Source organism: Nonomuraea sp. MG754425, from assembly GCF_021699195.1.
Lineage (GTDB): Bacteria > Actinomycetota > Actinomycetes > Streptosporangiales > Streptosporangiaceae > Nonomuraea.
In genome coordinates, this window is sequence record NZ_SSXE01000038.1 from 1 (window position 1) to 56,344 (window position 56,344).

Annotated in this window: 48 protein-coding genes; 27 read left to right on the forward strand and 21 right to left on the reverse strand. The window is 72.5% G+C overall.

Annotated elements, in window-relative coordinates:
• Window positions 1–777: hypothetical protein (locus tag FAF44_RS15815; RefSeq protein ID WP_237103914.1), on the forward strand; the 777-nt coding region annotated here is incomplete at its 5' end.
• A gap of 98 nt (window positions 778–875) precedes the next feature.
• On the forward strand, window positions 876–3,053 hold the full coding sequence (locus tag FAF44_RS15820) for an acyl-CoA dehydrogenase (RefSeq protein WP_237103915.1): 2,178 nt from the start codon (window positions 876–878) through the stop codon (window positions 3,051–3,053).
• A gap of 9 nt (window positions 3,054–3,062) precedes the next feature.
• Here FAF44_RS15820 and FAF44_RS15825 read toward each other — a convergent pair whose 3' ends face one another.
• Window positions 3,063–4,886 carry a DUF2628 domain-containing protein gene (locus tag FAF44_RS15825; protein WP_237103916.1) on the reverse strand — a complete coding sequence of 608 codons (1,824 nt, stop codon included), beginning with the start codon at window positions 4,884–4,886 and terminating at the stop codon, window positions 3,063–3,065.
• A gap of 85 nt (window positions 4,887–4,971) precedes the next feature.
• Here FAF44_RS15825 and FAF44_RS15830 point away from each other — a divergent pair, with 85 nt between their 5' ends.
• The 5 genes from FAF44_RS15830 to FAF44_RS15845 all read left to right on the forward strand — a co-directional run bounded on the left by FAF44_RS15830 (window position 4,972) and on the right by FAF44_RS15845 (window position 12,777).
• Window positions 4,972–6,516, forward strand: coding sequence for a hypothetical protein (locus FAF44_RS15830; protein WP_237103917.1), 1,545 nt, complete (start codon window positions 4,972–4,974; stop codon window positions 6,514–6,516).
• Window positions 6,517–6,626: 110 nt separating this feature from the next.
• Entirely contained in the window at window positions 6,627–6,761 is a 135-nt protein-coding gene (locus FAF44_RS54670) for a hypothetical protein (RefSeq protein ID WP_272894589.1), read from the forward strand.
• A gap of 12 nt (window positions 6,762–6,773) precedes the next feature.
• The gene (locus FAF44_RS15835) at window positions 6,774–7,580 is read left to right on the forward strand and encodes a glycosyltransferase (RefSeq protein ID WP_272894577.1); all 807 of its coding nucleotides are present in this window, start codon (window positions 6,774–6,776) and stop codon (window positions 7,578–7,580) included.
• The gene (locus FAF44_RS15840; RefSeq protein WP_237103919.1) at window positions 7,577–8,671 is read left to right on the forward strand and encodes a glycosyltransferase family 4 protein; all 1,095 of its coding nucleotides are present in this window, start codon (window positions 7,577–7,579) and stop codon (window positions 8,669–8,671) included. The genes FAF44_RS15835 and FAF44_RS15840 overlap by 4 nt, the downstream gene beginning before the upstream one ends.
• Entirely contained in the window at window positions 8,668–12,777 is a 4,110-nt protein-coding gene (locus FAF44_RS15845; RefSeq protein WP_237103920.1) for an alpha-(1->3)-arabinofuranosyltransferase family protein, read from the forward strand. Before FAF44_RS15840 ends, FAF44_RS15845 begins: the two co-directional genes overlap by 4 nt.
• Here FAF44_RS15845 and FAF44_RS15850 read toward each other — a convergent pair.
• Complete coding sequence (locus tag FAF44_RS15850; RefSeq protein ID WP_237103921.1) at window positions 12,704–13,849, reverse strand: acyltransferase; 1,146 nt, start codon at window positions 13,847–13,849, stop codon at window positions 12,704–12,706. The genes FAF44_RS15845 and FAF44_RS15850 overlap by 74 nt on opposite strands.
• A gap of 193 nt (window positions 13,850–14,042) precedes the next feature.
• On the opposite strand from FAF44_RS15850, the gene FAF44_RS15855 reads away from it, so the two are divergent.
• Window positions 14,043–14,963, forward strand: coding sequence for a DUF3068 domain-containing protein (locus FAF44_RS15855; RefSeq protein ID WP_237103922.1), 921 nt, complete (start codon window positions 14,043–14,045; stop codon window positions 14,961–14,963).
• A 163-nt stretch (window positions 14,964–15,126) separates the two neighbouring features.
• Window positions 15,127–16,233 carry a nitronate monooxygenase family protein gene (locus FAF44_RS15860; RefSeq protein ID WP_237103923.1) on the forward strand — a complete coding sequence of 369 codons (1,107 nt, stop codon included), beginning with the start codon at window positions 15,127–15,129 and terminating at the stop codon, window positions 16,231–16,233.
• Window positions 16,234–16,320: 87 nt separating this feature from the next.
• On the opposite strand, the gene FAF44_RS15865 is transcribed toward FAF44_RS15860, so the two are convergent.
• Window positions 16,321–17,130 carry a crotonase/enoyl-CoA hydratase family protein gene (locus FAF44_RS15865; RefSeq protein ID WP_237103924.1) on the reverse strand — a complete coding sequence of 270 codons (810 nt, stop codon included), beginning with the start codon at window positions 17,128–17,130 and terminating at the stop codon, window positions 16,321–16,323.
• Between the two features lie 115 nt (window positions 17,131–17,245).
• On the opposite strand from FAF44_RS15865, the gene FAF44_RS15870 reads away from it, so the two are divergent.
• Genes FAF44_RS15870 through FAF44_RS15890 form a run of 5 tightly spaced genes read left to right on the forward strand, consistent with a single transcriptional unit; the run spans window position 17,246 to window position 23,462 of the window.
• Window positions 17,246–18,820, forward strand: a complete 1,575-nt coding sequence (locus tag FAF44_RS15870; protein ID WP_237103925.1) for an acyl-CoA synthetase — start codon at window positions 17,246–17,248, stop codon at window positions 18,818–18,820.
• Window positions 18,810–19,709 (forward strand): Zn-ribbon domain-containing OB-fold protein, encoded by a 900-nt coding sequence (locus FAF44_RS15875; protein ID WP_237103926.1) that lies wholly within the window; start codon window positions 18,810–18,812, stop codon window positions 19,707–19,709. The genes FAF44_RS15870 and FAF44_RS15875 overlap by 11 nt, the downstream gene beginning before the upstream one ends.
• Window positions 19,706–20,725, forward strand: a complete 1,020-nt coding sequence (locus tag FAF44_RS15880) for a thiolase domain-containing protein (RefSeq protein WP_237103927.1) — start codon at window positions 19,706–19,708, stop codon at window positions 20,723–20,725. Before FAF44_RS15875 ends, FAF44_RS15880 begins: the two co-directional genes overlap by 4 nt.
• A gap of 2 nt (window positions 20,726–20,727) precedes the next feature.
• Window positions 20,728–21,876: a thiolase domain-containing protein gene (locus FAF44_RS15885; protein WP_237103958.1), complete on the forward strand. Its 1,149-nt coding sequence runs from the start codon at window positions 20,728–20,730 to the stop codon at window positions 21,874–21,876.
• Window positions 21,876–23,462, forward strand: coding sequence for an acyl-CoA synthetase (locus FAF44_RS15890; RefSeq protein ID WP_237103928.1), 1,587 nt, complete (start codon window positions 21,876–21,878; stop codon window positions 23,460–23,462). Before FAF44_RS15885 ends, FAF44_RS15890 begins: the two co-directional genes overlap by 1 nt.
• Before the next feature lie 4 nt (window positions 23,463–23,466).
• On the opposite strand, the gene FAF44_RS15895 is transcribed toward FAF44_RS15890, so the two are convergent.
• The 3 genes from FAF44_RS15895 to FAF44_RS15905 all read right to left on the reverse strand — a co-directional run bounded on the left by FAF44_RS15895 (window position 23,467) and on the right by FAF44_RS15905 (window position 31,204).
• Window positions 23,467–29,739 (reverse strand): tetratricopeptide repeat protein, encoded by a 6,273-nt coding sequence (locus FAF44_RS15895; protein WP_237103929.1) that lies wholly within the window; start codon window positions 29,737–29,739, stop codon window positions 23,467–23,469.
• Between the two features lie 98 nt (window positions 29,740–29,837).
• Complete coding sequence (locus FAF44_RS15900) at window positions 29,838–30,464, reverse strand: LysE family translocator (protein ID WP_237103930.1); 627 nt, start codon at window positions 30,462–30,464, stop codon at window positions 29,838–29,840.
• 92 nt (window positions 30,465–30,556) lie between these two features.
• Window positions 30,557–31,204, reverse strand: a complete 648-nt coding sequence (locus FAF44_RS15905; RefSeq protein ID WP_237103931.1) for an alpha/beta fold hydrolase — start codon at window positions 31,202–31,204, stop codon at window positions 30,557–30,559.
• 108 nt (window positions 31,205–31,312) lie between these two features.
• Here FAF44_RS15905 and FAF44_RS15910 point away from each other — a divergent pair, with 108 nt between their 5' ends.
• The 5 genes from FAF44_RS15910 to FAF44_RS15930 all read left to right on the forward strand — a co-directional run bounded on the left by FAF44_RS15910 (window position 31,313) and on the right by FAF44_RS15930 (window position 34,902).
• Window positions 31,313–31,831, forward strand: coding sequence for a pyridoxamine 5'-phosphate oxidase family protein (locus tag FAF44_RS15910; protein ID WP_237103932.1), 519 nt, complete (start codon window positions 31,313–31,315; stop codon window positions 31,829–31,831).
• A gap of 62 nt (window positions 31,832–31,893) precedes the next feature.
• Window positions 31,894–32,484: a helix-turn-helix domain-containing protein gene (locus FAF44_RS15915; RefSeq protein WP_237103933.1), complete on the forward strand. Its 591-nt coding sequence runs from the start codon at window positions 31,894–31,896 to the stop codon at window positions 32,482–32,484.
• A 19-nt stretch (window positions 32,485–32,503) separates the two neighbouring features.
• Entirely contained in the window at window positions 32,504–32,674 is a 171-nt protein-coding gene (locus FAF44_RS15920) for a hypothetical protein (RefSeq protein ID WP_237103934.1), read from the forward strand.
• A 135-nt stretch (window positions 32,675–32,809) separates the two neighbouring features.
• Window positions 32,810–34,081, forward strand: a complete 1,272-nt coding sequence (locus tag FAF44_RS15925) for an ATP/GTP-binding protein (RefSeq protein WP_237103935.1) — start codon at window positions 32,810–32,812, stop codon at window positions 34,079–34,081.
• A gap of 110 nt (window positions 34,082–34,191) precedes the next feature.
• Window positions 34,192–34,902, forward strand: a complete 711-nt coding sequence (locus tag FAF44_RS15930; RefSeq protein ID WP_237103936.1) for an RloB family protein — start codon at window positions 34,192–34,194, stop codon at window positions 34,900–34,902.
• Window positions 34,903–34,963: 61 nt separating this feature from the next.
• On the opposite strand, the gene FAF44_RS15935 is transcribed toward FAF44_RS15930, so the two are convergent.
• Entirely contained in the window at window positions 34,964–36,316 is a 1,353-nt protein-coding gene (locus FAF44_RS15935) for a dipeptidase (protein WP_237103937.1), read from the reverse strand.
• A 253-nt stretch (window positions 36,317–36,569) separates the two neighbouring features.
• Here FAF44_RS15935 and FAF44_RS15940 point away from each other — a divergent pair, with 253 nt between their 5' ends.
• Window positions 36,570–37,952, forward strand: a complete 1,383-nt coding sequence (locus FAF44_RS15940; RefSeq protein WP_237103938.1) for an aspartate aminotransferase family protein — start codon at window positions 36,570–36,572, stop codon at window positions 37,950–37,952.
• Between the two features lie 52 nt (window positions 37,953–38,004).
• Window positions 38,005–39,114 (forward strand): alanine dehydrogenase, encoded by a 1,110-nt coding sequence (gene ald / locus FAF44_RS15945; RefSeq protein WP_237103939.1) that lies wholly within the window; start codon window positions 38,005–38,007, stop codon window positions 39,112–39,114.
• A 38-nt stretch (window positions 39,115–39,152) separates the two neighbouring features.
• Here the strand turns inward: ald and FAF44_RS15950 are convergent, their stop codons facing one another.
• From FAF44_RS15950 to FAF44_RS15980, 7 genes are all read right to left on the reverse strand, one after another.
• Window positions 39,153–40,538 (reverse strand): tetratricopeptide repeat protein, encoded by a 1,386-nt coding sequence (locus tag FAF44_RS15950; RefSeq protein WP_237103940.1) that lies wholly within the window; start codon window positions 40,536–40,538, stop codon window positions 39,153–39,155.
• A gap of 53 nt (window positions 40,539–40,591) precedes the next feature.
• Window positions 40,592–41,443, reverse strand: a complete 852-nt coding sequence (locus FAF44_RS15955) for a sulfite exporter TauE/SafE family protein (RefSeq protein ID WP_237103941.1) — start codon at window positions 41,441–41,443, stop codon at window positions 40,592–40,594.
• Window positions 41,444–41,475: 32 nt separating this feature from the next.
• Entirely contained in the window at window positions 41,476–41,676 is a 201-nt protein-coding gene (locus tag FAF44_RS15960; RefSeq protein WP_237103942.1) for a hypothetical protein, read from the reverse strand.
• A 92-nt stretch (window positions 41,677–41,768) separates the two neighbouring features.
• Entirely contained in the window at window positions 41,769–42,062 is a 294-nt protein-coding gene (locus FAF44_RS15965; RefSeq protein WP_237103943.1) for an SHOCT domain-containing protein, read from the reverse strand.
• A 95-nt stretch (window positions 42,063–42,157) separates the two neighbouring features.
• Window positions 42,158–42,943, reverse strand: coding sequence for a class I SAM-dependent methyltransferase (locus tag FAF44_RS15970; protein WP_237103944.1), 786 nt, complete (start codon window positions 42,941–42,943; stop codon window positions 42,158–42,160).
• A 46-nt stretch (window positions 42,944–42,989) separates the two neighbouring features.
• Window positions 42,990–43,460 carry a Clp protease N-terminal domain-containing protein gene (locus FAF44_RS15975; protein WP_237103945.1) on the reverse strand — a complete coding sequence of 157 codons (471 nt, stop codon included), beginning with the start codon at window positions 43,458–43,460 and terminating at the stop codon, window positions 42,990–42,992.
• Window positions 43,457–43,612 carry a helix-turn-helix domain-containing protein gene (locus FAF44_RS15980; protein WP_237103959.1) on the reverse strand — a complete coding sequence of 52 codons (156 nt, stop codon included), beginning with the start codon at window positions 43,610–43,612 and terminating at the stop codon, window positions 43,457–43,459. Before FAF44_RS15980 ends, FAF44_RS15975 begins: the two co-directional genes overlap by 4 nt.
• Window positions 43,613–43,711: 99 nt before the next feature.
• Between FAF44_RS15980 and FAF44_RS15985 the strand changes: the two genes are divergently transcribed.
• The gene (locus FAF44_RS15985; RefSeq protein ID WP_237103946.1) at window positions 43,712–45,178 is read left to right on the forward strand and encodes an FAD-dependent monooxygenase; all 1,467 of its coding nucleotides are present in this window, start codon (window positions 43,712–43,714) and stop codon (window positions 45,176–45,178) included.
• On the opposite strand, the gene FAF44_RS15990 is transcribed toward FAF44_RS15985, so the two are convergent.
• Both FAF44_RS15990 and FAF44_RS15995 read right to left on the reverse strand, forming a co-directional pair.
• Complete coding sequence (locus FAF44_RS15990; RefSeq protein WP_237103947.1) at window positions 45,159–45,806, reverse strand: response regulator transcription factor; 648 nt, start codon at window positions 45,804–45,806, stop codon at window positions 45,159–45,161. The genes FAF44_RS15985 and FAF44_RS15990 overlap by 20 nt on opposite strands.
• Window positions 45,803–46,909 carry a sensor histidine kinase gene (locus FAF44_RS15995; RefSeq protein WP_237103948.1) on the reverse strand — a complete coding sequence of 369 codons (1,107 nt, stop codon included), beginning with the start codon at window positions 46,907–46,909 and terminating at the stop codon, window positions 45,803–45,805. The genes FAF44_RS15990 and FAF44_RS15995 overlap by 4 nt, the downstream gene beginning before the upstream one ends.
• Before the next feature lie 94 nt (window positions 46,910–47,003).
• Here FAF44_RS15995 and FAF44_RS16000 point away from each other — a divergent pair, with 94 nt between their 5' ends.
• On the forward strand, window positions 47,004–48,764 hold the full coding sequence (locus tag FAF44_RS16000) for a gamma-glutamyltransferase family protein (protein WP_237103949.1): 1,761 nt from the start codon (window positions 47,004–47,006) through the stop codon (window positions 48,762–48,764).
• Here the strand turns inward: FAF44_RS16000 and FAF44_RS16005 are convergent.
• Both FAF44_RS16005 and FAF44_RS16010 read right to left on the reverse strand, forming a co-directional pair.
• The gene (locus FAF44_RS16005) at window positions 48,754–50,208 is read right to left on the reverse strand and encodes an NAD(P)/FAD-dependent oxidoreductase (RefSeq protein ID WP_237103950.1); all 1,455 of its coding nucleotides are present in this window, start codon (window positions 50,206–50,208) and stop codon (window positions 48,754–48,756) included. The two genes, FAF44_RS16000 and FAF44_RS16005, sit on opposite strands and share 11 nt — an antisense overlap.
• Window positions 50,209–50,335: 127 nt before the next feature.
• Complete coding sequence (locus FAF44_RS16010; protein ID WP_237103951.1) at window positions 50,336–50,509, reverse strand: hypothetical protein; 174 nt, start codon at window positions 50,507–50,509, stop codon at window positions 50,336–50,338.
• A 105-nt stretch (window positions 50,510–50,614) separates the two neighbouring features.
• Between FAF44_RS16010 and FAF44_RS16015 the strand changes: the two genes are divergently transcribed.
• Window positions 50,615–51,400, forward strand: coding sequence for an SURF1 family protein (locus FAF44_RS16015; protein WP_237103952.1), 786 nt, complete (start codon window positions 50,615–50,617; stop codon window positions 51,398–51,400).
• A 2-nt stretch (window positions 51,401–51,402) separates the two neighbouring features.
• On the forward strand, window positions 51,403–51,714 hold the full coding sequence (locus tag FAF44_RS16020; protein ID WP_237103953.1) for a DUF3817 domain-containing protein: 312 nt from the start codon (window positions 51,403–51,405) through the stop codon (window positions 51,712–51,714).
• 21 nt (window positions 51,715–51,735) lie between these two features.
• Here the strand turns inward: FAF44_RS16020 and FAF44_RS16025 are convergent, their stop codons facing one another.
• The 3 genes from FAF44_RS16025 to FAF44_RS16035 all read right to left on the reverse strand — a co-directional run bounded on the left by FAF44_RS16025 (window position 51,736) and on the right by FAF44_RS16035 (window position 53,995).
• Entirely contained in the window at window positions 51,736–51,927 is a 192-nt protein-coding gene (locus FAF44_RS16025; RefSeq protein WP_237103954.1) for a hypothetical protein, read from the reverse strand.
• Window positions 51,928–52,050: 123 nt separating this feature from the next.
• Entirely contained in the window at window positions 52,051–53,118 is a 1,068-nt protein-coding gene (locus FAF44_RS16030; protein WP_237103955.1) for a protein kinase, read from the reverse strand.
• Between the two features lie 22 nt (window positions 53,119–53,140).
• Window positions 53,141–53,995, reverse strand: coding sequence for an arylamine N-acetyltransferase (locus FAF44_RS16035; RefSeq protein ID WP_237103956.1), 855 nt, complete (start codon window positions 53,993–53,995; stop codon window positions 53,141–53,143).
• 72 nt (window positions 53,996–54,067) lie between these two features.
• Between FAF44_RS16035 and FAF44_RS16040 the strand changes: the two genes are divergently transcribed.
• Both FAF44_RS16040 and FAF44_RS54675 read left to right on the forward strand, forming a co-directional pair.
• Window positions 54,068–54,751, forward strand: coding sequence for a response regulator transcription factor (locus tag FAF44_RS16040; protein ID WP_237103957.1), 684 nt, complete (start codon window positions 54,068–54,070; stop codon window positions 54,749–54,751).
• Window positions 54,748–56,344: cell wall metabolism sensor histidine kinase WalK (locus FAF44_RS54675; RefSeq protein WP_272894581.1), on the forward strand; the 1,597-nt coding region annotated here is incomplete at its 3' end. The genes FAF44_RS16040 and FAF44_RS54675, both read left to right, overlap by 4 nt.

Sequence of the window (56,344 nt, forward strand, 5' to 3'; positions counted from 1 at the left end):
CCCCCGCCACCCCCGGCCCGCCGCTTCGGCGACATCCCGATCAAGGCCGTCTACCTGGTCGGCGCGATCCTCGGCACGGTCCTGGCCGTGTTGCTGGTGTTCGTCGCGTTCCGCGGCGACGTGCCCGCCAACCAGCAGTCGGCCGAGCAGGTGGTCCCGGTCGCGCCGGTGCCCTCCGTGTCGGCGACCCCGACCCCGTCGGCCAGTCCGACCCCGACCGAGACGCCGATCGTGCTGCCGCCGGTGCCCGACAGCAAGAAGTACGCCACGCTGTCCGGCAAGGCGTCCGCCGTGTCCGGGGTGATCACGGACAAGAACTCCGGCATCAGCTACCCGAGGCTGGCCTCGCCGTGGCAGGCGAAGTCGTTCCCGCCGTTCTCGATCGCGCAGCGGATCGGCAAGGTCGCCGTCCCGCACACGGTGATCGCCTCGGCGATGTACCCGGGCGAGTCGCCCGAGACCAAGCCCAGTACGGACGCCGACTACCGGGAGATCGCCACCCAGGCGGCCCGCTGGACGATCCGCACCCAGTACCCGGCGGGCGCCAAGCTGGACGAGTGGACCGCCTCGAAGAAGATCCCGCTCGGCAAGGGCTGGACGCTGGGCTACAAGGTGAGCTACACCTTCGACGGCAAGGAGCAGGAGGCCCAGGCCATGGTGACGGTCGTCGAGGTGGGCAAGACGAAGCCGGCGATGCTCATGGCCTCGATCCCCGAGACGGAGAAGACCCGCTGGCGCGACCTGAACACCCTCGTCGAGCAGATTCGTCCGCTTTAGGCAGGGGTTCGTCCCTTCGGCGGCGGGGAGCGGTATCCCAGAAGCATCCTCTAGAATATGATTCTGGGCAGTACTCGGACCTGGCTGGAGGATGAGCAATGGCTATCGGGTTGAGCGAGGAGCACGAGGCGCTCCGTGAGTCGGTGAGTGGCTGGGCCGAGCGGAACATCCCCTCGGAGCTGCTTCGTGCCGGGACGGACGGCCGTCCCGCGTTCTGGCCGGGTCTGGCCGAGCAGGGACTGCTCGGCCTGCACGTGCCCGAGGAGCACGGCGGCTCCGGCTACGGGCTGCTGGAGGCGGCCGTGGCGATCGAGGCGCTGGCCGAGCGCATGGCGCCGGGGCCCTTCGTGCCGACCGTGCTGGCCAGCGCCGTGATCAACGCCTCCAAGCGCCCGCAGCACCTGGAGTCGTTCGTCGACGGCACGCTGACCGCCGCCGTCGCGCTGACCGGCTCGCTGACCGGCGTCCGCCGCGCGGACGGCTCCCTGGTCGTCTCCGGCACCGCCGAGCCCGTGCTGGGCGGCTCGCTGGCCGACGCGCTGGTGCTGCCGGTCGCCACCGACGACGGCGAGCAGTGGGTGCTCGTCGACGCCTCCTCCGCGACCGTCACCGAACTCGGCTCCCTCGACCTGACCAGGCCGGTCGCGAAGGTCGAGCTGTCGGACGTGGTCGTCCCGGCCGAGAGCGTCCTGGACGGCGTGGACACCCCCGACGTGCGCGACCTGGCCGCGATCCTGCTCGGCGCCGAGGCGGCGGGCCTGGCCTCGTGGTGTGTGACGGCCGCCGCCGAGTACGCCAAGGTACGCGTCCAGTTCGGCCGCCCGATCGGCCAGTTCCAGGGCATCAAGCACAAGCTGTCGCGCATGCTGGTCGCGCTGGAGCAGGCGCGTGCCACGGTCTGGGACGCCACCCGGGCCGAGGGGCAGGAGCTCAGGTTCGCCGCCGCGGTGGCCGGGGTGATGGCCCCCGACGCCGCCGTGCAGTGCGCCAAGGACGCCATCCAGACCTTCGGCGGCATCGGCTACACCTTCGAGCACGACGCCCACCTCTACTACCGCCGCGCGCTCACCCTGCGCGCCCTGCTCGGCTCGTCGGCCGGCTGGGCCGAGACCGTGACCGAGCTCAGCCTCCAGGGCGTCGCCCGCGAGATGGAGATCGACCTGCCGGAGGGCGCGGAGGAACTGCGCGAGTCGATCCGCGCCGAGATCGCGGAGATCGCCCAGCTCGAAGGCAAGGAGCAGAAGCGCGCCCTGGCCGGACGCGGGTTCGTCATGTCGCACCTGAGCAGGCCGTGGGGCCGCGACGCCAAGCCGCTGGAGCAGGTGCTGATCGCCCAGGAGCTCAAGGCCGCGAAGGTCCGCCTGCCCGCCATGATCATCGGCGCCTGGGTGGTGCCGTCGGTCGCCGCGTACGGGACGCCCGAGCAGCAGGAGCGCTTCCTGCCCAGGACGCTCAGCGGCGAGCTGATCTGGTGCCAGCTCTTCTCCGAGCCCGGCGCCGGCTCCGACCTGGCCTCGCTGCAGATGAAGGCGGACAAGGTCGAGGGCGGCTGGAAGCTCAACGGCCAGAAGATCTGGACGTCCGTCGCCCACGTGGCCGAGTGGGGCATCTGCATCGCCCGCAACTCCAGCGAGGGCTCCAAGCACGAGGGCATCACGTACTTCCTGGTCGACATGAAGGCCCCCGGCGTCACGGTCCGGCCGCTGACCGAGATGACCGGCGAGAACCTGTTCAACGAGGTCTTCCTCGACGACGTCTTCGTGCCGGACGACCTGGTCGTGGGCGAGGTCGGCGACGGCTGGAAGGTGGCCCGCAACACGCTGTCGAACGAGCGGGTCTCGCTGTCGTCCGGCTCGGGCGGCACCGGGGCGTCGGTGCCCGACCTGCTGGGCCTGATCGGCCGGCTGGGGCGGGAGCTGACGCCGGCCGAGGCCCAGCAGGTGGCCGGGGTGGTGTGCGAGGGCCACTCGATCAACGCGCTGTCGCTGCGGGTGACGCTCAAGCAGCTCGCCGGGGCCGAGCCGGGCGCGGACGCCTCCGTCCGCAAGCTGCTGTCCACCTCGCACGCCCAGCACGTGTCCGAGGCCGCGGTGGAGCTGCTCGGGGCCGCCGCCGTGACCGCCGCGGACATGAAGCTCGGCGACGCCGGCTACTGGAACCGGGCGGTGCTCGCGACCAGGGCGATGACCATCTACGGCGGCACCACCGAGGTGCAGCTCAACATCATCGGCGAGCGCATGCTGGGCCTGCCGAGGGACCCCGAGCCGGGCAAGTGAGGCCGCCGCTCATCCCCGCACGGGCTGTGCGGGGACGGGCGCGCCGTTCTCGTCGGGCACCGGGACGCCGATCCTGATCTCGCCGACGCACGAGCCGGGCCCGAGCGCGCTGACGGCCAGCTCCGTGCCGTCCCCGGTGACGGTGGCGTACGTCGTGCCCAGGTCGCGGCCCGCGGGCACGGTGCTCCGCGCGAGCCCGAGCCGCACGCTCAGGGTGGTCCCGGCCCCGTTGAGATAGGAGAGCTGGACGGTGTGCTCGCCGGCCGCGACGGGCACGGGCAGCGTGAAGACCACCTCGTCCCGGCCGACCGGCGTGCAGTTCGCCTTCGACGGGATCGTCACGCCGTCGATGCGCAGCGGGCGCAGCCTGCCCTGCCCGTCGAAGATCATGGGGTCGGCGACCGGGCCGCTCAACTGCCTGGTCCAGGCGATCCGGTGCGGGGCGGTCGGGCCGAGCACCTTGGAGTGGCGGGCGTAGTCGTAGAAGAAGGCCGGGAAGACGACGTTCTCGGGCACGTGCGTGTCCAGCACGACCGTGCCCTCGGGGACGCGCGCCAGCGCCCGCGCGCCGGTCGTGACGTAGCTCTCGACGTCGCGGCCGAGCGGCCGGTCGGCGTAGGCGGCGACCGACCACACCGAGCCCGCCGCGACCGCCAGCGCGACCGGCGTCCACGACCACCTGAGCCGGTGGGCCGGACGCAGCCAGGGACGCCGCTCGTCCCGCACCGGGATGAAGGCCAGCCCGATCACCAGGGCGACGAGCACGGCGGTGGAGGAGACGTAGCGCAGCTCGAACCCGCTCAGGTCGGGGCCGAGCAGTTCCACCCGCCCCAGCATGATCGGCACCACGTCGGCCAGCAGGAAGTAGCCCAGCAGCGTCAGCCAGGCCAGCCAGGCCCGCCGCCGCCACAGCACCGAGACGGTCACGGCGGCGAGCGCGACCAGGCCGCTCACCCACATGAGCGCGACGGGGGTGGCCGCCAGCGCGTAGTCCGCGCCGATCGCCTGCCAGCGCCAGGGGCCGCCCAGCGCCGCCGGGACGAGCGAGCCGGTCAGCAGCGTCCAGGCCGACCGCGCGGCAACCTCGGCGCTCGGCAGGTCGGCGTGGAAGGTCTCGTTCGTGAGCTGCACGGACGTGAGCAACTGGGAGAAGAACACCGCCGCGTACGGCACCAGCACGCCCAGGTACAGCAGCCACGCCCGCCACAGCCGCCGACCGCCCAGCCAGCCGAGCGTGAGCACGAAGGCCAGCACCGGGATGAACGGCGCCTTGACGAAGAACACCATCCCGAACACCGTCCACCCGGCCGCGGCCACCGCGTGGCGCATCCGTCCGGTGCGGGTGAAGTGCACGTGTGAGGCCAGCGCCATCGGCAGCGCGATCTGGAACGGCAGCGTCTCGGCCGCCACCGCCCACCAGGACAGCCCGGGGATCGTCATCGGCGTCAGCAGGGCGAACCCGAGCGGGACGAGGATGGCCGGCCGCGTCCCGAACAGCACGCGCAGCAGCCGCAGCAGCGCCAGCCCGGCCGCCGCCTGGAGGCTGATCGTGACGGCGTGCGCCAGTACGTCGTTGTAGACCCCGAGCCGCCCCATCGCCCAGTGCGCCGCGAACGCCCCCGGCATCAGGTGGCCGAAGTCGATGCGCATGAGGTAGTCCCAGGACAGCGGGTTCTCCAGGCCCCTGGCGATGAACATGAAGTCGTCCTGGCGGAAGTACGTCCTGCTCACCAGAGCGAATTTCCAGACGAGCTGCGCCGCGACCATGACGAGCCCGGCGGCCAGCACCGTGTCGCCGCCGCCCGGACGCTCCCGGACCTCCGCTGTCGTCATGCCGGCCACCACCCCCCTCGCGCAGACTAATCACGCCGGTGGCGGTGGTGGAACGGCCGTGTCGGGGTTGTGATGTCATAGCGGGATGCCGCACACGGCCCGAGCCGGGCTCGCCGCCGCCCTCCTCGGGCTGGCCCTCGGCTGCCTGGCGCTCGGACCGGCCCTGGGCTGGGGTTTCACGCTGCTCCAGGACATGGTGTTCGTGCCCGATCCGGCGTTCTCGGCCTTCACGTTCGGGCTGGCGGGCGGGGCGGCGCGGGTGGCGCCCAGCGACGCCGTGGTGACGGCGCTGGCGCACGTGCTGCCCGCCGAGCTGGTGCAGAAGGCGATCCTGCTGGGGATCTTCGTGCTGGGGTGCTCGGGGGCCGCGCTGCTGCTGCCGTCGGAGTCGCTGGGGCCCCGGCTGGTGGCCGGCGCGTTCTACGTGTGGAACCCGTACGTGGCCGAGCGGCTGCTGATCGGGCAGTGGGCGCTGTTGCTCGGCTACGCGGGGCTGCCCTGGGTGGTGCGGGCCGTCTGGTCGGGGCGCAGGGTGGTGCTCGCCGTGCTGCCCGCGGCGGTGGGCGGGTTCGCGGCGATGACGGTCACCGCGCTGACGGCGCTGCCCGTGGCCGTGCCGAGGTGGCGGACCGTGGCGCGGGTGGCCGTGGTGCTCGCGGTGTTCAGCCTGCCGTGGCTGGTCCCGACGGCGTTGCGGCCGCAGGTGATCGACGGCGACCCGGCCGGCGTGGACGCCTTCGCGGCCAGGGCCGACACGCCGTTCGGGGCGGTGGGGAGCCTGCTGTCGCTGGGCGGGATCTGGAACGCCTACGCGGTGCCGCCCGGGTACGAGACCGTGGTGGGGGCGGTGGCCAGGCTGGCGCTCACGCTCGTCGGGGTCGTGGCCTTCCTGCGCTCGCGGGTCCCGTACCGGCGGGGGCTGGCGGTGGCGGCCGGGATCGGGCTCGCCGTCGCCTGCGCAGGGGTGAGCGAGCCGGGGCGGGCGGCGTTCAAGCAGCTCCTGGAGGTGTGGGGCGGGTTCGCGGTGTTCAGGGACGCCCAGCAGTACGTCGCCCCGCTGGCCCTGATGGCGGCGCTGGGGCTCGGGACGCTGGCCGGGCAGGTGGCCCGGCAGCGGGCCTGGGTGGGCGCGCTGGCGCTGGTGCCGGTCGCCGTGCTGCCGACCATGGCGTGGGGCTCGCTCGGGCGGCTCGGGGCGGTGTCCTACCCGGCGGGCTGGACGGCGGCGCGGGAGGTCGTCAGGCACGACCCGGAGGCGGGTGACGTGCTGGTGCTGCCGTTCGAGTCGTATCGGCGGTTCCCGTGGAACGGCGGGCGGGCGGTGCTGGACCCGGCGCAGCGCTTCTTCGCGACGCCGGGGCGCCGGGTGGTCTCCAACGATGCCGTACGGGTGGGCGAGCTGGTCGTCAGGAGCGAGGACCCGCGGGTCCAGAGGCTAGAACACGTACTAGAAGGAGCTTCGCCCGACCTGCCGGGGGCGGGATTCCGCTACGTGATCGTGGACGCGGGGACCCCGGAGGAGCGGCAGCGGTTCGGCTGGTGGCTTAGGGGTGCGAGGGCCGTGGTCGATACCGCTGAGCTGCGGTTGTACCGTTTTGACGGCAAGGTCGCGAGGGTTACGCCCGATTAGGTACGCTCATCAGCGTCTTTGTTAATATTTCGTCGAGCTACTTCCGAGTAGCAAGAATTGGTTCTAGGTTTAGGGACGCCCACACCACTGTCCGCTCGAGGAGGAACCCCGTGATCAAGATCCTCTTAGCAGCGATGATCGGCGTAGCCGTTGCGGCACTCGTGGCGACGGTCACCACCGTCACCTTCACCGGCGCCACCGCCACGCCGGTCAACCAGCCGCTCTACAACTACGGCGACCGGTAATCCGAGCCGAAGATGCCACCCTCTCCGCAAGGGGACGAGGGGACGAGCCGGCCACCACTGCTTGAGATCGTCATTCCCGCCTACAACGAGGAAGGACGACTTCCCGGGGGGCTCCTGCAGATGTGCGCGAAGCTTGCCCGCATGCCGTTCCCCACCTCCGTCATCGTGGTGGACAACAACAGCACCGACCGCACGGCCGAGATCGTCAGAGGCTGGCCGCGCGGGTCCGTGCCCGTCCGCCTCGTCCGGTGCGCGATCCCGGGCAAGGGAGCCGCCGTCCGCGCCGGGCTGCTCGGCACGAGCGCGCCCTTCGTCGGGTTCTGCGACGCCGACATGGCCACCGACCTCGACGCCATCGACGTGGCACTCGGGCTGCTGCTGTCCGGTGAGCGCGTGGTGATCGGCTCCAGGGCGCACCGCGGCTCGCACGTCGAGAACCGGCACAGCAAGGTGCGGGAGCTGGGCGCGTTCGGCTTCCGCGCGCTGGCCGGAGCGCTCGTGCGCGGCGTGAGCGACACCCAGTGCGGCTTCAAGTTCTTCGACGGCGTGCTGGCCCGCGAGAGCGCCGCGCGGCTGCGCACCCCCGGCTTCGCCTTCGACGTCGAACTGCTCGCGCGCTGCGTCGAGGGGGGTTCGGCGGTGCGGGAGATCCCCGTGCGCTGGCGGGACATGCCGGGCTCGCGCTTCTCCCCGGCCCGGCACTCGCTCGGCATCGTGCTGGAGCTGGGCCGGATCTGGCTGCGGCTGCGCGCCCAGCCCCGGTCGGGGGCCGCGCACACGTCCTGGGAGCCGCCGCTCGACCCCGTCGGATATCCGTGAAGATCGCTGTCGTCAACTGGCGTGACCCCTGGCATCCCCAGGCCGGCGGCGCTGAGACGTTCGCCTGGGAGCTGGCCCGCCGCTTCGCGCGGGCGGGCCACCAGGTGTGCTTCGTCACGGCGCGGGCGCCGGGGCAGCGCCGGCGCGAGAGCGTCGAAGGGGTGCGCTTCGTCCGGATGGGCGGGGTCTTCACCGTCTATCCGCTGGTCCTGGGCTGGTTGCTGCTGCGCGGGCACGTCTTCGACGTGGTGCTCGACTGCCAGAACGGCATCCCCTTCTTCACCCCCTGGGTGGTGCGGCGGCGCACGCGGGTGTTGTGCGTGGTGCACCACGTGCACGACCGGCAGTTCGGGGTGCACCTGCCGGGGTGGCTGGCGGCCTTCGGCCGGTTCCTGGAGGGACCGGTGTCGCGGTGGAGCTACCGGCGGCACGCGTGCGTGGCGGTGTCGCCGTCCACGGTGCGGGCCATGCGGGAGCGGCTCGCGTGGCGCGGCCCGGTGCACGTCGTCCCGAACGGCGTGAGCGTCGCCGCGGGCGGGGACGTCGCGAGGAGCCCGGTGCCGCGGATCGTCTGCCTCGGCCGGCTCGTCGCGCACAAGCGGGTGCACCTGCTGCTCGACGCCGTCGCGGAGCTGCGGGAGCGCCATCCCGGCCTGGTCGTGGACGTCATCGGCCGCGGGCCGGAGGAGGCCGCGCTGCGCGCCGCGCTGCCCGAGGGCGTGACCCTGCACGGCTACCTGCCGGAGGAGGACAAGGCGCGCCTGGTCGCGCGGGCTTGGCTGCATGTGAGCGCCTCGCAGGGCGAGGGCTGGGGGCTGAGCGTGCTGGAGGCCGCCGCGCTCGGCGTGCCGACGGTGGCCTTCGACGTGGACGGGCTGCGCGACGCCGTACGGCACGGCGAGACGGGCTGGCTGCTGCCCGAGGGCACTGACCTGGCCAAGGGCATTGGCGCGGCACTCGACGAACTGGACCACACTTATACCGTGAAATGTCGGGAATGGGCGGGAAGGTTCTCCTGGGACCGCAGCGCCGCACGCCTCACCGCGCTGATGCACGGCCACGACCCGGGCCCCGGCTGGGAGGAGCGGTGACCCTCCTCCCGACCGACAAGCTGGTGGCCGGGCGGCGTACGGGTGCGGGACGTGAAGTCGGCGAGCCCGCCCGCCGCCGCCTCTGGCTGCTGCTGTGCTGCCTCGGCTTCGGCCTGCTGGCGTTCACCACCAAGCCGGGCCACCTCATCTCCGACACCAAGATGGACCTCGCGCTCAACCCGGTCGGCTGGCTGGAGCGCGCCGCCCACCTGTGGGACCTGCAACACTTCGGCCAGCTCCAGAACCAGGTGGCGGGCTACGTCTTCCCGATGGGGCCGTTCTTCGCGCTCGGCGACCTGGCGGGCCTCGCGCCCTGGGTGACGCAGCGGCTCTGGCTCACGCTGCTCATGTGCGTGGCCTTCCTCGGCGTCGAGCGGCTGGGCCGGCAACTCGGCATCGGCACGTCCGGCACCAGGATCGTGGGCGCGCTGGCGTACGCGCTGGCTCCGCGCACGCTGTCGATCCTCGGCGAGATCTCGATCGAGTGGCTGCCCGCCGCGATGCTGCCGTGGATCCTCATCCCGCTGCTCACCGCCTCCGAGACCGGCCAGCGGGCCCGCGGGGCCATCAGGTCGGCGCTGGCCGTGGCGCTGTGCGGCGGCGTGAACGCGGTCGCCGTGCTGGCCGTGCTGGTCGCGCCCGTGCTGTACATCCTGACCCGGCCGCGGCCGGTGCCGCGCTGGCGGCTGCTCGGCTGGTGGTCGGGCGCGGTCGCGGTGGCCACCCTGTTCTGGTCGCTGCCGCTGCTGCTCGTGGGCCGGTACGCCTTCTCGTTCCTGCCGTACACCGAGACCGCCCAGACCACCACGTCCGTCACCTCGCTCACGAACGTGCTGCGCGGCGCCTCCGACTGGGTGCGCTACCTGCCGCTGAGCGGCGTCTTCGAGCAGCCGCCCGGGTACGCTATCGCCACCTCCGCCACCATGGTCGTGGTCACCGGTCTGATCGCCGCGCTGGGCCTGGCCGGATTGTCACGCCGCGACCTGCCCGCCAAGGGGTTCCTCGTGGCGATGTTCCTCGTCGGCGTCGTCGCGCTGGTCGCGGGGCACGCGGGCGCGCTGGAGCCGATCGTGGCCGAGCCGGTGCGCTGGCTGCTCGACGGGCCGCTCGCGCCGCTGCGCAACCTGCGCAAGTTCGACCCCCTGGTCCGGCTCGCGCTCGCCTTCGGCCTGGCCCACCTGCTGGTCAGAGCCCGTGTCCCGCTGCGGACGACCGCCGTGGCCGCCTTCGTCGCGCTCGTGCTGCCCGTCTTCAACCAGGGCCTGGCCGCCCCCGGCGACTACCAGCAGGTGCCCGATCACTGGCGGGAGGCGGCCGGCTGGCTCGACCGCAACGCGGGCGACGACGGCGTGCTGATCGTGCCGGGCGCCAAGTTCGCCGAGTACGTCTGGGGCCGCCCCATGGACGAGCCCATGCAGGCGCTGTCCGCCGCCCGCTGGACCACCAGGCAGATCACGCCGCCCGGCTCCGTCGGCCTGACCAGGCTGCTCGACGCCATCGACCAGCGGCTCACCGCCGGCCACGGCTCGGCGGGGGTGACGGCCGTGCTGCGCCGGCTGGGCGTGCGCTACCTGCTCGTCAGGAACGACCTGATCAGGGAGAACCTCGCGGGCGCCTGGCCGTCGCGGGTGTACGAGGCGCTGCGCGAGTCGCCGGGCATCAAGAAGGTGCGCTCGTTCGGCGACCTCGTCGGCGACAGGGAGACCGACGACGCGGTCAACCAGGTGGACGCCCCGTTCCCCGCCCTCGACCTGTACGAGGTGTCGGGCAGCTCCGACCTGGTCACCGTGCAGCCCGCCTCCGACGCGCTGGCCGTGCGCGGCGGGCCGGACTCGCTGCTGGCCATGGGCGACCTCGGCCTGCTGGACGAGGGCCCGGTGCTGGTCAACGGCGACGCGGGCACCCGGGAGACGCCCACGGTCGTCAGCGACGCGCTGCGGCTGCGCGAACGCTCGTTCGGCGAGATCAGGACGAACCAGTCACCCACGCTGACGGCCGACCGGAAGGCGGACTTCGACGGCGTGCGCGAGCTGGACCTGCTGGAGGACGGCTGGCTGGACGAGACCGCGGTGGCCGAGTACTACGGCGTCGCCGGCGTCAGCGCCTCGTCCTCGGTCGCGGACCCGTACGCGATCGCCGGGCTCAGCACCACCGGCCGCAGCCCGTGGGCGGCCATGGACGGCAACGTCAGGACCGGCTGGGAGAGCGACGGCGCCAGGCCCCCGACCGGCGAGTGGCTGCGCGTGGACCTGGCGGGGCGGATCCGGCTGCCGTACCTGAACGTGATGTTCGCCCCCGACCTGCTGCTCGGCCAGGCGGTCAAGCGCGTGTCCGTGGAGACCGAGGCCGGCAGCCTGGTCCAGGACGTCACCCGCAGCACGGACCCGCAGCGGCTGCGCGTGCCCGCCGGGCCCACGAGCTGGGTGCGGCTCAAGGTGGCCGAGACGGTCTCCGCCGAGTGGAGCTACGGCCAGCGGGTCGGCGTCATCGAGCTGTCGATCCCGGGCGTCACCGCCGGCCGGACGATCAGGCTGCCCGGCGAGGGCGACGTGTACGTCATGGACCGCGGCCCCGGCGAGCGGCCCGGCTGCATGCGCAACCAGTACCGATGGGTCTGCAACGAGGTGGTGCTGGCCAAGCAGGGCGAGGAGACCGGGTTCGACCGGACTTTCCGCGCCGGGTCGGACGCGTCCTCGAACGTGCGGGGAACCGCCGTGCTGAGGGATCCCGAGCTGGTTGACCGGTACACCCGGGTCGGCGCGGGCCTGACCACCGTGACCGGTTCGTCCCAGCTCACCGGCGACGCCGTGGTCTCGCCCCGGTCGGCCTTCGACGCCGACGGGACCACCACCTGGATCCCGGACGCGGCCGACACCGAGCCCACGCTCACCGTCGCCTGGAAGGGCGAGCGGAAGATCTCCCGCGTCCAGATCGGCCGTCCGGGCGGGGACGAGCAGCCGCTGGACGTGATCGTGAGCGGCGACGGCGGCGAGGTGCGCGGCGGCCGGGTGGACGAGCACGGCAATCTCGACTTCAAGGCCATGTCCACCTCGCAGCTCAAGCTGCGCTTCACGCCCTTCTCCAAGCGGCTTCAGGTGACCGAGCTGGTGGTGCCCGGCGTGGACCCGGTGGGCCGGCCCGCCGACATCCCGCTCAGGCTGCCCTGCGGGGCCGGCCCCAGGATCGAGGTGAACGGCGCCGTCATCGAGACCAAGGTCGCCGGCACCCACGCCGACCTGCTCGAACAGCGTCCGGTGCAGATCCTCGGCTGCTCCAGGGCCGAGGTGAGCGTGGGCGACAACCGGGTGCGGGTGGCCGGCTGGGACTCCTACACCGTCGACTCCCTCGTGATCGGCACGCTGCCCCGCCGTCAGCCTGGTGTGGAGGGGGCCGCGGTGCGCGGCACGTGGACGACGTCCGCGCGCGAGGTGTCGGTGAGCGCGCCGAAGGACTCCTTCCTCGTCGTGAACGAGAACTTCAACGCGGGCTGGCGGGCCCAGATCGACGGCGAGACCCTCAAGCCCGTGCGCATCGACGGCTGGAAGCAGGGCTGGGAGCTGCCCGCGGGCACCCAGGGGACCGCCAGGCTCGACTACCTGCCCGACCGTCTCTACCGGCTCGCGCTGCTGCTCGGCCTGGCGGGGATCGCGCTGCTGGCGCTCGTCGCGCTGGTCCTGCGCGGGCCGCGTCCCGAACACGTCCGCGAGACGGCCGCCGCCTCGCAGTCCCGGCTGTCGCGGCTGCGGGCGCCGGTCGTGGTGCTGCTCGCGCTCGCGTTCGGCGGCTGGGTGGCGAACTGGCCCGGCATGATCACGGTGCTCGCCGCCGTGCTCGTGACGCTGCTGCTGCGCGCCCGCGGACGGCCCGCGCACTGGGCGGCGGCCGGCGCGTTCGGGGCGGCCACGGCGTCGCTGGCGGCGGCCATGCTGCTGCGCACGACCGGCGTGGACGTGGCGGCGCTCGGCCCGCTGATGGACCACGTGCCGCAACTCGCCTCGGTGGCGGCCGTGGGCGTGCTGTTCGGCCAGCTCGTCACGGAGCAGGCGCGGCCGGCAGCGCGGCCCGAGCTCCCGGCGGCGGAGCAGGTGCTGACCGGTGTCCGCTGAGCTTGAGCGCGCCGACCTCGATCAGGTGGTAGCTGCCGACGCTCAGCAGCAGCGAGGCCACCAGCGAGATCACCGTCACGCTGGCGAAGTCGGCCTGGAACGGCTGCGCCCCGGTGAGCTTGAGCAGCAAGGTGATCACCGGCGCGTGCCAGAGGAAGAAGCTGTAGGAGATGCGGCCCAGGTAGGCGCAGACGGGGTTGCCGAGCACCCGGTTGCGCAGCGCGTCCGGCCGGGACGCCAGCGCGAACGGCGCCACGAGCAGCACCGCGATCGCCGCCTCCAGGCTGACCCGCCACAACGACTGCGGCAGGGTGGGCAGCGTGAGCGTGCGCGGGCCGGCCAGTTCGGTGCTCAGCAGCGCGTACAGCAGCCCGGCCAGCACCAGGAAGTGCGGGGCCAGCGAGTCGACCACGCGGCTGTGCCCGATCCACACCGACAGCACCGCCAGCGCCATGCCACAGGCGAAGTAGATCAGGTGGTACGGCAGCAGCAGCGCGAGTTGCGGCGCGCCGAACTGCCGGGCCACGACCACGGTGGCCACGGAGACCAGCGGCAGCACCGCGATGCCCGCCAGCAGCCGGACCGGCCGGTTGCCGCTGCGTGCCACCCGGTGCAGGGCCCAGGCCAGGACCGGCAGCAGCACGTAGAAGGACATCTCGATGGGCAGCGTCCACATCTGGTACAGGCCGTCGGGGGCGGGGTCGTCGGGGAAGTAGTTCTGCGCGAGCAGCAGCCACTTCAGCCAGCCGGTCCAGTCGAACGGGCTCCACGCCCACAGCGCGAGCGCCGTCACGAGCCAGTAGACCGGCAGCACCCGGAGCGCCCGGCGCCACAGGTAACGCAGCGGACCCGGGCGTGGCGTATTCTCGATCACCGCGCGCGCCCACGGGCGGTACAGCAGCAGGCCCGACAGGAGGAAGAAGATCGGTACGGCGATGCCCAGGCGGCTCATCATCCAGGCGAGCATGCCCTCGCGGTACATGACGCCCGTGTTGCTCCCGACGTGCAGCAGCCAGACGCCGAGCGCGGCGATCGCGCGGATGCCGTCGAGGGCGGCGTCCCTGCTCTTCATCGCTGCTCCCACTTTCTCGCTTTCCCGGCCGTCCGGCGCATAGCCGGCCAGGGCCGAAACTACGATAGAACTTGTTTCTATCGATTTGGTTGCGGTGGTAAGGCCGCTCGTGACGGACATCACACACTGTCATACTTTGTTGCTCGACGATCGCATGCAAACGACAACATGTTCTACAAATACGGAGGCCTCGATGGGTCGTATCTCCACGCTCGTCCTCATCGGGTTCGGGGCTTTCTTCATCGCGCTCGCGCCGCTGCTGAAATTCTGGGCGGCCGGCCAGATCATCTCCGCCCCGGCGAACCAGTTCGGCATCTCGCGGCTGGAGGCCAAGGGCGCCCAGTACTTCTCCCTCCAGGACCTCAAGGTCCTGACCGGCGACCTCGACATCATCGTCACCACGCGCGGTGACGTGAAGGAGGCCACCGGCGACCGGGTGGTCTGGGACGAGGCCACGGTGGTCAACGACGTGACCAACAGCCGCCCGCAGATCGACATCTCCGAGCGCCGCAGCGCCTTCGACCGGTACACCGGGCTGGGCGTGAACTGCTGCGGGACCAGCGTCGAGAAGGCGCCGGTGACGCTGGAGGGGCAGATCTACAAGTTCCCGTTCGACGTCGAGAAGAAGACGTACAAGGTGTTCAACGCCACGGCGCAGAAGGCGTTCGACGCCGCGTTCGTGCGCGAGGACAACGTCAACGGGCTGCCGGTCTACGTCTTCGAGCAGAACGTGCCGCCGACCAAGACCGAGACCCGCACCGCCCCCGCCAACGTGCTCGGCATCACCGGCGAGACCGGGGACGTGCAGGTGGACCGCTGGTACGACGGCAAGACGACGTACTGGGTCGAGCCGGTGACGGGCTCGCCGGTCCGGCAGGAGGTGCAGCGGCACGAGGTGCTGAAGACCCAGGACGGCGTGGAGCGCACGGCGGCCTTCGTGGCCACCGCGAAGATGACCGAGCAGACCGTGAACGACCTGGTCAAGAACGCGCAGGACGGCAAGAGCACGATCGGCCTGCTGCGCGACGTCATCCCGCTGGTGCTGCTGGTGGTGGGCGTCGTGCTCGTGGTGGCCGGCGTGGTGCTGGGCCGGCGCGGACGTTCCGTCGCGTAAAAAAGAGCGCGATTTAAGGGCCCGTGCACGGCGGGCCCTTTTTCATTCACCTGGACGGCTTACTAGAACCAGTTATAGTCCTAGGTTACTCACCGGTACCAGACCAAAGGTTCTAGTCTAGAACACGTTGCAGTCAGCGAGATTCCGGACGTATTGTCGGGCCATGCGGACACGCGTCACGGACATGTTCGGAATCGAGCTCCCGATCTTCGCGTTCAGCCATTGCAGGGACGTGGTCGCCGCCGTCAGCCGGGCCGGCGGCATGGGCGTCCTGGGAGCCCTCTACTTCACGCCGGAAGAGCTCGAGACAGAGCTCAAGTGGATCGACGACCACGTGGACGGCAAGCCGTACGGCGTGGACGTCGTCATGCCGGCCTCCTACGAGGGCGCCGACTTCGCCCCCGAGGAACTGGTCGGCCGCCTGCAGTCGATGATCCCCGAGGGGCACCGGGCGTTCGTCGAAGGGCTGCTGGCCAAGCACGGGGTGCCGGCGCTGTCGGCCGACGCGGAGGCCGGCCGGGTCCTGCTCGGCTGGACCGACGCCACCGCCCGCCCGCAGGTGGAGGTCGCCCTGCGCCACCCCATCGCGCTGCTGGCCAACGCCCTCGGCCCGCCGCCCGCCGACGTCGTGGACCTCGCCCATGCCCACGGCGTCAAGGTCGCCGCCCTCGCCTCGACCCCGCGCCACGCGCTCAAGCAGGTCGAGGTGGGCGTGGACGTGGTGGTCGCGCAGGGTACGGAGGCCGGCGGGCACACCGGCGAGATCTCCACCATGGTGCTCATCCCGCAGGTGGTGGACGCCGTGGACGTGCCGGTGCTGGCCGCCGGTGGCATCGGCAACGGCCGCCAGATGGCCGCCGGCCTGGCGCTCGGGGCCGAGGGGGTGTGGACGGGCTCCCTGTGGCTCACGGTCGAGGAGGCCGACACGCCGGAGCCGGCCAAGCGCCGCATCCTGGAGGCCACCTCCCGCGACACCGTCCGCTCGCGTAGCTGGACGGGCAAGCCCGCGCGGCTGCTCAGGAACGAGTGGACCGAGGCGTGGGAGTCGGAGGACTCGCCGGGCACGCTGCCGATGCCGCTGCAGTTCATGCTCATCTCGGACGCGCTGCGGCGCATCGGACGCTCGGACGCCTCCGCACTGGCCACGTTCCCGGCCGGGCAGATCATCGGGGTGATGGACCAGGTGCGCTCGGCCAAGGACGTGGTGTTCGGGCTGGTGGAGGAGTACGGCGAGGCCCTGGAGCGCCTGGACCGCATCACGGGGGAATGACCCCCCGCGCGGCTGGACCGCCGCGCCGGGAGTGGCCTGCGTTCGGTGCGGGTGCGCCGGTGCGGGTGCGCCGGAGTGGGTGCGCCTTCATCGACCTTCGTAGGTGGGGGCGCGCTTTTCGCGGAAGGCCCGGGTGCCCTCCTTGGCGTCCTCCGAGCCGATCACCGGCCACCCCAGTTCGTCCGACACCTTCAGCGCCTCCGGCTCGGGCATCCCGAGCGTGTCGCGGTAGGTCCGCAGGATGGCCTGCACGGCGAGCGGCCCCGACGCGGCCACGTCCGCGGCCAGTTCGCGGGCCGCCGTCAGCGCCTGGCCGTCCGGGACCACGCGGTTGACCAGGCCCATCGACAGGGCTTCGGCCGCGGTGACCGGGCGGCCGGTGAGCAGCAGGTCCATGGCGTGGCAGTACGGGATCTGCCGGGGCAGCCGGACGGCGCTGCCGCCCATCGGGAACAGCGCGCGCTTGGCCTCGAACAGCCCCAGCGTGGCCGACTCGGCCACCACCCGCAGGTCGGTGCCCACCAGCAGTTCCGTGCCGCCGGCCACCGCGTAGCCCTCCACCGCGCTGATGATCGGCTTGGTGGGCAGGTCCTCGCGCAACAGGCCCTTCCAGTGGAAGTTGGGGATCCGGGCCGCCCTGGCCTGGACGTCCGGATCCGTGGAGGGCTGCCCCATGGCCTTGAGGTCGGCCCCGGCGCAGAACGTGCCCTCGGCCCCGGTCAGGATCGCGACCCGGATGCCCGGCTCCTCCGACGCGTACGCCCACGCCGACGCCAGGCCGATCAGCATGTCCGACGACAGCGCGTTCCGGGCCTCCGGCCGGTTCATGGTGACGGTCAGGACGTGCTCGTCGCGTTCGATCCGGCAGTGGGGGGTACTGATCGGCAGGAGCTCCACGGACGCCTCCGAAGTGACTGAATCAAGCGCTTGCTACGGACTTTGGCCCAGGATACGCTCCCAGGAGCAAACGAGAACAGGTTCCTGTTTTGCTGTCCCGCGCTGAGGAGATCAGATGGGCACGCTCGGATTCTGGAGGCTCGCGCAGGCGGATCCCGACTGGATCGCGGCCGTGGACCCCGACGGCACCCAGCATCGGGCGGGCGACCTGCTGGCCCGCTCGAACCAGCTCGTGCACGGCCTGCGCGAGCTCGGCCTGCGGCCCGGCGACGGCATCTGCGGCCTGGCCCCCAACGGCGCCGACGGCCTCGTCCTCTACCTGGCCGCGCTCCAGGCGGGCTGGTACTACACCCCGGTCAACTGGCACCTGACCGGGCCGGAGATCGCGTACATCGTCTCCGACAGCGAGGCCCAGGCCCTCTTCGTGCACCCCCGCTTCGCGCAGGAGGGCGCCAGAGGCGCGGAGGCCATCGCACCCGAGCGCCGCTTCCTCCTCGGAGACGGAGACGGAGACGGAGACGGAGACGGCTCCGGAACCGGCTTCAGAGCAGTGCGCGAGCTGACCGACGGGCAGCCCGGCACCACACCGGCCGACCGCACCGCCGGCGCCACCATGCACTACACCTCCGGCACCACCGGCAAGCCGAAAGGCGTCAGACGCCGCCTCAGCGGCCTCGACCCGGACGACGCCGCCGAACTCATGACATTCCTGCTCGGACTGTTCGGCATCACGCCGGGCCGCCCGAACGCCCACCTGGTCACCTCCCCGAGCTACCACACGGCGGTGACCCAGTTCGGCGGCACGGCCCTGCACATGGGGCACACGCTCGTCTACATGGACAGGTGGGACGCCGAGGAGATGCTCCGGCTCTGCGAGCGCCACCGCGTCACCAACTCCCACATGGTCCCGACCCACTTCAAGCGGCTGCTCGCGCTGCCGGAGCAGACCCGCTCCGCGTACGACCTGTCCTCGCTGAGCTGGATGATCCACGCGGCCGCCCCCTGTCCGGTCCCGGTGAAGTGGGCCATGCTCGAGTGGTGGGGCGACTGCGTGTACGAGTACTACGCGGCCACCGAGGGCGGCGGCACCCTGGCCACACCCGAGGAGTGGAAGGCGCATCCCGGCACGGTCGGCCGCGCCTGGCCGATCAGCGAGCTGCTGATCGCGGACGACCAGGGCGAACCGGTGCCCGCCGGCACTCCAGGGACGATCTACATGAAGATGATGGGCGTCCCGTTCGAGTACAAGGGCGATCCCGCCAAGACCGCCGCGAACCGCCTCAAGGACCACTTCACCGTCGGCGACATCGGCTACCTGGACGACGACGGCTTCCTCTTCCTGTGCGACCGCAAGGCCGACATGATCATCTCGGGCGGGGCGAACATCTACCCCGCCGAGATCGAGAACGAGCTCATGATCCACCCGAAGGTGGCCGACGTCGCCGTGTTCGGCATCCCCGACGAGGAGTGGGGCGAGCAGATCAAGGCCGTGGTCGAGCCCGCCACGGGCGTGCCGCCGGGGCCGGAGCTGGCCGCCGAGCTGCTGGCCTCGCTGGAGGGCCGGCTGGCCAGGATGAAGTGGCCCAAGAGCGTCGACTTCATCGCCGAGATGCCCCGCGAGCCCAACGGCAAGCTGCTCAAACGCAAGCTCCGCGACCCGTACTGGGAGGGACACGACCGTGCCATCTGATCCGCTGGTCGCCCAGCACGTCCTGGAGTTCCCCGGCGGCTACACGCGTACGACCGGGCCGGTGATCGGCCGCTTCCTCAGCGAGCTGCGCGCCCGCCGCATCGTCGGGGCGCGGACGGCCGAGGGACGCGTGCTCGTGCCCCCGCTCGAGTACGACCCCGCGACCGGCGAGCCGGTGACCGGCGAATACGTCGAGGTCGGCCCGGCCGGCACGATCACCACGTGGGCCTGGGTGGACGAGCCGCTCCCCGGCCACCCCCTCGACCACCCCTTCGCCTGGGCGCTCATCAAGCTCGACGGCGCCGACACCGCGCTGCTGCACGCCGTGGCCGCCGACGACCCCAAGGCGCTGAGCGCCGGCAGCCGGGTCTGGCCCGTCTGGCGCGACCGGCCCACCGGTCACATCACCGACCTGTCGCACTTCGTCCCCGAGGTCACGAAGATCGTGTCCAACGTGCGCGCCGAGTACCGCCTCCAGGCCGGCGGCGCGCTCCGCGTCTTCCTGGAGGGCGTCGCGCGCGGCATCCTGCTCGGCAGCCGCTGCGCGCGGTGCGAGAAGGTGTACGTGCCGCTCCGGCTGGCCTGCCCCGAATGCGGAAGCGACCTGCCCGACACGCTCGAACTCCCCGACACCGGCACGATCACCACGTTCGCCATCAACAACCTGCCCGACCCCCGGGCTCCCGAGGTGCCGTTCGTGTCGGCGTACATCCTGCTCGACGGGGCCGACATCCCCATGATCGCGCTCATCGGGGACGTTCCCGCACACGAGGTGCGCCAGGGCATGCGGGTGCGGGCGGTCTGGGTCCCCGAGAACGAGCGCACGGCGTCCATGGCGAACATCCGCTGGTTCGCCCCCACCGGCGAGCCCGACGTGGAGCTGACATGAGAGACGTGGCCATCGTCGCGTTCGCGCAGACCCGGCACACCGATCACGACACCGGGGCCAGCGAGCCCGAGCTGATCCAGCCCGTGATCAACGAGGTCAAGGAGCGCACCGGGCTCGACCGCTTCGGCTTCACCTGCTCGGGAAGCTGCGACTACCTGGCGGGCGCGCCGTTCTCGTTCGTCTCCGCCCTCGACGCGCTGGCCGCCTGGCCGCCGATCTCCGAGAGCCACGTCGAGATGGACGGGGCCTGGGCGCTGTACGAGGCGTGGGTACGGCTGCAGCACGGCGACATCGACTCCGCCCTCGTCTACGGCTTCGGCAAGTCGTCGCTCGGCGACCTGCGGACCATCATGACCCTCCAGCTCGACCCGTACTACCTGGCCCCGCTCGGACTCGACCAGCTCTCCTACGCCGCCCTCCAGGCCGCCGCCGTGGGCGCGGAGCGGCCGGAGCTCGACGAGATCGTCCGGCGGAGCAGGGCGGACGGGCGAGGCAACCCGTACGCGCTCGACCTGCCCGACCCGGAAGGGGAGGACTTCGCGCTGCGGCCGCTGCGGAAGACGGACGTGCCGCCCATCACGGACGGCGCCGCCGCGATCGTGCTCGCCACCGGCGACCTGGCCGCACGGCTGTGCCCCAACCCCGCCTACATCAGGGGCATCGCCCACCGCATCGAGCCGCACTACCTGGGCCTGCGCGACCTGGCCCGATCGCCCTCGGCGGCCGACGCCGCCCGCGCCGCCGGGGTCGGCAAGGGCCCCGTCGAGGTGGCCGAGCTGCACGCCCAGTTCCCCCACGAGGAGATCATCCTGCGCCGGGCGCTCGAACTGGACGGCGACACCGTGATCAACCCGTCGGGCGGGCCGCTGGCCGCCAACCCTGTCATGGCCACGGGCCTCATCCGCGTCGGCGAGGCCGCGCGCCGCATCCACGACGGCACGGCGCGCCGCACGGTCGCGCACGCCGCGAGCGGCCCCTGCCTGCAGCAGAACCTCGTGACCGTCCTGGAGGCATGACCATGGGAAACCGGTGCGCGGTCATCGGCGTCGGCCAGACGTACTACACGACCAAGCGCAGGGACGTCTCGATCGCCGGCCTGGTGCGCGAGGCGGCGCTGCGCGCCCTGGAGGACGCCGGGCTGACGTTCAAGGACATCGACGCCGTCGTGATCGGCAAGGCGCCCGACCTGTTCGAGGGCGTGATGATGCCGGAGGCGTACCTCGCCGACGCGCTCGGCGCGGCGGGCAAGCCGATGATGCGCGTGCACACGGCCGGCAGCGTCGGCGGGTCCACCGCCCTGGTGGGGGCCAGCCTCATCCAGGGCGGGGTGCACGAACGGGTGCTGGTCGTCGCGTTCGAGAAGCAGTCGGAGTCCAACGCCACGTGGGCCCTGTCCACCCACCTGCCGTTCAGCGCGTCGCTGGTGGTGGGCGCGGGCGGCTACTTCGCGCCGCACATCCGCGAGTACATGCGCAGGACGGGCGCCCCCGGCCACATCGGCACGCTGGTCGCGGTCAAGGACCGGCTGAACGCGCTGAAGAACCCGTACGCGCACCTCAAGATCCCCGGCATCGACCAGAAGATGGTCGAGTCCACGCCCATGCTCTGGGAGCCCATCCGCTACCTGGAGACCTGCCCGTCCAGCGACGGGGCCTGCGCGATCGTGCTGTCGTCGGAGTCGGCGGCCACCGGCACCCCCGCCTGGGTGCACGGCGCCGCCATGCGCTCCGAGCCGATCTTCCGCGCCGCCCGCGACACCGTCAGCCCGCAGGCGGGCAAGGACTGCGCCGCCGACGTCTACCGGCAGGCCGGCATCGCCGACCCGCGCCGCCAGATCGACGTCGCCGAGGTGTACGTGCCCTTCTCCTGGTACGAGCCGATGTGGCTGGAGAACCTGGGGTTCGCGGCGGAGGGCGAGGGGTGGAAGCTCACCGAGGCGGGCGCCACCGCGCTCGACGGCGACACCCCGTGGAACGCCTCGGGCGGGGTGCTGTCCAGCAACCCGATCGGGGCGTCGGGACTGATCAGGTTCGCCGAGGCCGCGCTCCAGGTGCGCGGCATGGCGGGGGAGCACCAGGTGGACGGCGCCCGTACGGCGCTCGGCCACGCGTACGGCGGGGGAGCCCAGTTCTTCGCGATGTGGATCGTCGGACGGGAGAAACCCTGATGGAGTTCAACCACGCAGACCTGTTCGAAGGGCTCGCGGACGCGATCGGGGAGCGGACGGCCGTCGTCTGCGGCCGGCAGCGGCGCACGTTCGCCGAGTTGGACGCCGAGTCGAACCGGCTCGCCCACTACCTGCTCGACCTGGGCATCCAGCCGGGACAGCACGTCGGCCTGCACCTCTACAACGGCGTCGAGTACCTCGCCGGCATGCTCGCCGCGCTCAAGATCCGCGCCGTGCCGATCAACGTGAACTACCGCTACGTCGAGGCCGAACTGCTCTACCTCTACCGCGACTCCGACATCCGGGCGCTGGTCTACGACGTGGAGTTCGAGCCGCGGGTGGCCGCCGTGCTCGACCGGGCGCCGCTGCTGGAGCACCTCGTGCACGTGGGCGGGCCGTCGGCCGTCGGCCCGGCGGTGCCGTACGCGACCGCTCTGGAACGCGGCAAGCCCGAGCGGGGCTTCCCGCCGCGCTCCGGCCAGGACGTGTACATCATCTACACCGGCGGCACCACCGGCATGCCCAAGGGCGCGATGTGGCACGTCGAGGACCTGTTCATGGGCTTCGGCGGCGGCAACCCGTACGGCGAGCCGCGCAGCACCCCGCAGGAGGTGGTCGAGGAGGCGGCCAAGGCCGGCCCGATGGTGATGATGGCCGCCTCGCCGCTCATGCACGGGGCCGCGCAGATGGCCACGTTCCTGAGCTGGTGGATGGGCTCCACCGTCGTGTTCGTCCGCAAGTTCGACGCCGAAGCCGTGTGGCGGGCGGTCGGGCAGGAGCGCGCGACCACCCTCAGCATCACCGGCGACGCCATGGCCAGACCGCTGGCCGAGGCCCTGGACGGCGGCGAGCACGACGTCTCCTCGCTGTTCGTGATCAGCTCGACCGGGGCGATCCTGTCCGGCTCGGTCCGCGACCGCCTCCAGGAGCTGCTGCCGAACGTCATGATCATCGACAGCTTCGGCTCCACCGAGTCCGGCTACACGGCCTCGGGCGTGGCCGGCTCCTCACCCGAGAAGGGCCTGCGCTACCAGCCGAACTCCGTGGTCAAGCTGGCCGTGCTCGACGAGAAGGGCCGGCCCGTCGAGCCCGGCTCCGGGCAACTCGGCACGATGGCCAGGTCGGGACGGGTGGCGTTCGGCTACTACAACGACGACGCCAAGACCGCCCGCACGTTCGTCACCGGCGAGGACGGCACCCGCTGGCTGCTGACCGGCGACCTCGCCACCGTGGACGTCGACGGGACCGTGAACGTGTTCGGCCGCGGCTCGCAGTGCGTCAACACCGGCGGGGAGAAGGTGTTCCCCGAGGAGGTCGAGGCGGTGCTCAAAGGGCATCCGTCGGTGTTCGACGCGGTCGTGACTGGCCTGCCGGACGAGCGGTGGGGGAGCAGGGTGGCCGCCGTGATCGAGCCGCGTCCCGGGGTCGAGGTCACCGTCGCCGAACTGGACGCGCACTGCCGGCGGCTGCTGTCCGGGTACAAGGTGCCGCGCACGTACGCGTTCGTGACGGAGATGGTGCGCTCACCGGCCGGCAAGGCCGACTACCGGTGGGCCCGCGAAACGGCCGAACGGGCCGCGGACTGAGCGTTCATGACAGGTGGCGTAGTTCGCTCTCGACCGCCTTCGCGTCCGCGCTCCGGCCGGCTCGCTCCAGCAGGTCGAGCCGGCTGCGGAGCACGCTTCGCAGCAGGTCGTGCCCGGCCGCCGGCAACTCGCGCAGCAGGTCCGCGGAGACGCGCAGGGCGGCGTCGGCGGCGTCGTCCCGGCCCAGCTCCTGCTGGCAGAGACCGAGCCGGGCGTGCGCCACGGCCCTGGTCAGGCCGTCCCGCGTGACCTGCGTGCTGCGGTGGAAGACGAGCCCGGCCTCCAGCGGCCGGCCCGCCTCCATCAGCGCGTCGCCCAGCATGAGCATCGCCCGCGACAGCAGCCCGGCCTGCATCGTGTTCCCCGGCGAGAACCGCTCCAGCGCCGCCACCGCCTCCCGCAGCGGCTCGACCGCCTCGGCCGCCAGGTTCCGCATCCGCAGCGCGGCGGCCAGCGTGAGGCAGGCTCCCGCGCGGCTGGTGTGCAGGGCCTGTGCGTTCATGCCCGTGGTCAGCAGCTCGTCGTAGATGGCGATGGCCTCGCGCGCCCGCGTCTCGGCCTCCGTGCCGCCGTCCAGCCGAAGCAGCGGCATCAGCTCCGAGCTCTGCGCCAGGGAGTCGGCCAGGATCGCCCGGTGCGTCAGATCGCCGGGAAAGCGCCTGGCGATCGGGATCAGGCTCTCCACCAGCGTGTTCGCCTCCGCCAGTGCGCCCAGCATCATGTGGCACCTGGCCAGGCGCTGGGTGGCCAGGGTGTGCTTCACCGTGCCCGGTTCGTGGCCCGTCGTGGCGAGTCGCGCGTACTCGGCGGCCTCCTGGGGGTGTCCGGTGGCGAGGAGGTCGTCGGCGATCAGGGCGGCCGTCTCGGCGGCGGCCAGCGGCTCCGGCAGCTCCGTGAACAGCCGCAGGGCCCGCACGAGGTGCTCCGTCGCCTCCTGGCCCCGTCCGAGCGTCCGGAGCACCCGGCCTTTGACCTGGGTCGCCTGCGCCCGCACCCGCCGGGGCTCGTCATCGCGGGCCGGCCGTCCGTCGCGGTCGAGTTCGGCCAGTGACCAGGCGATGGACTCCAGGGCGGCTTGCGGGCGGTCCAGCGCGGCGAGGGTGGCGCCGAGCCGCGCGTACGTGGCGGCGGCGAGGGCCGGGTCCTCCAGTTCGTCGCAGAGGTCGGCGGCCCGCTCGCAGTGGGCCAGCGCCTCGACGGCCCGGCCCTGGTCGAGCAGTTCGGCGGCGTAGCGGTGCAGGGTTCCGGCGAGCGCCTGAAGCGTGGCGGGGTGGTCCTGGTACCCGCTGAGCAGGTCGATGGCCTGCTCCAGCACGGCGAGCCTGGCCGGGGCGGGATGGCCGGGGGTGTTCCGGTCCGGAGCGGCGGGCAGGGCGGCGAGCGCGGCGAGGGCGGTGCCGAGTTCCTCCCGGTAGGCGGGCGAGGCGGCGGCGAGGCCACGGCGGACGCGCACGGACAGCTCGGCGATCGAGACGGCGCTCGCCCCGGCCCCGGCCTGTGCCGCCGTGGCGCTCAGGCTCGCCAGGCACCGGGCGTAGCCGTCGAACGTCTCGGGCGCGCCGCTCAGCGGCACCTCCCGTTCCAGCGCCTCCGTGAACGCCGTCAGCGGTCCCACCAGCCCGTCCACCACTCCGGCGGGTGCCCCGTGCGGCCCCTGGCGGGCGAGTTCGGCCGCGAACCAGGCGAGCGACTCCACGAGTCCATCGAGTTCCCCCGCCACCGGCCGCAGCCCCAGGAGTTGCGCGTACAGGCCGGTCCCGGCCGCCGGGCCGTCGTCCGCCACCCGCGACCTGGCCAGCCGCAGCAGCGCCCGCAGGTGCACACCGGCGAGATCGCCCGGGACGGGCCCGAGCCGGGCCATCGCCGCCGTGCCCTCCGTCAGCCGCTCCCTGGCGGCGTCGTCCTCGCCCAGCTCGGCGAGGCACAGGCCGGCCAGCTCCATGCAGGCGGCCGCGAGCAGCCGCTCCTGGTCGGTGATCGGGGACGGGATGAGGCCGAGCGCCCGAACGGCCGCCTGCCGCGCCTGTTCGGCGTCCTGCCGCGGTTGCCCGGGGCCCGGCCTGGCGAAGCGGAGGCCGGCCTGGAGGTGGAGGGCGCCGGCCAGGGCCAGTGGGTGGGTGGCGCGCTCGGTGACCAACTGCTCGTACCGGCCGACCGCCCGGTCGGCGGCCGACTCGGCGTCCGACGGGCGGCCGGCGCGGGACAGGGCGACCGCCTCCAGCGCCATCAGCCCGGCCAGCTCCGTACGGAACTCGGCGCTCGTCCCGGCGTGCGGCTCGTAGGACTCGATGGCCTCGACCAGGTGCGGGACGGCCTCCTCGTGCCGCCCGAGCCCGACGAGCGAGCGCCCGAGCGCCGCCGCGACCATGCCGGCCGCGATCGCGTGCGGCCGGTCGGGCCCGGCGTGCCGCCGCAGCAGTTCGGCCGCCCGGGTCGCCAGCGCCAATCCGTCCCGGGGCCGCCCTGTGTCCGCCCAGGCGCGGGCGAGCGTGGCCTGTGCGGACAGATACCCGTGAACCTGCTCGATCTCCGGCGTACCGGCACCCTCGACGGCCTCCCGGCACTCCGCGAGCCGCCGCTCCGCCCGGTCCACGGCGTCGTCCTGAGGGGGCGGCCAGGGCAGCCACGGCTCCCCGGCGGGCGGGTGCGGGGAGTCGTCCCGTGGGGTGCGCTCCAGCCGCCCGCGTGCCTCGTCGCGGAGGGGGCGGAAGGTGTCGTCGTCGAGGCTCAGCACGTCGTACAGCTCGATGGCGAGGTCGAGTTGCGCGCGGCCGTCGGCGGTCCGGCCCAGCTCGTCCAGGCAGAGGGCGAGCAGCCACCTGCCCCTGGCCCGCGTCGCCGTGCGTCGCTCGGGCGGCGCCGTCGCCGCCTCCCGCAGCGCCGCGAGCGCCTCGTCCGGCCGGTCGTCGATCAGCAGCAGCTCGCCGAGGTCGAGGAGCTGGTCGGCGAGGGCTCGGCGGTGTTCGTCCGGTTCGAGCGTGACGAGCGCGCGCAGGTTCCGTACGGACTCGGCGGCGGACCGTACGGCGGCGTCCACGTCGTCCAGACGGGCGTGCAGCCTGGACAGCACGGCGGCGGCCGAGGCCAGCATGGCCCGCAACCCCGGCTCCTCGGCGGCCAGGGCCCGCAGGCGGGCGACGGCTTCGGCGGCCGGGACGCGGGCGTCGGCCGGCCTGCCGTGCCGCTCCAGCCAGACGGCCGCCAGGTGGAGGCTGTGGGCCACGTTCCTGCTGGTCGGAGCCACGCTCTGGACGGCCGAGGTGGCGGCCACGGCGATCGCGGCGGCCAGTTCGGGCAGCGCGGCGGCGGCGCTGGTCCCCTCGAACGGGGTCAGCGGCGCGACCCCCGACCCCTCCACCGGAGCCGCGCCGATCCCACCGGGCGGGACCGGCGGCCGGCCGGTGACACCGGGTTCCTGGACCAGGGCAGCCGGCCGGGCCGCGGCTCCGGGGCCGCTGTGCAACGGGACGCGGGACAGCGCAGGCGCGCTCGGCGACCGGGCGGCGGCCCCGGGCGTGATCGGTGGCCGGGTGCCGGGTCTCTGGTACGGGGCGAGCAGCTCAGCGGCGTCACCGCCTCCCAGGAACCCGGCCGATGACAGCGGTATCGGAGCCGGAAGCATCGGCGTCCCGGCAACGCCCCGCGCCGGTGGCGTACGAGCCCCGGCGGGCCCGCTGCTGTCCCCGTTGGAGGACGTTCCCCGAGAGCCGGCAGCCAGGACGCCCCGCACCGGGGCCGCGAAACCGGCGCTCCCGCCCGCCGCCTCGAACGCCTCGACCGCCTCACCCAGCCGTCCGATCTCCAGCAGCGCGCAGGCGAGGTTGTAGTGCGCGCGAGCGGCCGGCTCCGTGTAGCGCGGGTCCTCCTCGGCCAGGATCCGGTACCTGGCCGCCGCCTCCTGGGCGGGCTTGAACGCCGCGTCGGCCTCACCCCCGAGCAGCAGGCACGCCCCCAGCCCGAACAGCGCCTCCGCCCGCCCGGCCGCATCCTCGTACGGGGGAGCGCCCGCATACGTCTCCACGGCCCCGGCCGCCGCGACGACCGCCTCGCCCACCCGGCCCACGGCCGCCAGCCCCGCCGACGACCACGTCAACGCGCCGGCCAGCGCGAGCCGTCCGCCGGAGCCGCGCCGGTGCCGTACCGCCAGCTCGGACAGCGTCACGTTGAGGGCGCGCAACCCCAGCCCGGTCCCTCGGGCGTCGGGCCCCGGCGGCAGCGCGGCGGCGGCCTCGGCGAGCTGCCGGTCACCGGCGAACAGCGTGAGCGCGGAGTTGAGCGCGTCGCCGAGCCCGGTGGCCGGGTTCGCCACGGCCTGCGCGACCATCCGGGCCAGCCGGCTGGCGACCAGGGACCACAGTGCCGACCTGACCGGTTCCCGGCCCGCCGACAGGCGCAGGACGTCGAGCATCCGGACGAGATGGTGCACCGTGCGGGCCTCGTGGTCGTGCACGGCGAGCACGAGCGCGGCCAGGTCCTCGGTTTCGGCCAGCAGTTGCTCGGCCACCAGGTCCGGCCCGATCGGCGTCAGCCGCCCGCCGCCGAGGAGGTCAGGGGAAAGGGGGAAGACGCGGGTCAGCCAGCCGGCCGTGTTCAGGGCGCCCACGTGCAGCGGGGCCGTGTAGGGCGAGGCCGGATGCGCTCCGGACCGGTCCGGAGCGTCGGCGTGCGGGGCGCGGTTGCGCAGGCCGGGTACGGCCGTCAGCAGGCCGGGCAGTTCGGCCGGGGCAGGCGCGGTGAGCGTGAGGACCGCCACCGCCTGCCGGGCCGCCAGGTCACCGACGCGCTCCGCGCCGTCCGGCCAGACCCGCGCCCACTGCTCGTGCTCGCGCCTCACGAACCGGCCGAGCAGGGTGCCGCCGGCCTCCGTCTTCCGTTCCGTGAACCAGCTCGACGGCCCGTCACCGGCGGTCTCCTCGGCACCGTCCCCGTCGCGCAGCCGCAGCAGGGCGGCCAGGTGGACGTGGAGGGGGAGGCCGTACTCGGGGCTGTCGAGGCGTGGCGGGGAGGGTAACGCGGCCCGGCTCGGCGCGAACGCCTTCATGGCCGTGAGCGCGTGCTCCGTCCGTTCGGCCAGGGTGAGCGGATGGGGGTTGAGCCGCACGGTCGTCGTGTTGAGCCGTCTGAGCCGGCCGCCCGCCGCCGTGTCCAGCCGCCGCCACCACTCGGCCTCGCCGGGCTCGCGGGCCAGCAGCAGCAGCCGTACGCGGTGGTTGCGGCCGTTGCCCGCCAGCCGCCGGATCAGCTCGCCGACGACCGGGGCGGACCGCTCGGGCCGCTCGACCACGACCAGCGTGGGACGCGGCGCGTCGAGGGCCGCGTCCGTGCCGGACAGCAGGCCGGTCATCGTGTCCAGGGGCAGGAACCCGGTGTCCCACCCGGCCTCTGTCAGCTCGGCGCACAGCTCGCCCGCCAGCCGCGTCCGGCCCGTCCCGGCGTGCCCGCTCAGCACCGCGATCGACAGCGGGACGGGCTCGGCGGCCCACTCCCGCAGCTCGCCCAGCTCCGCGTCACGTCCCAGGAACGGCACCACCTCGTGCCGGGCCGGCAGCAGCGCCCAGTCCGAGCAGTCCTGCGGCGGCCGGCCGCGCGCCGGGGCGAGCAGTGCGGGCAGGACCATCGAGGGCTCGCCCTCCGTCACGGTCTCCGGCGACCCCGGCGGCGCGCCCACCAACTCGCGGAAACGCGCGTCGCCCAGCAGCGCGGTCGCGGGCACGGCGTCCAGACGGCGCCCGCCGGGACGCACGGCCACGCCGACGATCTGCCCGGCGGGCTCGGCCAGCAGGACGGCTCCGGACATGCCCTGCCAGAGCGCGGCCGGCAGCCCGTCGGCCTCGGGCACGCTCACCGCCAGAGCCTTCGACACCGCTCCGGCCAACGGGCCCACCAGCCCGGACGCCGTCCCCGCCGGAGGACTCACCAGGCCCGGCAGCGTCCGCTCGAACCCGACGGCCACGCAGCGCAGGGGACGGGAGGCGGGCACCCTGCCCCACCGGTGGTGCTCGACGCCGGGCAGCCCGTTCCACGCCGGTTCGGAGACCCGCAGCAGCACGACGTCCACGCCGCCGCGCCCCCGCCACACCGGTTCGGCCGCCAGCCACCGCGCCGACGCCGGCGGGCGGACGCGACAGGGCCGGCCGGCCGCCGCCACGTGCCCGGAGGTCAGCACCAGATCGGGGCCGAGCACATGACCCGATCCGGTCACGGCGACGAGGTCGTCATGACCGGAGCAGACCTCGACGACCCGTTCGAGCCCGAGGCGGTGTGGTGGCGTGTCCATGGGTCCGCCTACCTGTCACTACGTCGGAAGACGAGCCCCCGATCGGCTCCTGATCTCCTTCTCACTATCGCACTATGAACCGGAAATTTCGCGGCTTGTCAGGCCTTCTCGGTTGTGAGCCAGGCGGCCAGTCCCAGGTACACGATCCCGCTGCCCACGTCCAGCCGCCGCCGCGCGCGGGCCGAGCTGCGGATCTTGCCGGCCAGGGTGGAGGCGAGCATCGCGTACGTGCCGTCCGACGCCATGCCGAGCAGCAGCCACACCAGTCCGAACACGAGGATCTGCGGCCCGACCGGCCCCACGGAGGGCTGGGCGAACTGCGGCAGGAGCGCCAGGAAGAAGATCGCGGTCTTGGGGTTGAGCACGTTCACCACGAACCCTTCCCAGAACAGCCGCCGCTTCGACTGCACCTTCAGCTCGACGGCCTCCTCGCCGCCGCCCTTGTGCATCAGCTTGCGCACGCCGAGCCAGAGCAGGTAGGCCACGCCCACGTACTTGACGATGGTGAAGGCCGTGGCCGAGGCCGACAGCAGCGCGCTGATGCCCAGCGCCGCCGCCGCGATGTGGACGAGCGAGCCGGTGTGGATGCCGAGGACGGAGATCAGCCCGGCCGTGCGGCCCTGGGCGACGCTCCTGGTGACGATGTAGAGCACCGCGGGGCCCGGGATGAGCAGCAGCCCCAGCGTGGCCGTGCAGAAGAGGACGAGAGTCGAGATATCCGGCATGGGGTAATCGTAGAAGCGGCGTCAACGACTTTCCCGGCGTCAACGACTTTCCCGGAGCCGACGTGCTTTCCCGGAGCCGACGTGCGCCGGGTCTACGGCCTGCCGGTCAGGTAGCCCTCCAGGTGGTCGGCCAGCTCCTTCGGCCGGGCCAGCATGGGAGTGTGACCGCCGTCGATCTCGTCAGGGGTGACGCCGAGCCGGTCGTGCACGACCCGGCGCATGAACTCCGGCGTGAAGAACCGGTCGTCCCGGCACAGCAGGAACCTCGTCGGCACCTCCGGCCACGCGCCCAGCGGCCACGGCTCTGCCATGGCCCCGTCGGCGTGCTCGCGTCCGCGGGAGAGGCACTCCTGCGCCAGGTCCGCGGGCACGTCGTGCAGGAACAGCTCGATCGTGTCGAGCTCGGCCTGCTCGAAGCCGGTGTTCTCCCACCACGCCGACGCCGGCTCGCCCGGGACCGGGATCATGGCCGTGACCAGGACCAGCAGCTCGCAGGGCGTACGGGCGCAGACGAGCGGCCCCACGATCCCGCCCCAGGAGTGCGCCACCACGACCAGGTCGCGGCGGTCTCCGACGGCCTCGACCACGGTGTCGGCGTAGTCGATCAGCCCGGCCCGCTCGTCCTCGACGGGCAGGTCCACCGCCACCACCGCGTGGCCGCGCGCGCGTAGCTCGGGCTCCAGCAGGTGCCAGTCCCAGGCGGAGCCGCCACCACCGTGAATGAGCGCGAACGTGGCCATCTGCGTATTACCTCCGTCATGGTGGACCACCACCTATCCTGCCCTCACAGATGAGTTCCCGCCGCCCCACTGGTCTGTCCTTTCAACAGCCGAACCAAGGGAGTGAACATGGAACCGACGACGGAGCTGGATGCCCGGTTCAGCGCCCCGGACGCCGTCGCGCCGCCCTGGGCCGAGGCCCGCGAGCAGCTCGCGAACGCGCAGACGTACTGGCTGAGCACCGTACGAGCCGACGGCCGCCCGCACGTCACCACGCTGATGGCCCTCTGGCAGGACACCGCGCTCTACTTCTGCACAGGTGCGGAGGAGCAGAAGGCCAGGAACCTGGAGTCCAACCGCAACTGCGTGCTCATGACCGGCAACAACTCCATGGACTCCGGCCTGGACCTGATGCTGGAGGGCGTGGCCGAGCGCGTGATCGACACCGGCGAGCTCAAGCGGCTGGCCGACGGGTGGGAGGCCAAGTACGGCGAGGGCTGGCACTTCGACGTCGGCGACGGGGTCTTCGTGAACGGCTTTGGCGGGGAGGCGCTGGTGTTCGAGGTGGCTCCGGTCAAGGTGCTGGGCTTCCGCAAGGGCGAGTTCGCGCAGATCCGGTGGCGGTTCCAGGCCGGCTCCGGAGCCTGATCCGAAAAATAAGTTGCGCAATCTTTGTTGCGCAAATTTCCTTTCGCTTTTACGGTGGAGGCATGACCTCCCCCGAGCAGACCCATCGCGTCAAAGACCTGGACACGCTCAAGGCCCTCGGCCACCCGCTGCGCATCAAGCTCTACCGCGCGCTCTACGTGGCGGGCACGGCGACGGCCTCGCAACTGGCCGACCAGGTCGACGAGGCCGTGTCCCTGGTCAGCTACCACCTGCGCAAGCTGGCCAGGCACGGCGTCATCGAGGAGGTCGCGGGGCGCAGCGGTGACGCCAGGGAACGCTGGTGGCAGCCGGTGATGACCAGCATCACCACCACGGACGAGGACTTCCGCGACGCCCCCGACCGCGCCGCCGTCCACACCGCCGTCTCACGCGTGTACGCCCGCCAGCGCGGCGAGCTGTACGAGAGCTACCTCGACATGAAAGCCGTGTGGGGCGACGACTGGCGCGACTCGGCCTTCGCCGCCGAGACCCTGCTGCCGCTCAGGCCGGAGGAACTGCGATCCCTGCGCGACGAACTCGCCGAGGTGGTCCTGGGCTACCGGCGGCGTGCCGAGGCGGCCCGCGACGCGGGCGACACGGAAGGACGCGAGAACGTCGCCGTCCAGACGTACGGCTTCCCGTTCCGCGCGTAGCGGCAGGAGGAGAGCACCGATGAACCCGGAGTCATTCCTGTACGTCGAACGGGTGCGCGCCCTCGAACTCAGAGCCGAGGCAGCCCGCCACCGCCTGACCCGCCGCCCCGTCCCGGCGGCCCGCACCTGGGAGACCCGCCTCGGCTGGGCCCTGGTGGAAACGGGCCTCCGCCTGGTGGCCCGCCACTGACCCACCCGGACCGGCGCGTTGCCGATCCGCATGGTGGCATCCCTCGAAGTGGCGTCATAGGCTGTTTCATGCAGGCTCTGTGCGCCAGAATGCAGATGACGGGTCAGGGCGCTATGTCTCGGTAGGAGGTCTGGGATGCTGATCCGCTTCCGGGTGGCCAACCATCGGTCGATCCGCGATGAGCACGAGTTGTCCCTGATCGCGACCGAGTTCGATGAGGGCACCGCGCGCACCACAGGTCTCAAGCACCGGGGCCAGGACATTTCGGCGCAACCCGTGGTGGGCGTGTTCGGCGCGAACGCATCGGGAAAGTCCAACCTGCTCAGCGGGATCCGGCTCATGCGCGACGCGGTCCAGGACTCCTTCGCCGACTGGGCCAAGTCACCCGAGACGGTGCCGCGGCAGCCCTTCAAGCTCGACTCCGAGTCCCGCGAGGCCACGAGCCTGTTCGAGGTCGACGTGGTCCTGGGCCCGGATCCGGTCCGCTACACCTATGGCTTCGAGTTGTCGGATGAGCGGGTGGAGGCGGAGTGGCTGCACGCGTATCCGCACGGCCGCCGCAACGTCTGGTTCGATCGGGAGGCCGATCGTCCGGAGTCGGACGGCGGAGAGTTCATCTTCAGGGGAGAAGGCTTCAAGGGGGAGCGGGAGGCCCTGGTCAGGCTGACGCGTCCCAATGCCCTCTTCCTGTCCGTCGGCGCGGCTCTCAACGATCCCCAACTGTCGGTGCCGTACCGGTGGTTCATCAACAACCTCTGGCTGCTGACACCGCGAAGCGACGTCAGCGAGCGAGTGCGCTGGACCGATCACCTCCTGCAGCGTCAAGGCCATGCGGACTTCCACCGACGGGTCGTGCGGATGCTGCGGTCGGCCGACCTGGGGATCACGCAGTTGGACACGGATCCCGATACCGGCGAGTTCAGGCTCTGGCACCGCACGCCGGACGGTGGGGAACTACCGCTCAACTTCCTGACCGAAGAATCTCTGGGCACTCATGCCTGGTTCGCCTTTCTCGGGCCCATGCTCACCGTTCTGGACCAGGGCTCGGTGTTGCTGGTGGACGAATTGGATTCGAGTTTGCATCCCACGCTCGCGGCCGAGGTCGTACGCGTCTTTCAGGATCCCGACGCGAATCCGCGCGGCGCGCAACTCGTTTTCACCACGCATGACGCGACCCTGCTGGGCAGTGAAGTGCTCGATCGCCCGCTCAAGCGGGATCAGGTGTGGATCACGGCGAAACGCCGCTCGGGAGAAACGGAGCTCTACCCGTTGACGGCGGCCAAACCTCGTAAAGAGGAGAACCTCGAAAGGGGTTATCTGCGCGGCCGGTACGGCGGGGTGCCGCGAGTGACCGCGGGGGAGATCGTCCGTGAACTCTCCTCGCCGGAAGCGGGGGCCACGGCATGAGTAAAAGAAGGAGAGGGGAACCGGAGCCGGGGAGGCGACGAAGGCGCGGACGCCTGGAAGACGAACGTCCGCTGGTACCGAGGCTCAGCCCCCGCTCACGCGAGGTGCGGGTGCTGTACGTGGCCTGTGAGGGCGAGTCCACGGAGCCGGACTACCTGCAATATCTGAATGAGCAGTTCGGGGACGGGGACGAGAAGGGTAGGCAGCCTTTCCGGATTCAGCCGGTTTATCGCCGGAACGGGCTGACGCCTTCCGGTGCCGTGGCAGCCGCCCGGCAGGCCGCCGACGAGGACGAGGCGTGGGCGCTCTTCGATCGTGACCGGTGGGATGACATTCCGCAGGCGATCAAGGCGGCGGCCGAGAACGGAATCGAGATCGCATTCTCGAACCCGTCGTTCGACCTGTGGCTGCTGCTGCATTTCCAGCCCTTCGGCGGAGCTCAGGGCGGCAGTAGCAAGCTCGTCGTCGAGAAACTGCGGCAGGCGAAGAACGCCGAAGCCTTCCACGCCTACGACAAAAGAGGCGACAAAAGCATCAAGGGTTCCCGGCGCGACGCCCTGAAAGGACGCGAGGGCGTGGCGGTGGCGCATGCCCGGAGTCTGGTGGCCGCCTGCGCCCATGGGCTGTGCAAGCCCGCCGACGCGAAGACCGAGCCGGTCGACCGTGCCGGCGAGCCGTGGTCGTACCAGGACTGGGCGGCCCGTGCGGGGCACGCTCGAAGCTGCCCCGTCCTTCAGCGCGACCCGTCCACGGACGTCTGGCGCTTGCTGGTCGCGCTGGGGATCGGCGAGCGGGCCGGCGGTGCACGCCGGGACCGATGAGCGCGGCCGTCCCGGCGGAAACGTGGCCCGCCCGGTGGGCGCGGGCGGGCTCCGCGGTGGGTTACCGCCCGGTCGAAGGTGAGCTGAGTTCCTGGAGGAAGAGGGCCTCCGTGGTGGCGACCCTGCGGAGTTCCTCCAGGTCCACGCGCTCGTTCGGCGCGTGGATGGACGCCTCCTCGTCCTCGGCTCCGAAGAGCAGGATCTCGGCCGCGGGGAACTGCCGCAGCAGGGTGCTCACCAGCGGGATCGAGCCGCCGGCCCCGACGTCGCGGGGCGGACGGCCGAAGGCGCGCTCCATGGCCCGGTTGAGGGCGGCGCGGGCGGTGCCGCCGGAATCGGCTTGGTAGCCGGCGCCGACCGTGAAGTCGCCGAACGACACCTGCACGCCCCACGGCGCCACCTGGCGCAGGAACTCCACGACCGCGTTGACCGTCGTCTTCGGGTCGCCCGCCGGGGGGACGCGGACGGTCACGCGGGCGCGGGCGGCGGGCTGGACGGCGTTGACCGCACCGGAGACCGTGGGCACGTCGAGCCCGGTGACCGTGATGGCGTACGACGACCAGAGCCGGTCGGCGAGGGAGCCGGAGCCGACGAGGGACACGCCGTCGAGCACCCCGGCCGTGCGCCGGAACTCCTCCTCCGACGTCCCCTGCCCGAGGAAGGAGCCGCGCGGCAGCCCGGGGACGCGGACGTCGCCGTTGTCGTCGTGCAGCGAGGTGAGCATGCGCATGAGGGCGGCCAGCGCGTCGGGGGCGGCCCCGCCGAAGGAGCCGCTGTGCAGGGCCTCCTTCAGGGTGCGCACCTCGACGGTGAAGGCGGCCATGCCGCGCAGCGACGTGGTGACGGCCGGGTCGCCCACGCGCGGGTTGCCGGTGTCGGCCACCACGATGGCGTCGGCGCGCAGCAGGTCGGGGTTGCGCTCGACGAACGACTCCATCCGGTCCCCGGCGTACTCCTCCTGGCCCTCGACGATGACCTTGATGCCCACCGGGAAGCGGCCCTGGAAGGCGCGCAGGGCGGCCACGTGCGAGATGACGCCGGACTTGTCGTCGGCGCAGCCGCGCCCGTACAGGCGTCCGTCGATGAGGGTGGGCTCGAACGGCGGCGTGCGCCAGGCGGCCAGGTCGCCGGCCGGCTGTACGTCGTAGTGCGCGTACAGGAGCACCGTGGGCATGCCGGGAGGTGCGGGGGCCTCGCCGAAGACGGCCGGGAAGCTGCCCTCGACGGCGACCTGCCGCACGTGTGGCAGGCCGGTGGAGCGCAGCAGTTCCTCGGTCAGCGCGGCGGCGGCGAACACGGGCTCTTCCGGGTGCCCGGGGAAGGCCACGGACGGGATGGTGGCGAGCCGCTTGAGCTCCTCGATGGCCTGTGGCATCGCGGCGGAGACGGCGCTCTCGATCTGATCTGGAGTCACGGAGGGTCCCCCGGGGGTCGATCTTGGCATTTCACATCAGTTCATCTCATTGGATCACAACCGGCTCTGCGCTGCGGAGACGACGCGGCAGGGCGGTCCGGACCCGCCGTTAATCTACCTGCGGATTTCGTTGTTGTTACATACCGGTTCGACGGATACCGATTTTCTTGCATATTGCTACGACCGATTCGCTTGGCAAATCCGCTGGTGAACCTGCACACTGTGGCTAGTTCAGACACGAGGGAAGATAACCATGACGCAGCCCGAACACGACGTCCTGAAGGCCGCGCAGGACAACCTGTGGTTGCACTTCACCAGGCACAGCGCCTACCAGCAGTCCGAGATCCCGACCATCGTGCGCGGCGAGGGATCGTACGTCTACGACATCCACGGCAAGCGCTACCTCGACGGTCTGGCGGGGCTGTTCGTGGTCCAGGTGGGCCACGGGCGGCACGAACTGGCCGAGGCCGCCGCCAAGCAGGCCCAGGAGCTGGCGTTCTTCCCGCTGTGGTCCTACGCCCACCCCAAGGCCGCCGAACTGGCCCAGCGCCTGGCCGCCCACACACCCGGCGAGCTGAACCGCATCTTCTTCACCACCGGCGGCGGTGAGGCGGTCGAGACCGCCTGGAAGCTGGCCAAGCAGTACTACAAGCTCATCGGCAAGCCGCTCAAGCACAAGGTCATCAGTCGCCAGATCGCCTACCACGGCACCCCGCAGGGCGCGCTGTCGATCACCGGCATCCCGGCGTTCAAGCAGATGTTCGAGCCGCTGGTGCCGGGCTCGATCCGGGTGCCGAACACCAACCACTACCGCGCCGACGAGATCACCGGCGTCCCGGGCATGACGCCCGAGCAGTACGGCATCTGGGCGGCCGAGCGGGTGGCCCGCGCCATCGAGATGGAGGGCCCCGACACCGTGGCCGCCGTCTTCGCCGAGCCCGTCCAGAACGCGGGCGGCTGTTTCCCGCCGCCCCCCGGCTACTTCCAGCGCCTGCGCGAGATCTGCGACGAGTACGACGTCCTGCTCGTCTCCGACGAGGTCATCTGCGCCTTCGGCCGCCTGGGCACGATGTTCGGCGGCCAGAAGTTCGACTACGTCCCCGACATCATCACCTGTGCCAAGGGCATGACCAGCGGTTACTCCCCGATCGGTGCCATGATCGCGCACGAGCGGCTGTTCGAGCCGTTCAAGGGGGGCGACACCATGTTCGCCCACGGCTACACGTTCGGCGGGCACCCCGTCTCCGCCGCGGTGGCGCTGGCCAACCTCGACATCTTCGAGCGCGAGGACCTCCTCGGCCACGTCACGGCGAACGAGCCGCGCTTCCGTCAGACCCTCGACGACCTGCGCGACCTGCCCATCGTCGGCGACGTGCGGGGCTCCGGCTACTTCTGGGGCATCGAACTGGTCAAGGACAAGACCACCAAGGAGACGTTCAACGCCGACGAGTCGGAGCGGCTGCTGCGCGGGTTCCTGTCGAAGGCGCTGTACGAGGCGGGGCTGTACTGCCGCGCCGACGACCGCGGCGACCCCGTCATCCAGCTCGCCCCACCGCTGATCGCCGGGCAGAAGGAGTTCGACGAGATCGGAGAGATCCTCCGCGGCGTGCTCGCCGAAGCCTGGGCTCAGCTCTGACACCCCTCAATCCGGCACGACGGAGTGCCGGTTCCCGAAAGGATCCACCGCCATGAAGATCGGCGTCCCGGCCGAGGTCAAGAACCACGAATACCGCGTCGCCGCCACTCCGGCAGGCGTCCACGAACTGGTGCGCAACGGGCACGACGTCACCGTGCAGCGGGGCGCGGGCCTGGGCTCGCAGATCACGGACGAGGAGTACCTCGCGGCCGGCGCGAAGATCATCGACAGCGCCGACGCCGTCTGGGGCCAGGCGGACATGGTGCTCAAGGTCAAGGAGCCCATCGCCGAGGAGTACCACCGGCTGCGCGAGGGCCTGGTGCTGTTCACCTACCTGCACCTGGCCGCCTCCCGCGATTGCACCGACGCGCTGCTCGCGGCCAGGACCACGGCCGTCGCGTACGAGACGGTGCAGGTGGGCAAGGCGCTGCCGCTGCTCGCCCCCATGTCCGAGGTGGCCGGCCGGCTGGCGCCGCAGGTGGGCGCGTACAACCTGATGCGCTTCAACGGCGGGCGGGGCATCCTGCCGGGCGGCGTGCCGGGCGTGGCCCCGGCCAAGGTGGTGGTGATCGGCGGCGGCGTGTCCGGGCTGAACGCCGCGCAGATCGCCGTCGGCATGGGCGCCGAGGTCACCGTCCTCGACACCGACATCGACCGGCTGCGCTTCATCGACGCCGTCTACCAGGGCCGGCTCAGGACGCTGGTGTCCACCTCGTACGCGATCGAGCAGGAGGTCCTGCGGGCCGACCTGGTCATCGGCGCGGTGCTGATCCCCGGGGCCAAGGCCCCGACGCTGGTCTCCAACGACCTGGTCGCGCGCATGAAGCCGGGCTCCGTGCTCGTCGACATCGCCATCGACCAGGGCGGCTGCTTCGAGGACTCGCGGCCGACCACGCACGCCGACCCGACGTACAAGGTGCACGAGTCGGTCTTCTACTGCGTGGCCAACATGCCGGGCTCCGTGGCCAACACCTCCACCTACGCCCTGACCAACGCGACCCTCCCGTACGCGGTCAAGCTGGCGAAGCTGGGCTGGCGGGACGCGGTCAGGTCCGACTCCGCCCTGGCGGGCGGGCTCAACACGCACGCGGGGCTGCTCACGAACGAGCCGGTCGCGCAGGCGCTCGACCTGGCGTACACGGCGGTCGCCGAGGTGGTCTGACCCGCGCTCACGGGGGCGCGGTCCCGGCCGCGCCCCCGTCACCGGATGCCGAGCCGTCGCCGCAGGTGGCGGGCGGTGCCCAGGACGTGCTGCAGCTCGCCTGGGCTGGGCCACGGCGCCCCGCCCGGACGTACCAGCGTGCCCCGCACCGACGCCAGGTGCTCGATCGCGCTCATGTGCACCCCGCTGCGCGCCACCAGCCACGCCACCACGTCGGAGTGGTCGTGCAGCGGCCTGGTCACCAGATCCCAGGTGCCCAGCACCTCGGCCAGGTCCGACACCTCCAGCGCGATGCCGCCCCCGCGCCCGGTGGCCGCCGCGGCCAGTTCGGCGCGGGCGGTCAGCTCAGGCTCGGCGGGCCGGCCCCATGAGGGCGGCGGCGGATCGGTCAGCCACACCTGCGCCTCCCCGTGCTCCCCGGCCACCGACAGCAGCCCGCCCAGCTCGACGGCGGCCCCGTGGTGCCCGGCCCGCGCCGCCTGACGGAACCAGTGCTGCCCGCCCGCCAGGTCCCCGAACTCCGCGATGAGCAGCAGCCCGTAGTCGAAGGCCGACTCGGCGTCGCCGCCGGCCGCCGCCCGTCCGAACCAGTGGCTGGCCGAGGCGGTGTCGCCCAGTTCGATGCAGACGAACCCGGCCATCCGCTGGTCGTAGGCCCGTCCGGTGTTCGCGGCCTGCTCGAACCAGGCCCGCGCGGCGCGCAGGTCGCCCCTCGACAGCGCGATGCCGCCGAGCCGGGAGGCGGCGCCGGGGTGCTCGCTCTTGGCGGCCAGCCGGTAGTACGCCTCCGCGCCCTCGGGGTCGCGGCTGGCGTGCAGGAACAGGCCCAGGCAGTGGGCGGAGTCGGCGTGGCCGCCCCGGGCCGCGCACTCCCACCAGCGCACGGTCTCGGTGTCGTCACCCGCGCAGTACGCCAGGAAGCCCAGGTCGTGGGCGGAGGCCGCGTCGCCGCCCTCGGCCGCCCGGCGGTGCCACTCGCGGGCCCGGCCCAGTTCGCCCGTGTCCTCGCACATCAGCGCCAGCCGGCGGGCGGCGGTCCTGGACCCGGCCGTGGCCGCGCTCTCGAACCAGACCCTGGCCGCGCGGGCGTCGCCGCGCTGCTCCAGCAGCAGCAGGGCCAGGTTGGTGGCGGCCTCGGCGTCGCCGGTGCTGGCGGCGGCCTCGTACCAGGTGACGGCGTCCTCCAGGCTGCCGTGTTTCTCGTGCCAGATGCCCAGGTTGTAGGCGCTGTCCACGCTGCCGCCCGCGGCGGCCCGCTCCCACCAGTGCCGGGCGGCCACGCGGTCGCCGTGCTGCGCGCAGAGCTTGCCGAGCCGGTGCGCGGCCTGCGCGTCGCCCGCCTGCGCCGCGGCCAGCAGCTCGGGCTCGTCTCCCACCCGCGGCGCCGGTACGGACGGCATCGCCGCCATTCCTTGCCAGGACATGGCGACAGACTGGCACGTGATCGCTCGATCGCGAACCGTAATCGCCGAAGCCTCTAGGAGAAGTGGATGAATCCCGTGTACATGCCCATGCCGCAGACGTAACGCATTGTCCCGGCCGGTTGCGGCGGCAGCCGTACGGTGGCGGGCAGGGCGACGTCGCGCCCGCCGATCGAGACGGTGCCGGTGCAGCCCCGGTCCACGAGCTCGAAGACCACCTCGACGGGCACCCCGGCGCGTAACGACACCATGGCGGGCCGGTAGCCCTCGCGCGTGGCCCACACGGTGACCGAGGTCGCCCCGGGGTCGGCCGACGCGGGCGCGGCGGGGGCGGCGAGCCAGCCGCCCAGGTTGACGCCGGCCGCGGCGGTCCAGAGGCCGGCGCCGACGGCCACGACGCCCGCCCACCGGGCCAGCCGGGTGCGGGAGACGCGCCGCAGCACGTACCCGAGCAGCGCGAACGCCGGCGCGGTGCCGGCGACGAAGCCCGCCATGGCCGCCGCCCCGGCCAGCGGCGAGCCGCTGGAGACGGCGATCATCTCGACCCCGAGCGTCACGCCGCACGGCACCAGGACGGTGGCCGCGCCGAGCAGCGGGGCCCTGAACCGGGACGGGGGCGGCGGCTCCGGCGCGGCGCAGCCCGTCCGGCGCATGAGCCGGATCGCGAAGCCGATGACCGTGACGCCGGCCGCCACGAGCAGCACCGCCCTGGCCTGGGGTGGCAGGCTGACGGCCGAGCCGAGCAGCCCGAGCAGCGCCCCCACGGCGGTGTACGCGGCCAGCCGCCCCGCCAGGAACCAGGCCACCAGGGCCGGGCCGCGCCCGCCGCGGCCGTCGGCGAGGCCCATCAGCAGCCCGCCCTGCGCCGCCGTGCACGTGGCGGTCCCGGCGACCAGCCCGGCGGCCACCCCGCCGGCCAGCAGGGCGAGCGCCTGCGTGCTCAGGGGAGGATGGCCAGGTTGTCGAGGGCGCCGCTCTTGGCGGCAGCCACGATGGAGCCGAACTGGGCGCGGCTCATCTCCACGCGCTGCCCGAAGTCGTCGGTGATGACCACCCTGCGTGCCTCGGGCGCTCTCTCGTCGAGGAACAGTTCGGGACAACCGCAACCGGACTGGCCGCAGAACCTGGCGATGGACCGCATTGTCGTTCCCACTCCTCTGTCGGGCCGGTACTCGCAACGTAACGCGGGCCCTTGGCTGCGGCCAGTGACAGTTGTGGCACTAATCGCGATGTTTAGGATGAACCGCCACGAAGAACGGACATCTTCTCGAAGTACTCGTCGTCCGTCAGCTCGCCCCGAGCGTAGCGTTCGGCGAGGATGCGCTCGGCGGAGGCCGTCGGCGCGGCGGCCGCGGGCGCGGGCCCCGCCGGGGCGGGCGTCCGGCGTGGACCCCACCAGCCCTTGCGCCAGCCGGTCACGGCCAGCGTGATGAGGCCGGCCCAGAGCAGGGCCCAGATGATCGGGAAGATCGGCGAGAAGCCGCCGGCGGCGCCCCAGTGCGGTCCCGCCGTGATCAGAGCGTTCATGTCTCCTCCTTGACGTCGTGCCTCCAGGGTCCGCCGGAGGAGCGCGCGGCGAATCGCACGGCGGTCTCGGCTCGCGCTGCGCCAGGAGGAGTGCTTCAGGCGGGCCGGTCGTACGACGGCTGGGGTAGGCGCCCGGGTTTGCGCGCCTCGATCAGGAACCGGGCCGAGTGCGCCACGAACGGCCCCTCGGACTCGATGAGCTCGTGCAACGAGCGCAACCTGGCCGTGTGGCGCTCCACGGAGAACCCGGGCACGATCCAGATCACCTTCCGCAGGAAGTAGACGACCGCCCCGATGTCGCGGAACTCCATCCGCAGCCGCTCGGACCGCAGATCGACGACCTCCAGCCCGGCGGCCCCGGCCTCGGCGGCGGCCTGCGCGGGGTCGCGGTGCCCGCCCTCGTGCGGCCCGAGGAAGTACTCGCTCAGCTCGGTCACGCTCCACGGCCCGACCTGCTGGGAGAAGTACGCCCCGCCGGGCGCGAGCACGCGGGCGATCTCCGCCCACCACGTCGCCACGGGATGGCGGCTGGAGACCAGGTCGAAGACGCCGTCGGCGAACGGCAGGCGCGGCTGCTCGTCGTCGGCCACCACCCGGGCGCCGCGCGGGTGCAGCCGGGAGGCGGCGAGCCGCAGGTTGGGCGGCCACGACTCGGTGGCCACGGTGACCGGGGGCAGCGCCGGCAGCCCGGCCAGGAGTTCGCCGCCGCCGGTCTGGACGTCGAGCGCGGCCCGCGCCCGTGCCATGCGCTCACCGAGGAGCCGGGAGTACCCCCAGGAGGGCCGCTCCTCGGTGGCCCGGCCGTCGAGCCAGGAGAAGTCCCAGCCGTCGACGGAGACGGTGCCGGCCTCGCGTACCAGATCGTCGTACGTGCGCCCCATCCGTCGAGCCTGTCAGCGACCGGGCCCGGCGATCAACCGGATTTCCTCACGCGAGGCGTGCCCGCACGGCCGCCCGGTCGATCCCGAGCTGGTCGATGAGCTGCGCGACCGGGTCGGGGCGGCGCTGCGCCAGCAGGTTGAGCGCCAGGTGGCCGGGTGCCTGCGCGTCTCTCGTCTTGGTCGTGGTGGCCTTGATGGCGTTGTTGAGCGCGGCGCGGGCGCTGGAGGTGAGCGCGGTGCCGGGGACGCGCGGATGCTTGCGCGGTGTCTTGGGCACGTCGCCGACCTCCAGGCCGAGCATGCGCAGTGCGGCCCGGTCGAGCTCGTCGAGGCCCGCACGGGCGGCGGCCAGGTCGACACCCAGCGCCTGGGCGGACGGGCCGTGGTGCAGGAGGCCGAGCAGCAGGTGCTCGGTCCCGAGCCGCCGGTCGCCGCGCAGCCTGGCCTCCTCGAACGCGGCCTTGATGATCACCGATACCGGGCTCTTCTGCTTGCCGAACATCGTCAGCCCCCTCATTTCCCGTACTTGGCGTGCACCGACTGCCGGGACATGCCGAGCGCGTCGCCGATCTGCTCCCATGTCCAGCCCTGCTCCCTGGCCAGTGCCACGGACTCCGCCTCGACCTGCTCGGCCAGCCGGTGCAGCGCGCCGACCGCGCGCAGGCCCATGGCCGGGTCGTTGGCCCTGATCCGCTCGCTCAGCTCTGTGATGTCCACCCTGTCAGGCTAGGTTGACAAGGCCGATTTTGTCAATCTAGCCTGACAGGCATGGAAGAAGTCGTGATCGTAGGAGGCGGCCCCGTCGGGCTGATGCTCGCGTGCGAGCTGAGCCTGGGCGGCGTACGCCCCGTCGTGCTGGAGAAGCGGACAGAGCCGAGCACACTGCCCAAGGCCAACGGGCTGGTCGGGCAGATCGTCGAACTGCTGGACCACCGGGGGCTGCTGGAGCGCTTCAGCGCCGGCAGCCCGTTCTCGGGGCGGGCGCCCGGTTTCCCGTTCGCGGGCGTGCCGCTGAGCTTCGAGGGGATCGACGGCCCGGTGCCGCGCCTGCTGCTCGTCCAGCAGCCCCGGCTGGAGCAACTGCTGGCCGAGCGGGCGGGCGAGCTCGGCGTCGAGATCAGGCGCGGGCGCGAGGTGCGCTCGCTCACCCAGGACGCGGACGGAGTGACGCTCGACCTCGGGGACGAGCGGATCCGCGCCAGGTACGCGGTCGGCTGCGACGGCGCGCACAGCCTCGTACGCGAGCAGGCCGGCATCGCCTTCCCCGGCAGCACCGACGCGGAAGGGCTGGTGATCGGCCACTTCAGGACCACGGCCGGGGTCTTCGACTCCCTTGAGGCGGACGGCCTCCAGCCGGGCTGGACCCGCACCCCGCACGGCCGCGTGCTGCTCACCTCGCTCCAGGACGGCGTGCTCATCGCCGGCGTCCGGGAACCGGCCGTGCTGCCCGACGGCACCATCACCCCGGACGACTTCCGCGCGGCGCTACGCCGCGTGCTGGGCCGGGACCTGCCGCTCGGCGAGCCGATCTGGCTGTCGAGCACGCGCGCCCAGGCCCGGCTGGCCGACCGGTACCGCGCCGGGCGGGTGTTCGTCGCGGGCGACGCCGCCCACCTGTTCCCCGCCGGCGGTTCGGCGCTCAACACCGGGATGACGGACGCGGTCAACCTGGCCTGGAAGCTGGCCGCCGTGCTGCGGGAGCGGGTGCCGGAGGCGCTGCTCGACACCTACGAGTCCGAACGCCGGCCGATCGGCGAGCGCACGCTCATGCAGGCCCGCGCGCAGGCCGCGATCGACCGCGTGGAGGAGGAGGACGGCCTGGCGCTGCGCGAACTGCTCGGCGAGGTGTTCGCCTTCGCCGAGCCGGCCCGGCACCTGGCCGGGCTGCTGCGCGACGCCGGCCTCCCGTACGGCTCGCCCGAGCACCCGCTGACCGGCCGCTTCGTGCCCGACCTGGACGGCCTGGAGCTCGCGGACGGCGGCCGGGTGGCGGAGCTGCTGCGTGCCGGCCGTCCGGTGCTGCTCGACCTGGGCGGCGGCGCGGAACCGCCGGAGCCGGACGGGGGCCGGCCGGACGGGGGCTGGATCGACGTGGTCCGCGCCCGCTGCGACCACCCGCCCGCCGACACGCTGCTGATCCGCCCCGACGGCTACGTGGCCTGGGCGGGCACGGACGGGCTCGCCGGGGCGGCGCAGGAGTGGTTCGGCGCGTCCGTCACAACCAGCCCGGCTTGACCAGCCCCGACTCGTAGGCGATGACGACGAGCTGAGCCCGGTCGCGGGCGTGCAGCTTCATCATGGCCCGGCTGACGTGCGTCTTCGCCGTCGCCGGGGACATGAACAGCTTGGCCGCGATCTCGTCGTTCGTCATGCCGGTGCCGACCAGGGCGAGCACCTCGCGCTCGCGGTCGGTGAGCTGGTCGAGGCCGTCGGCGGTGACGGGCTCCTTGGCGCGGGAGGCGTACTCGGCGATGAGCCGGCGCGTCACGCTGGGCGACAGCAGTGCCTCCCCCGCCGCCACCACCCGCACCGCCTGGATCAGCTCGGCCGGCTCGGTGTCCTTGACCAGGAAGCCGCTGGCCCCGCCGCGCAGCGCCTCGAAGACGTACTCGTCCAGCTCGAACGTCGTCAGGATGATGATGTGCGGCCCCGGCGGCATCTGGCGGGTGGCGGTCAGCCCGTCGGTGCCCGGCATGCGGATGTCCATGAGCACGACGTCGGGGTGGTGCCGGCCCGCCAGCCGGACCGCCTCCGCGCCGTCGGACGCCTCGGCCACCACGGTCATGTCCGGCTGGGCGTCGAGCAGCGCCTTGAAGCCCGCGCGGACCAGCGCCTGGTCGTCGGCCAGCAGAACCTTGATCATGACGTCTCCTCGGGTAGTGGCAGCCGGGCCTCGACCTCGAAACCGGCGCCGGACGGGCCGGCGACCAGCGTGCCGCCAAGCGCGGAGGCCCGCTCGCGCATGCCGGGGATGCCGTTGCCGCTGCCCGACTCGGACAGCGCGCCAGGGGTGGCGGAGCCGGTGTCGGCGACGCGCACGGTCAGCTCGCTCTCGCCGTACTCCAGGCGGACGTTCACCTCGGCCCCCGGCGCGTGCCTGGCGGCGTTCGTGAGCGACTCCTGCACGATCCGGTACGCCGCCCGCTCCACCTGTGAGGGCAGCGGCCGGGAGCCGACGCGCCTGACCGACACCTGCTGCCCCGAGCGCTCGATCAGCTCGTCGAGCCGGTCGAGCCCGGCCGTGGGGGAGCGGGGCGCGCCCTCGCGCAGGACGTTCAGCACCGAGCGCATCTCGCCGAGCACCTCCTTGGAGGCCGTCTTGATCGTGGCCAGCGCGGTACGGGCCTGCTCGGGGTTGGCGTCGATGAGGTGCAGGGCGGTGCTGGCCTGCACGTGGATGAGCGAGATGTTGTGCGCCAGCACGTCGTGCAGTTCCTGCGCCATGGTCAGCCGCTCCTCGCTGGCCTGCCGCCTGGCCTCCTCCTCGGCGGTGCGCTCGCGCTCGGCCCGGCGCTCCCTGACGGTCCGGACCAGTTCGGCCACGACCATGAGCAGCATGATGGAGGTCAGGATCCACACGCTGTGGAACAGGTCGGTGTTGCCGACCATCCAGGCGTAGCTCAGGAACGACAGCAGCGTCATCGCGGCCATCACCCAGGCCATCAGCCTCCTGCCGCGCAGCACCAGCAGCACCAGCAGCACGGCCGGGCTGATGAAGCTGGGGCCGTAGGCGTACCCGCCGATGAGGAACAGGTCGCAGGCGGCCAGCGCGGCGGCGGTGCTGAGCAGCGGGAAGCGGCGGTGCAGCAGCACCGCGAGGGGCCCCACCAGCAGCAACGCGTACGCGTAGGGGTCGAGCGGCTCCCTGAGCAGCCGCTGCCCCCAGGACGCGCCCCTGCCGATCACCATCTGGGCGACCGCGACGATCAGGGCGAGGTAGGGGTCGAAACCAAGTTTCCCGCGCACGCCACCCACGCTAGAGGACCCCTCTGACCAGCGCATCATCCCAGCGTGTGAGGGGGCCCTACCGCGACGGGCGTACCTGGTCCATCGTGTACCCATGCGCCGTGTGATCGTTTCCGCAGCAGCAGTCCTTGTCTCCCTCGTGCCCGCGCCCGCCGCGCTCGCACACGACCAGCACCCCCAGCACCACCCCCAACAGCCAGGACAGCAGAAAGTCCCCGTCGCAGAGGGGTACGGTGGCGCCGTCGCCACCGTGGACCTCGACGCCAGCAAGGCCGCCGTCTCCGTGCTCAGGAAGGGCGGCAACGCCGTGGACGCGGCCGTCGCCGCCGGCGCGGTGCTGGGCGTCACGGAGCCGTACTCGGCGGGCCTGGCCGGCGGCGGCTTCATGGTCTACTACGACGCCAGGCAGCGTAAGGTGTTCACGATCGACGGCCGCGAGACCGCGCCCCAGGCCATGACGGCCACCTCGCTGGAGGGCATCCCGTTCGAGGAGGGCGTCACGAGCGGCCTGTCGGCCGGCATCCCCGGCACGGTCGCGAACTGGGACCTGGCCCTGCGCCGGTTCGGCACGCTCTCGCTCAAGCAGGCGCTCCAGCCGGCGATCGAGGTGGCCGCCAAGGGCTTCGTCGTGGACCAGACCTTCTACGACCAGACCGCCTCCAACACCGCCCGCTTCAAGGACATCGCCTCCACCGCCAAGCTCTACCTCCCGAACGGCGCGCCGCCGCCCGTCGGCTCCGTGTTCAAGAACCCCGAGCTCGCCGCCACCTACCGCGAGCTGGGCAGACGCGGCCCCGACTGGCTGTACGGCGGCCAGCTCGGCAAGGAGGTCGTGGCCACCGTCAAGAGCCCGCCGGTCACCCCCGGCAGCACCCGCAACGTCCGTCCCGGCCTGATGGAGCTGTCCGACCTGCGGGCCTACCGCGCGATCCTGCGCGAGCCCACCAAGGTCTCCTACAAGGGCATGGACGTGTACGGCATGGCCCCGCCCTCCTCGGGCGGCTCGACCGTGGGCGAGGCGCTCAACATCCTGGAGGCGCTGCCCAAGGCCGGTTTGCACGAGTACCTGGAGGCGTCCAGGCTGGCCTTCGCCGACCGCGGCAAGTACGTCGGCGACCTGCCCGGCGTGCCGCTCAAGGAGCTGCTGTCCGACGGCTTCGCCAAGGAGCGGGCCTGCCTGATCGGCGACACGGTGATGGCCCACCCGGCCGCGCCGGGCGAGCCCGACGGCTCGTACGAGACCTGCGCCCGGCCCACCGGCAGCTCCACCCCGGTCGCCCAGGAGGGTCCCGAGACCACGCACATGGTCGTGGCCGACCGCTGGGGCAACGTGCTGGCCTACAACCTGACCATCGAGTCCACCGGCGGCAACGGCATCGTGGTGCCGGGCAGGGGCGTGCTGCTCAACAACGAGCTGACCGACTTCACCTTCGGCCCGGCCCCCGGCGACCCGAACCTGCCGGGCCCCGGCAAGCGCCCGCGCTCGTCGATGGCGCCGACGCTGGTGTTCGACGGCGGCAAGCCGGTGCTGGCGGCCGGTTCGCCCGGCGGCGCCACGATCATCACGACCGTGCTGCAGATCCTGCTCAACCGCTACGAGCTCGGCATGGGCCTGCCCGAGGCGCTGGCCGCGCCGCGCGCCTCGCAGCGCAACACCGCGCAGACGCAGGCCGAGCCGGCGTTCCTGGCCGCGCACCAGGCCGAGCTTGAGGCCAAGGGGCACGCCTTCGCGGCCACCCCGGAGATCGGCGCCGCCACGGCGCTGGAGTTCCTCGGCAGGGGACGGGTGCAGGCCGTGGCCGAGCCGACCCGCCGCGGCGGCGGCAGCGCGATGGTGGTCCTCCCTAGTAGATGAGCCGGTAGGCGCCGGGTTTCACCCTCTTCGTACGCGCCCAGTACTCGAAGGTGAAGCCCGGCCAGATCGTCCGGTTCACTCCGTGCTCGTCCAGATACCAGGAGTGGCAGCCGCCCGCGTTCCAGACCAGGGGGTCGAGGCGGGCGCGCAGCCGCTCGTTGAAGGCCCGCTGCGCCTGCGGCCGCACGTCCACGGCCCTGGCCTGGGTACGGGAGAGCAGGCGCAGGCACTCGATGACGTAGCGGACCTGCGACTCGATCATGAAGACGACCGAGTTGTGCCCGAGGCCGGTGTTGGGGCCGAGCAGGAAGAACAGGTTGGGGAAGCCGGAGGTCGTGATGCCGTAGTACGCCTCGACGCCGTCCCGCCAGGCGTCCTGGATCTTCAGGCCGTCGCGGCCGATGATGCGCTGTTCGGTGAGCGCGTCCACCACCTTGAAGCCGGTGCCGTAGACGATCGCGTCGGTCTCGTGCTCGTGGCCGGCGGCGTCGATGAGCGAGTGGGGGCGGATCTCGGTGATCCCGTCGGTGACGAGTGAGACGTTCTCCCTGGTCAGGGCCGGATAGTAGTCGCTGGAGACGAGGATGCGCTTGCAGCCGATGAGGTAGTCGGGGGTGAGCGCCCGGCGCAGTTCGGGGTCGGGGACCTGGGCGCGCAGGTGCCGGAGCGCGAGCCGCTCGTGGCCCTTCATCAGCCGCGGGTCCACCGCGAAGCCCAGCGCTCTGCTCTCCAGCGCCCAGTAGATGCCGGCGCGCAGGGCCCTGGCCGCGCCGGGCAGGCGCAGGAGCCGGCGGGCGGCGGGGGAGAAGGCGAAGTCCGGCTTGGGGTGCAGCCAGGGGGCGGTGCGCTGGAAGACGGTCACGTGGCGGGCGGTGCGGGCGAGCTGGGGGACGAACTGGACGGCCGAGGCGCCGGTGCCGACGACGGCCACGCGCTTGCCGGTGAGGTCGGCCGAGTGGTCCCATGCGGCGGAGTGGAAGGCGGGGCCGGCGAACGACCCCCGCCCCGCAATTTCCGGAAATTTCGGGATGTGGAGGGCTCCGACGGCGGAGACGACCGCCTTCGGGCGCAGGGTGTCGCCGTCCTCCGTGGTGACCGTCCAGCAGCGGGCGGCGTCGTCGTACTCCATCGAGACGACGCGCTTGCCGTACCGGATGTGCGGGAGGACGCCGTGGTCGGCGGCACAGGCGCGCAGGTAGTTCTGGATCTCCTCCTGCGGCGCGAACATCCGCGACCAGTCCGGGTTCAGCTCGAACGAGTACGAGTACATGTGCGACGGCACGTCGCACGCGCAGCCGGGATAGGTGTTGTCCCGCCAGGTGCCGCCCAGTTCGGCGGCCTTCTCCAGGATGACGAAGTCGTGGTGACCGGCCTGCTTGAGCCTGATGCCCATGCAGATCCCGGCGAATCCGGACCCGACGATCACGATCCCCGGCTCGTCCACTGGTCCCTCCCGCTTATTGGACTATTCGTCCAATGTAGTCAGCGCCGCTGCTCGGGTCCAGTGTGCCGCCGTCCGGGAACGACAAGAACCCGCCACGTCCCCGCGGCGGGTGAGACGGCCGGTCGTGCTACCGGAGCAGCAGGAAGGCGGCCACGCCGACGATCACGACGGCGACGACGACCGCGATGATGGGCACGAGGGGCGACTTCTTCGGCTTGGTCACAGCCTCCTGCTCCCGCGCCTTGGCGAACGCGCGGAAAGCCTGGGTGTTGCCCGCCGGGTCAATGTGCTGGTCAGCCATGGGCGGTAGCCTAGCGCGGGGGCCTGCGAGGTTTGCGCCTTTTGGTGGTATCCGTAGCGATGGGCTGATTAGGGGACCGCCCCACCCGCCGGATAGCTTTGAAGCATGCTCAGGACCCTGTTCTCACCGCGCCTGATGGGGCTGCACCTGCTCACGATCGGGGTCCTCGTCTCTTTCATCCTGCTCGGACGCTGGCAGCTCGGGGTCTTCCAGGACTCGGGAAAGCCGCTCGTCGCCACCGACCCCGAGCCCGTCGCGGTCGCCACGCTCGCCCGGACCGGTGTCCAGCTCACCGGCGACCTGGTGGGCCGCAAGGTCACCGCCGAAGGCGTCTACGAGGCCGACCGGCAGCTCCTCGTCGCCGACCGGCGGGCCGACGTCGACGCGCCGGGCGGCAACGTCTCGCGCGACCAGGGCTACTGGGTGCTCACGCCGATCAGGCTCGACGACGGCACGCTGATGCCGGTGGTGCGCGGCTGGGCGGCCAAGCCCGACGACCCCGCCGTGGCGGCCGTGCCGCAGGGCCGGGTCGCCGTGTCCGGGCGGCTGCGCCCGCAGCAGGGCACCGACAGCGTGCAGCGGCGCGCGGAGGGGCTGCCCGCCGGTCAGGTCCAGACGGTGTCCACGGGCGAGCTGGTCAACCTGTGGACCGGGCAGCAGGTGCGGGCCGGCTACGTCGTCGCGCAGCCGGTCTCGGGCACGTTGGCGCAGGTCAAGGTGGCTGCGCCGGTGGTCGGCGGCACGCTGACGTGGCGTAACCTGGCATATGCCGCCAACTGGTGGATCTTCGCTGGATTCGCCGTCTTCATGTGGTTCCACTTCGTCCGCGACGCCGTGCGAAGCGACCGGGACCGCGGCAAGTCGTCCCCTGAGATGGTTCTGGAAGGTTAACGGTGGAAACGGCTCTCAAGCCCTTCCGGGCACTCGCGTACGTGGTCGGGGTCATGCTGCTCGTGCTCTGCGTGGGCATGGTGCTGCGCTACGGCTTCGGCGAGCCGTCGCTGTCGCAGACGATCGCCCCCATCCACGGCGGGCTCTACATGATCTACCTGATCGCCGTCATGAACCTGGGCATGAAGGGCCGCTGGTCGTGGCCGTACATGGCGGGCATCATGCTCGGCGGCACGGTGCCGTTCCTGTCGTTCTACGTCGAGCGCAGGGTGACCCAGCGCGTGCGGACGGCGCTGGCCGCGGCGGAGGCCTGAGGCCCCCGCCGCCGGGGCGGGTCAGTTTCCGATGCCGCGCCTGCGCACCCTCTTCAGCCTCTCGCGCTGCGACGGGTCGAGCATCAGGTAACCGACCACCGGCGCGGCCACCACGCCGAGGACGACCAGCAGCGTGACCCAACCGGGCAAGAAGAACAGCGAGAACAGGACCGCGACACCCGCGCCGATGGCGTACTTCTGTACTGGAGACATCCTCAACTTCCTCCGAACGCGGAGCGCGCGCCCCGCCTCTCCCACATTCTGCGTCCCCTCTCCAACGAGTGGACCCACCGCTGAGGTTCCATACGCGATGTATCGCAATTGTTGTACGAGTCGTCACTCTCGTTCACCGGCGACCGCGAGCAACTCCCGGCGCAGCTCATCCAGGGTGGGACGGTCCAGCGGGTCGTCCGACAGCAGCCGCAGCAGCACCGGGGCCAGCACCCCCGCCTTGACCGGCGACACGCCGCGCGCCGGCCGCCGGCCCTCGGAGGCCAGGAAGAGGGTGGCCCCGAGCGACCACAGATCCGCCGCCCGCGTCGGCGCGCCCTCCGGAGCCGTGTAGGCCGGGAGCGTGCCCGACCTCGGCAGCGGCGTCAGCCGGGCCCGTCCCGAGTCGTCGATGAGCACGTTGCCCGGCTGCACCCCGCCGTGGAAGTCGTCCCGCTCCGCCAGCCGGTCGAGCACCGCCAGCCCGATCGCCGCCACCCGGGCGGGCGGCAGCGGGCCCGCCGCCGCGACCAGCGCGTCCAGCGGCCGGTCCACGGCCAGCCGGTCGAGCGTCTCGCCCACGACCTCCGGCGGCGGCGGTCCGGCCGGATGCAGCATCGCCCTGACCAGCGACCGGAACGGGTCGGCCCCCTCGGCCGGGACCTGCCCCGGCGGGCGGCCCTCCACCGCGAAGTGCAGCGTGGCCGCCAGCGACCACAGGTCGGCGGAGGGCAGCATGCTGAGGCTGGGGAAGCCGAAACCGGTGAGCACCGCCCGTCCGGTCGAGGTGAGCAGCACGTTGCCGGGATCCACCCGCCCGTGCACGATGCCGGTCCCGTGCGCCTCGGTCAGCGCCGACAGCAGGCAGACGCCGACCCTGGCCGCCTGCGGCACCGGCAGCGGGCCGCGCGAGCGTACGGTCTGCTCCAGCGACACCCCGGAGACGAACTCCATGACCAGCCACGGCACGCCGTACTCGATCAGCACGTCGAGCACCCCCACGACGCAGGGGTGCCGCAGCCCGCTCGCCCGGCGCGCCTCGAACAGGGCGGCGTCACGCAGTTCGGGAGGCACCCGCAGTTCCCTGACCGCGACGTCGCGGTGCTCGGCCTCGTCGAAGGCCAGACGCACGGAACCGGCGCCCAGGGGGTTCAGCAGCCGGTAGCGGCCGTTCAGCTTCCTGTTCTCGTCCATGCCTGAGGTCGTCACGCGCCCGTCACGCGGCCCCGCCCGCCAGCCAGCTCTCGTGGGCCTCCGACAGCCTGCGCCAGAGCTTGTCCTTCTCCCCGGCGCTCACGTCGTCGAGCGGCAGCAGGAAGACGTCCGCCAGCGCCGCGTAGTAGTCGCGCGCCGAACCCAGCGTGACCGAGTGCGCGTTGTTGCCCAGGCGGGTCAGGACCAGCCCGCGCAGGGTGTCCACCCCGTACGCGTCCCGCCGCTGCACCGTGGCCACCCGGACGAACCCCGACTCCGGGGACGTGGTCAGCCGCCGGTGCATCCCGGCGAACTCGGAGATGTCCGCCGGTTCCATGCCGAAGTCCATGCCCTCGAACGAACCGCTCGGATCGTGCTCGAACCGCCACCCGCCGGGCGCGACCTCCGACGGCCGTAGCCCGTACGTGAAAGGGCCCTGCCGGTACGTGCCCGCGACCAGCGGCAGCGGCTCGTGCAGCCCGTCGCCGAGCCCCAGGTCCACCAGCCACTCGCCGCCCGGGTTGGCCTCGGACGGCAGGCCGCGCACGGTCAGCACCAGGTGGTTGCCGGTGACGCCGGGCTGCTCGCCGCGGTTCTGCACGCCCCCTGCATGCCTGGTCACGTCGTAGCCGAGCGCCCCGGCCAGCTCGGAGAAGGCGCCGTTGAGGTGGTAGCAGTAGCCGCCCCGGCCCCCGATGATCCGCTCGGCGGACTCGACGGGATCGACGGTCGTCGGACGGCCGAGCCAGATCTCCAGCGCCTCGTACGCGACCTTCTCGACGTGTGCGGTGTGCAGCGCGCGCAGCGCCTCGGCACCGATGGGAGCGGACAGCCGTTCGGGCAGGCCGAGACGGCGGAGATATGCGGCGGTGTTCACCCGCCAAGTCTGCACGGTTTGTGCACCGATTTGGGAGTGTCGTCTGCACAGCGCGCTTCTAGGCTTTCGTCCGTGGCAGAGCAGCGACGCATTCTTGTGGTCGAGGACGACGTGACGATCGCCCTGGCCGTACGGAACCGGCTGGCGGCCGAGGGCTTCGACGTCAGGGTGGCGGGCGACGGGCACGACGCCCTCGTCCAGTACGGCAGCGCGGAACCGGACCTGGTGCTCCTCGACCGGCTGTTGCCCGGTCTCGACGGCCTGGAGGTGTGCCGCAGGATGCAGGCGGCCAGGCCGGTGCCCGTGCTCATGCTGACCGCGCTCGGCGAGGAGACGGACGTGCTCGTCGGGCTCGGCGTCGGGGCCGACGACTACCTCGCCAAGCCGTTCAGCATGCGCGAGCTGGTGGCCAGGATCCACGCGCTGCTGCGGCGGGTGGAACGGGCCGCCCAGCTCGCCGCCGAGGACACGGTGATCAGGGTGGGCGAGGTCGAGATCGACACCGCCGCCCGCCGCGTGTTCGTGCGCGGCGCCGAGGCGCAGCTCACCAGGACCGAGTTCGACCTGCTGCGCCGCCTGGCCGAGCGTCCCGGGCAGGTCTTCGAGCGCGACCGGCTGCTGTCGGACGTCTGGGGCTTCTCCGAGGCGGCGGCCACCAGGACCGTGGACAGCCACGTCCGCGCCTTACGCCGCAAGCTGGGCCCCGACGTCGTACGCACCGTGCACGGCGTCGGCTACGCCCTGGTGCGGCGATGAACCCCCTGGACTTCCTCGGCCGGATCAAGGTCAAGCTCGGCATCGTGATCGTGCTGGCCGTGGGGACCGCGTTCGTGGTGAACGAGGTCGGCCTCAACTCCGGCCTGTCCCGCGAGGTGCGCATCGCGGTGGCGGTGGTCCTGGCCCTGATCATGGTCCAGGTGCTGGCCATGGGCATGACCAAGCCGCTGCGCCAGATGGCCAGCGCCGCCCAGACCATCGCCAAGGGCAGCTACACCCTGCGCGTCGGAGCCACCTCGCGGGACGAGGTGGGGGAACTGGCCAGGGCGTTCAACGCGATGGCGGCCGATCTCGGCGAGGTGGACCGGCAGCGGCGCGAACTGGTCGCGAACGTCAGCCACGAGCTGCGCACCCCCATCACCGGCCTGCGGGCGGTCCTGGAGAACGTCGTGGACGGCGTCTCCGCGCCCGACCCCGTCACCATGCGCACCGCGCTCGCCCAGACCGAGCGGCTCGGCCGGCTCGTCGCCCAGCTCCTGGACCTGTCGCGGCTCGACTCCGGGGCGCGCCTGATCGAGGCGGAGGCCGTCGAGCTGGCGCCGCTGATCGAGCAGGCGGTGCTGGAGGCGTCGCTGTCCCGCGAGGACGTGACGATCCGGCCGTCCGTCCTGGACGACCTGGTCCTGCGCGCCGACCCCGACCTGCTGGCCCAGGTGCTGGCGAACCTCCTCGACAACGCGGTACGGCACAGCCCGGCCGGCGGGGTGGTCGCCCTGAGCGGTACGGCGGAGGGGGCCGGGGTCCGGATCACCGTCGCCGACCAGGGGGCCGGCATCCCGCCCTCGGCCCGGGGACGCGTGTTCGAGCGCTTCTCACGGCTGGATGCCGGGCGCGCGGCCGACTCCGGGGGCGCGGGGCTGGGGCTGGCCATCGTGAAGGAGATCGTCGAACTGCACGGGGGTTCCATTCGCATCGACGACTGCGCGGGGTGCCGCATGGTCGTCGAACTACCAGGGAGGACGACGATGGCCGACGTGTCGTTACCGGTTGAGCGCGCTTCGGGGGCTTCGGGAGCTCTGGGGGCTTCGGGGGCGGCCGGGCGGCCGGATCCCGTGGTCGCGGACCAGGAGCGGATCGAGGCCGCGGCCGGGAACGCTCCCGGCGCGGGCCCGCCGGGCGAGCCCGCCGGACTCGGTTCGGCCGGGGATGCCGCGGCGGGCGGTGGTGTGCCGGGCGGCGACGCGGGCAGCCCTCCACCTGGCGAGGACTCCCCGGCCGAACCGCCGGTGGCGATGCCGGGTGTGGCGCCGGTCGTGACCCCGGCGGGTGCGCCGGTGGCGATGCCGGGTGTGGTGCCGGTCGTGACGGCGGCGGGTGGGTCGGTGGTGATGCCGGGCGCGATGCCGGCCGCCGCATCGGCGGACCTGCCGGTCGCCAAGCGGGTGAGCACAGCGGCGAGTCAGGCGGTGGGTGGCGAGGTCGTGGGTGGCACGGCCACCGGGCCGCCCAGCGGGCCGATCACCGGACCGATCAGCGCCCCGCCCACCGGCGCGACCATCATCGGTGCGGGTGCGGGTGCGGGTGCGGGTGCGGGTGCGGGTGCGGGTGCGGGTGCGGGTGCGGGTGCGGGGG

Coding starts and splice junctions, on each gene's coding strand:
- FAF44_RS15910 (WP_237103932.1), top strand. CDS start 31,313: ATGGAACCGACGACGGAGCTGGATGCCCGGTTCAGCGCCCCGGACGCC.
- FAF44_RS15990 (WP_237103947.1), bottom strand. CDS start 45,806: ATGATCAAGGTTCTGCTGGCCGACGACCAGGCGCTGGTCCGCGCGGGC.
- FAF44_RS15880 (WP_237103927.1), top strand. CDS start 19,706: ATGAGAGACGTGGCCATCGTCGCGTTCGCGCAGACCCGGCACACCGAT.
- FAF44_RS15835 (WP_272894577.1), top strand. CDS start 6,774: ATGCCACCCTCTCCGCAAGGGGACGAGGGGACGAGCCGGCCACCACTG.
- FAF44_RS15860 (WP_237103923.1), top strand. CDS start 15,127: ATGCGGACACGCGTCACGGACATGTTCGGAATCGAGCTCCCGATCTTC.
- FAF44_RS15870 (WP_237103925.1), top strand. CDS start 17,246: ATGGGCACGCTCGGATTCTGGAGGCTCGCGCAGGCGGATCCCGACTGG.
- FAF44_RS15970 (WP_237103944.1), bottom strand. CDS start 42,943: ATGGGGCGCACGTACGACGATCTGGTACGCGAGGCCGGCACCGTCTCC.
- FAF44_RS15975 (WP_237103945.1), bottom strand. CDS start 43,460: ATGAGGGGGCTGACGATGTTCGGCAAGCAGAAGAGCCCGGTATCGGTG.
- FAF44_RS15890 (WP_237103928.1), top strand. CDS start 21,876: ATGGAGTTCAACCACGCAGACCTGTTCGAAGGGCTCGCGGACGCGATC.
- FAF44_RS15900 (WP_237103930.1), bottom strand. CDS start 30,464: ATGCCGGATATCTCGACTCTCGTCCTCTTCTGCACGGCCACGCTGGGG.
- FAF44_RS15985 (WP_237103946.1), top strand. CDS start 43,712: ATGGAAGAAGTCGTGATCGTAGGAGGCGGCCCCGTCGGGCTGATGCTC.
- FAF44_RS15980 (WP_237103959.1), bottom strand. CDS start 43,612: ATGGGCCTGCGCGCGGTCGGCGCGCTGCACCGGCTGGCCGAGCAGGTC.
- FAF44_RS15855 (WP_237103922.1), top strand. CDS start 14,043: ATGGGTCGTATCTCCACGCTCGTCCTCATCGGGTTCGGGGCTTTCTTC.
- FAF44_RS15830 (WP_237103917.1), top strand. CDS start 4,972: ATGCCGCACACGGCCCGAGCCGGGCTCGCCGCCGCCCTCCTCGGGCTG.
- FAF44_RS16015 (WP_237103952.1), top strand. CDS start 50,615: ATGCTCAGGACCCTGTTCTCACCGCGCCTGATGGGGCTGCACCTGCTC.
- ald (WP_237103939.1), top strand. CDS start 38,005: ATGAAGATCGGCGTCCCGGCCGAGGTCAAGAACCACGAATACCGCGTC.
- FAF44_RS15915 (WP_237103933.1), top strand. CDS start 31,894: ATGACCTCCCCCGAGCAGACCCATCGCGTCAAAGACCTGGACACGCTC.
- FAF44_RS16025 (WP_237103954.1), bottom strand. CDS start 51,927: ATGTCTCCAGTACAGAAGTACGCCATCGGCGCGGGTGTCGCGGTCCTG.
- FAF44_RS16010 (WP_237103951.1), bottom strand. CDS start 50,509: ATGGCTGACCAGCACATTGACCCGGCGGGCAACACCCAGGCTTTCCGC.
- FAF44_RS15895 (WP_237103929.1), bottom strand. CDS start 29,739: ATGGACACGCCACCACACCGCCTCGGGCTCGAACGGGTCGTCGAGGTC.
- FAF44_RS15950 (WP_237103940.1), bottom strand. CDS start 40,538: ATGTCCTGGCAAGGAATGGCGGCGATGCCGTCCGTACCGGCGCCGCGG.
- FAF44_RS16000 (WP_237103949.1), top strand. CDS start 47,004: ATGCGCCGTGTGATCGTTTCCGCAGCAGCAGTCCTTGTCTCCCTCGTG.
- FAF44_RS15820 (WP_237103915.1), top strand. CDS start 876: ATGGCTATCGGGTTGAGCGAGGAGCACGAGGCGCTCCGTGAGTCGGTG.
- FAF44_RS15850 (WP_237103921.1), bottom strand. CDS start 13,849: ATGAAGAGCAGGGACGCCGCCCTCGACGGCATCCGCGCGATCGCCGCG.
- FAF44_RS15965 (WP_237103943.1), bottom strand. CDS start 42,062: ATGAACGCTCTGATCACGGCGGGACCGCACTGGGGCGCCGCCGGCGGC.
- FAF44_RS15940 (WP_237103938.1), top strand. CDS start 36,570: ATGACGCAGCCCGAACACGACGTCCTGAAGGCCGCGCAGGACAACCTG.
- FAF44_RS15825 (WP_237103916.1), bottom strand. CDS start 4,886: ATGACGACAGCGGAGGTCCGGGAGCGTCCGGGCGGCGGCGACACGGTG.
- FAF44_RS15885 (WP_237103958.1), top strand. CDS start 20,728: ATGGGAAACCGGTGCGCGGTCATCGGCGTCGGCCAGACGTACTACACG.
- FAF44_RS15920 (WP_237103934.1), top strand. CDS start 32,504: ATGAACCCGGAGTCATTCCTGTACGTCGAACGGGTGCGCGCCCTCGAA.
- FAF44_RS15960 (WP_237103942.1), bottom strand. CDS start 41,676: ATGCGGTCCATCGCCAGGTTCTGCGGCCAGTCCGGTTGCGGTTGTCCC.
- FAF44_RS15905 (WP_237103931.1), bottom strand. CDS start 31,204: ATGGCCACGTTCGCGCTCATTCACGGTGGTGGCGGCTCCGCCTGGGAC.
- FAF44_RS15925 (WP_237103935.1), top strand. CDS start 32,810: ATGCTGATCCGCTTCCGGGTGGCCAACCATCGGTCGATCCGCGATGAG.
- FAF44_RS16030 (WP_237103955.1), bottom strand. CDS start 53,118: ATGGACGAGAACAGGAAGCTGAACGGCCGCTACCGGCTGCTGAACCCC.